The 55,836-nt window shown below is 58.5% G+C and carries 52 protein-coding genes, 1 pseudogene and 1 riboswitch (2 of these 54 running past the window's edge); of the genes and pseudogenes, 23 read left to right on the top strand and 30 right to left on the bottom strand.

The window, feature by feature from the left end:
* From AAIE04_RS14540 to AAIE04_RS14530, 3 genes are all read right to left on the bottom strand, one after another.
* On the bottom strand, positions 1–191 hold the start of the coding sequence (locus tag AAIE04_RS14540; protein ID WP_019455316.1) for a spermidine synthase. Its footprint begins 598 nt before the window's first position; the window shows 191 of its 789 coding nt (coding positions 1–191); it begins with the start codon at positions 189–191; the stop codon falls past the left edge of the window.
* Positions 192–221: 30 nt separating this feature from the next.
* Entirely contained in the window at positions 222–677 is a 456-nt protein-coding gene (gene fabZ, locus AAIE04_RS14535; RefSeq protein WP_019455317.1) for a 3-hydroxyacyl-ACP dehydratase FabZ, read from the bottom strand.
* A gap of 184 nt (positions 678–861) precedes the next feature.
* On the bottom strand, positions 862–1,356 hold the full coding sequence (locus AAIE04_RS14530; RefSeq protein ID WP_019455318.1) for a TIGR00645 family protein: 495 nt from the start codon (positions 1,354–1,356) through the stop codon (positions 862–864).
* Positions 1,357–1,563: 207 nt separating this feature from the next.
* Between AAIE04_RS14530 and AAIE04_RS14525 the strand changes: the two genes are divergently transcribed.
* A complete protein-coding gene (locus AAIE04_RS14525; RefSeq protein WP_498577205.1) occupies positions 1,564–2,226 on the top strand; it encodes a CPBP family intramembrane glutamic endopeptidase in 663 nt (220 codons plus the stop codon).
* Between the two features lie 31 nt (positions 2,227–2,257).
* Here AAIE04_RS14525 and AAIE04_RS14520 read toward each other — a convergent pair whose 3' ends face one another.
* Positions 2,258–2,551: an Rdx family protein gene (locus AAIE04_RS14520; protein WP_025159743.1), complete on the bottom strand. Its 294-nt coding sequence runs from the start codon at positions 2,549–2,551 to the stop codon at positions 2,258–2,260.
* 141 nt (positions 2,552–2,692) lie between these two features.
* A complete protein-coding gene (locus AAIE04_RS14515; RefSeq protein ID WP_498577204.1) occupies positions 2,693–3,934 on the bottom strand; it encodes an NAD(P)/FAD-dependent oxidoreductase in 1,242 nt (413 codons plus the stop codon).
* A gap of 80 nt (positions 3,935–4,014) precedes the next feature.
* Between AAIE04_RS14515 and AAIE04_RS14510 the strand changes: the two genes are divergently transcribed.
* Together AAIE04_RS14510 and blh are read left to right on the top strand one after the other, a co-directional pair.
* Positions 4,015–4,911, top strand: a complete 897-nt coding sequence (locus AAIE04_RS14510; protein ID WP_230328901.1) for a sulfite exporter TauE/SafE family protein — start codon at positions 4,015–4,017, stop codon at positions 4,909–4,911.
* Entirely contained in the window at positions 4,859–6,217 is a 1,359-nt protein-coding gene (gene blh, locus AAIE04_RS14505) for a bifunctional sulfur transferase/dioxygenase Blh (protein ID WP_498577266.1), read from the top strand. Before AAIE04_RS14510 ends, blh begins: the two co-directional genes overlap by 53 nt.
* Before the next feature lie 65 nt (positions 6,218–6,282).
* On the opposite strand, the gene AAIE04_RS14500 is transcribed toward blh, so the two are convergent.
* A complete protein-coding gene (locus AAIE04_RS14500) occupies positions 6,283–6,483 on the bottom strand; it encodes a hypothetical protein (RefSeq protein ID WP_432525198.1) in 201 nt (66 codons plus the stop codon).
* Between the two features lie 271 nt (positions 6,484–6,754).
* Between AAIE04_RS14500 and adhP the strand changes: the two genes are divergently transcribed.
* Positions 6,755–7,771 carry an alcohol dehydrogenase AdhP gene (gene adhP, locus AAIE04_RS14495; RefSeq protein WP_004928541.1) on the top strand — a complete coding sequence of 339 codons (1,017 nt, stop codon included), beginning with the start codon at positions 6,755–6,757 and terminating at the stop codon, positions 7,769–7,771.
* A gap of 64 nt (positions 7,772–7,835) precedes the next feature.
* Here the strand turns inward: adhP and exaC are convergent, their stop codons facing one another.
* Positions 7,836–9,356 carry an acetaldehyde dehydrogenase ExaC gene (gene exaC, locus AAIE04_RS14490; RefSeq protein WP_498577203.1) on the bottom strand — a complete coding sequence of 507 codons (1,521 nt, stop codon included), beginning with the start codon at positions 9,354–9,356 and terminating at the stop codon, positions 7,836–7,838.
* Positions 9,357–9,631: 275 nt separating this feature from the next.
* On the opposite strand from exaC, the gene AAIE04_RS14485 reads away from it, so the two are divergent.
* The gene (locus AAIE04_RS14485) at positions 9,632–11,416 is read left to right on the top strand and encodes a sigma-54-dependent Fis family transcriptional regulator (RefSeq protein WP_498577202.1); all 1,785 of its coding nucleotides are present in this window, start codon (positions 9,632–9,634) and stop codon (positions 11,414–11,416) included.
* A gap of 43 nt (positions 11,417–11,459) precedes the next feature.
* Here the strand turns inward: AAIE04_RS14485 and AAIE04_RS14480 are convergent, their stop codons facing one another.
* Complete coding sequence (locus tag AAIE04_RS14480) at positions 11,460–12,377, bottom strand: ABC transporter substrate-binding protein (protein ID WP_498056068.1); 918 nt, start codon at positions 12,375–12,377, stop codon at positions 11,460–11,462.
* A gap of 146 nt (positions 12,378–12,523) precedes the next feature.
* Between AAIE04_RS14480 and AAIE04_RS14475 the strand changes: the two genes are divergently transcribed.
* The gene (locus tag AAIE04_RS14475) at positions 12,524–13,720 is read left to right on the top strand and encodes an MFS transporter (protein WP_498577201.1); all 1,197 of its coding nucleotides are present in this window, start codon (positions 12,524–12,526) and stop codon (positions 13,718–13,720) included.
* On the opposite strand, the gene AAIE04_RS14470 is transcribed toward AAIE04_RS14475, so the two are convergent.
* Complete coding sequence (locus tag AAIE04_RS14470) at positions 13,717–15,810, bottom strand: putative bifunctional diguanylate cyclase/phosphodiesterase (protein ID WP_498577200.1); 2,094 nt, start codon at positions 15,808–15,810, stop codon at positions 13,717–13,719. The genes AAIE04_RS14475 and AAIE04_RS14470 overlap by 4 nt on opposite strands.
* 908 nt (positions 15,811–16,718) lie before the next feature.
* Here AAIE04_RS14470 and AAIE04_RS14465 point away from each other — a divergent pair.
* Positions 16,719–19,754: an autotransporter domain-containing protein gene (locus AAIE04_RS14465; RefSeq protein ID WP_498577199.1), complete on the top strand. Its 3,036-nt coding sequence runs from the start codon at positions 16,719–16,721 to the stop codon at positions 19,752–19,754.
* A 150-nt stretch (positions 19,755–19,904) separates the two neighbouring features.
* On the opposite strand, the gene pqqF is transcribed toward AAIE04_RS14465, so the two are convergent.
* The 7 genes from pqqF to AAIE04_RS14430 form a co-directional block, all read right to left on the bottom strand.
* Positions 19,905–22,223: a pyrroloquinoline quinone biosynthesis protein PqqF gene (pqqF, locus tag AAIE04_RS14460; RefSeq protein ID WP_498577198.1), complete on the bottom strand. Its 2,319-nt coding sequence runs from the start codon at positions 22,221–22,223 to the stop codon at positions 19,905–19,907.
* Between the two features lie 2 nt (positions 22,224–22,225).
* Positions 22,226–23,362 (bottom strand): pyrroloquinoline quinone biosynthesis protein PqqE, encoded by a 1,137-nt coding sequence (gene pqqE / locus AAIE04_RS14455; RefSeq protein ID WP_019455333.1) that lies wholly within the window; start codon positions 23,360–23,362, stop codon positions 22,226–22,228.
* Positions 23,355–23,633 carry a pyrroloquinoline quinone biosynthesis peptide chaperone PqqD gene (gene pqqD, locus AAIE04_RS14450; RefSeq protein ID WP_019455334.1) on the bottom strand — a complete coding sequence of 93 codons (279 nt, stop codon included), beginning with the start codon at positions 23,631–23,633 and terminating at the stop codon, positions 23,355–23,357. The genes pqqE and pqqD overlap by 8 nt, the downstream gene beginning before the upstream one ends.
* Positions 23,633–24,388 carry a pyrroloquinoline-quinone synthase PqqC gene (gene pqqC, locus AAIE04_RS14445; RefSeq protein ID WP_063919453.1) on the bottom strand — a complete coding sequence of 252 codons (756 nt, stop codon included), beginning with the start codon at positions 24,386–24,388 and terminating at the stop codon, positions 23,633–23,635. Before pqqC ends, pqqD begins: the two co-directional genes overlap by 1 nt.
* A gap of 9 nt (positions 24,389–24,397) precedes the next feature.
* A complete protein-coding gene (gene pqqB, locus AAIE04_RS14440; protein WP_019455336.1) occupies positions 24,398–25,309 on the bottom strand; it encodes a pyrroloquinoline quinone biosynthesis protein PqqB in 912 nt (303 codons plus the stop codon).
* A gap of 58 nt (positions 25,310–25,367) precedes the next feature.
* A complete protein-coding gene (gene pqqA, locus AAIE04_RS14435) occupies positions 25,368–25,445 on the bottom strand; it encodes a pyrroloquinoline quinone precursor peptide PqqA (protein ID WP_004937827.1) in 78 nt (25 codons plus the stop codon).
* Between the two features lie 117 nt (positions 25,446–25,562).
* Positions 25,563–26,612, bottom strand: coding sequence for a dipeptidase (locus AAIE04_RS14430; RefSeq protein ID WP_498577197.1), 1,050 nt, complete (start codon positions 26,610–26,612; stop codon positions 25,563–25,565).
* A 263-nt stretch (positions 26,613–26,875) separates the two neighbouring features.
* On the opposite strand from AAIE04_RS14430, the gene AAIE04_RS14425 reads away from it, so the two are divergent.
* Positions 26,876–27,343, top strand: coding sequence for an SLATT domain-containing protein (locus tag AAIE04_RS14425; protein ID WP_139285523.1), 468 nt, complete (start codon positions 26,876–26,878; stop codon positions 27,341–27,343).
* 27 nt (positions 27,344–27,370) lie between these two features.
* On the opposite strand, the gene AAIE04_RS14420 is transcribed toward AAIE04_RS14425, so the two are convergent.
* The 4 genes from AAIE04_RS14420 to AAIE04_RS14405 all read right to left on the bottom strand — a co-directional run bounded on the left by AAIE04_RS14420 (position 27,371) and on the right by AAIE04_RS14405 (position 33,025).
* Positions 27,371–28,282 (bottom strand): LysR family transcriptional regulator, encoded by a 912-nt coding sequence (locus tag AAIE04_RS14420; protein WP_498056075.1) that lies wholly within the window; start codon positions 28,280–28,282, stop codon positions 27,371–27,373.
* Positions 28,283–28,428: 146 nt separating this feature from the next.
* Complete coding sequence (locus tag AAIE04_RS14415) at positions 28,429–29,898, bottom strand: pyridoxal phosphate-dependent decarboxylase family protein (RefSeq protein WP_063919621.1); 1,470 nt, start codon at positions 29,896–29,898, stop codon at positions 28,429–28,431.
* A gap of 18 nt (positions 29,899–29,916) precedes the next feature.
* Complete coding sequence (locus AAIE04_RS14410) at positions 29,917–31,299, bottom strand: diaminobutyrate--2-oxoglutarate transaminase (protein ID WP_071532855.1); 1,383 nt, start codon at positions 31,297–31,299, stop codon at positions 29,917–29,919.
* A 505-nt stretch (positions 31,300–31,804) separates the two neighbouring features.
* Positions 31,805–33,025 (bottom strand): NADH:flavin oxidoreductase/NADH oxidase family protein, encoded by a 1,221-nt coding sequence (locus tag AAIE04_RS14405; protein ID WP_498577196.1) that lies wholly within the window; start codon positions 33,023–33,025, stop codon positions 31,805–31,807.
* Between the two features lie 72 nt (positions 33,026–33,097).
* Here AAIE04_RS14405 and AAIE04_RS14400 point away from each other — a divergent pair, with 72 nt between their 5' ends.
* Positions 33,098–33,505: a MerR family transcriptional regulator gene (locus tag AAIE04_RS14400; protein ID WP_211130239.1), complete on the top strand. Its 408-nt coding sequence runs from the start codon at positions 33,098–33,100 to the stop codon at positions 33,503–33,505.
* Here the strand turns inward: AAIE04_RS14400 and eno are convergent.
* From eno to AAIE04_RS14385, 3 genes are read right to left on the bottom strand one after another with little or no spacing between them, the layout of a single operon-like run.
* Positions 33,502–34,785: a phosphopyruvate hydratase gene (eno, locus tag AAIE04_RS14395; protein ID WP_063919459.1), complete on the bottom strand. Its 1,284-nt coding sequence runs from the start codon at positions 34,783–34,785 to the stop codon at positions 33,502–33,504. The genes AAIE04_RS14400 and eno overlap by 4 nt on opposite strands.
* A 17-nt stretch (positions 34,786–34,802) precedes the next feature.
* Complete coding sequence (locus AAIE04_RS14390) at positions 34,803–35,231, bottom strand: adenine nucleotide alpha hydrolase family protein (RefSeq protein WP_019455345.1); 429 nt, start codon at positions 35,229–35,231, stop codon at positions 34,803–34,805.
* A 3-nt stretch (positions 35,232–35,234) separates the two neighbouring features.
* A complete protein-coding gene (locus AAIE04_RS14385) occupies positions 35,235–36,200 on the bottom strand; it encodes a DHHA2 domain-containing protein (RefSeq protein ID WP_498577195.1) in 966 nt (321 codons plus the stop codon).
* Between the two features lie 40 nt (positions 36,201–36,240).
* Positions 36,241–36,315, bottom strand: a riboswitch (Fluoride riboswitch).
* Positions 36,316–36,496: 181 nt separating this feature from the next.
* Here AAIE04_RS14385 and AAIE04_RS14380 point away from each other — a divergent pair.
* The 4 genes from AAIE04_RS14380 to AAIE04_RS14365 all read left to right on the top strand — a co-directional run bounded on the left by AAIE04_RS14380 (position 36,497) and on the right by AAIE04_RS14365 (position 40,687).
* Positions 36,497–38,377, top strand: coding sequence for a PAS domain S-box protein (locus AAIE04_RS14380; RefSeq protein ID WP_498577194.1), 1,881 nt, complete (start codon positions 36,497–36,499; stop codon positions 38,375–38,377).
* Between the two features lie 67 nt (positions 38,378–38,444).
* The gene (locus AAIE04_RS14375; RefSeq protein WP_498577193.1) at positions 38,445–39,293 is read left to right on the top strand and encodes an AraC family ligand binding domain-containing protein; all 849 of its coding nucleotides are present in this window, start codon (positions 38,445–38,447) and stop codon (positions 39,291–39,293) included.
* Positions 39,294–39,346: 53 nt separating this feature from the next.
* Positions 39,347–39,754: a DUF2000 domain-containing protein gene (locus AAIE04_RS14370; RefSeq protein ID WP_019455349.1), complete on the top strand. Its 408-nt coding sequence runs from the start codon at positions 39,347–39,349 to the stop codon at positions 39,752–39,754.
* 228 nt (positions 39,755–39,982) lie between these two features.
* A complete protein-coding gene (locus tag AAIE04_RS14365) occupies positions 39,983–40,687 on the top strand; it encodes a hypothetical protein (protein ID WP_498577192.1) in 705 nt (234 codons plus the stop codon).
* Here AAIE04_RS14365 and AAIE04_RS14360 read toward each other — a convergent pair.
* Complete coding sequence (locus AAIE04_RS14360; protein WP_498577191.1) at positions 40,684–41,553, bottom strand: LysR substrate-binding domain-containing protein; 870 nt, start codon at positions 41,551–41,553, stop codon at positions 40,684–40,686. The two genes, AAIE04_RS14365 and AAIE04_RS14360, sit on opposite strands and share 4 nt — an antisense overlap.
* Before the next feature lie 180 nt (positions 41,554–41,733).
* Between AAIE04_RS14360 and AAIE04_RS14355 the strand changes: the two genes are divergently transcribed.
* The 4 genes from AAIE04_RS14355 (at position 41,734) to AAIE04_RS14340 (ending at position 46,290) form a co-directional block, all read left to right on the top strand.
* Positions 41,734–42,918 carry an MFS transporter gene (locus AAIE04_RS14355; RefSeq protein WP_498577190.1) on the top strand — a complete coding sequence of 395 codons (1,185 nt, stop codon included), beginning with the start codon at positions 41,734–41,736 and terminating at the stop codon, positions 42,916–42,918.
* Positions 42,919–43,201: 283 nt separating this feature from the next.
* Complete coding sequence (locus AAIE04_RS14350; RefSeq protein WP_019455354.1) at positions 43,202–43,519, top strand: cupin domain-containing protein; 318 nt, start codon at positions 43,202–43,204, stop codon at positions 43,517–43,519.
* 358 nt (positions 43,520–43,877) lie between these two features.
* Positions 43,878–44,669: an AraC family transcriptional regulator gene (locus AAIE04_RS14345; protein WP_498577189.1), complete on the top strand. Its 792-nt coding sequence runs from the start codon at positions 43,878–43,880 to the stop codon at positions 44,667–44,669.
* An 85-nt stretch (positions 44,670–44,754) separates the two neighbouring features.
* Positions 44,755–46,290: a phospholipase D family protein gene (locus tag AAIE04_RS14340; protein ID WP_498577188.1), complete on the top strand. Its 1,536-nt coding sequence runs from the start codon at positions 44,755–44,757 to the stop codon at positions 46,288–46,290.
* Between the two features lie 60 nt (positions 46,291–46,350).
* Here AAIE04_RS14340 and AAIE04_RS14335 read toward each other — a convergent pair whose 3' ends face one another.
* Positions 46,351–46,764 (bottom strand): energy transducer TonB, encoded by a 414-nt coding sequence (locus AAIE04_RS14335; protein WP_071532856.1) that lies wholly within the window; start codon positions 46,762–46,764, stop codon positions 46,351–46,353.
* Between the two features lie 316 nt (positions 46,765–47,080).
* On the opposite strand from AAIE04_RS14335, the gene AAIE04_RS14330 reads away from it, so the two are divergent.
* Positions 47,081–48,166, top strand: coding sequence for an NAD(P)-dependent alcohol dehydrogenase (locus tag AAIE04_RS14330; protein ID WP_498577187.1), 1,086 nt, complete (start codon positions 47,081–47,083; stop codon positions 48,164–48,166).
* A gap of 53 nt (positions 48,167–48,219) precedes the next feature.
* Here AAIE04_RS14330 and AAIE04_RS14325 read toward each other — a convergent pair whose 3' ends face one another.
* The 3 genes from AAIE04_RS14325 to AAIE04_RS14315 form a co-directional block, all read right to left on the bottom strand.
* A complete protein-coding gene (locus tag AAIE04_RS14325) occupies positions 48,220–49,161 on the bottom strand; it encodes a sugar phosphate isomerase/epimerase family protein (protein ID WP_019455358.1) in 942 nt (313 codons plus the stop codon).
* A gap of 10 nt (positions 49,162–49,171) precedes the next feature.
* Positions 49,172–50,347, bottom strand: coding sequence for a Gfo/Idh/MocA family protein (locus AAIE04_RS14320; RefSeq protein WP_498577186.1), 1,176 nt, complete (start codon positions 50,345–50,347; stop codon positions 49,172–49,174).
* A gap of 64 nt (positions 50,348–50,411) precedes the next feature.
* Positions 50,412–51,335, bottom strand: coding sequence for a substrate-binding domain-containing protein (locus AAIE04_RS14315; RefSeq protein WP_498577185.1), 924 nt, complete (start codon positions 51,333–51,335; stop codon positions 50,412–50,414).
* A gap of 317 nt (positions 51,336–51,652) precedes the next feature.
* Here AAIE04_RS14315 and AAIE04_RS14310 point away from each other — a divergent pair, with 317 nt between their 5' ends.
* From AAIE04_RS14310 to AAIE04_RS14300, 3 genes are all read left to right on the top strand, one after another.
* On the top strand, positions 51,653–52,663 hold the full coding sequence (locus AAIE04_RS14310; protein WP_498577184.1) for a LacI family DNA-binding transcriptional regulator: 1,011 nt from the start codon (positions 51,653–51,655) through the stop codon (positions 52,661–52,663).
* Positions 52,664–52,702: 39 nt separating this feature from the next.
* Positions 52,703–53,215 carry a hypothetical protein gene (locus tag AAIE04_RS14305; RefSeq protein ID WP_498577183.1) on the top strand — a complete coding sequence of 171 codons (513 nt, stop codon included), beginning with the start codon at positions 52,703–52,705 and terminating at the stop codon, positions 53,213–53,215.
* An 85-nt stretch (positions 53,216–53,300) separates the two neighbouring features.
* Positions 53,301–53,495, top strand: coding sequence for a hypothetical protein (locus AAIE04_RS14300; RefSeq protein WP_498577182.1), 195 nt, complete (start codon positions 53,301–53,303; stop codon positions 53,493–53,495).
* 308 nt (positions 53,496–53,803) lie between these two features.
* Here AAIE04_RS14300 and AAIE04_RS14295 read toward each other — a convergent pair.
* Positions 53,804–53,968, bottom strand: a pseudogene (locus AAIE04_RS14295) (GrpB family protein); the annotation flags it as partial.
* Between the two features lie 359 nt (positions 53,969–54,327).
* Between AAIE04_RS14295 and AAIE04_RS14290 the strand changes: the two are divergent.
* Positions 54,328–54,705 carry a VOC family protein gene (locus AAIE04_RS14290; protein ID WP_440529664.1) on the top strand — a complete coding sequence of 126 codons (378 nt, stop codon included), beginning with the start codon at positions 54,328–54,330 and terminating at the stop codon, positions 54,703–54,705.
* An 85-nt stretch (positions 54,706–54,790) separates the two neighbouring features.
* Here the strand turns inward: AAIE04_RS14290 and AAIE04_RS14285 are convergent, their stop codons facing one another.
* Positions 54,791–55,249, bottom strand: coding sequence for a YbaK/EbsC family protein (locus AAIE04_RS14285; protein WP_019455365.1), 459 nt, complete (start codon positions 55,247–55,249; stop codon positions 54,791–54,793).
* A 168-nt stretch (positions 55,250–55,417) separates the two neighbouring features.
* On the opposite strand from AAIE04_RS14285, the gene AAIE04_RS14280 reads away from it, so the two are divergent.
* Positions 55,418–55,836: the 5' portion of a DUF2231 domain-containing protein gene (locus AAIE04_RS14280; protein ID WP_498577181.1), read on the top strand. Its footprint extends 7 nt past the window's final position; 419 of the gene's 426 nt are visible here — the first part of the coding sequence; the start codon lies at positions 55,418–55,420; its stop codon lies off the right edge, out of view.

The raw sequence follows: 55,836 nt of genomic DNA, 5'->3' as shown, positions 1-55,836 counted from the left end.
TAGTTGTGGATCGGCTGCGCGGGGTTGCTGAGGCTCATCTTGCTTTGTTCGCAGATGCCGTCAAACCGAAGCGTGCGGTAGTCCTTGTGATCGGAAACGATGATTTCGCCCCAGGCGTCGGCTTCGCGGGCGATCACCTGACCGCGCGGGGAGAAATCGAGGGTTCTGAGTAAGCTGTCAACCAGAGACATGGTATTCGCAGGGCTCCTTTGGCAAGCGGCCTATTTACGGGCGCACATGAAATCGGCGGTGCAAATGCGCCGGCCATCGATGCTGGCGCGGCCGGTGAAGCGGGCGATCGCCCCGCGCCGACGCACGAAAGCGACCTCCATCAACACCTGGTCGCCGGGACGGGCGGCGCGATAAAACCGCGCCCGCTGAATGGCGGCGAAGTAGTAATGTTCCCCTTCATTGAGCGCCCCGAGATAGTAATGCGCCAACAGACCGGTGCTTTGCGCCAGCGCTTCCACCAACAGCACGCCGGGAAAACCGGCGAAATGCGCGTGGCCGCTCCAGAACGTCGGCTCATTGGCGGTGATGTTCTTGATGGCGCTCAGCCGCCCTTCGGCGATGCAGGTACCGGCGGGCAGCACGCGATCGACCAACAGACAGGGATAGCGATGAGGCAAAATCGCCTGAATATCGTTGAATTGCAGGGGTTGACCATTCAATGGCATGGGAGTGCGTGATCCTGTCTGCGGCGAAACCGGTGCGATGCCGGCGTTCAGTTCATTATGAGTGTAATGGCATTATAATAAAATTATCATCAAATGTGCCAGGTGAAAAAACAGACGGCGGCGCGCAGGGGGAGTTAGGCGTGGGAGAGGCACCCGATCCTGACGATCGGGTGTCGCGGCGAGCTTAGTGCTTGGAGCGGGTCACCTTGTCCAGGTAGCCCATCACGAAAGCGGAGAGCACGAAGGTGAGGTGGATGATCACATACCACAATAGCTTGTTGTCCGGTACGTTCTTGGCATCCATAAACACCCGCAGCAAATGGATGGAGGAGATGGCGACGATAGACGCGGCGACTTTGTTTTTCAGCGACGTGGCGTCCATTTTGCCCAGCCAGCTCAGTTTCTCTTTCCCTTCGCTGATATCCAGCTGCGAGACGAAGTTTTCATAGCCGGAGAACATCACCATCACCAACAGGCCGCCGACCAACGCCATGTCGATCAGCGACAGCAAGGTTAGCACCAGATCGGCTTCGGTAACGGCAAAAATATTTGGCAGGACGTGGAGAATTTCCTGAAAAAACTTGATCGACAGAGCGACCAGGGTAAGCGACAGGCCAAAATACACCGGCGCCAGCAGCCAGCGAGAGGCGTACATCGCATTTTCTAACAAACGTTCCATAACATTATCTGAGTGTGGTCAAAAGGGCGCTCAGTATAGCGCAGGAGACCCGGGCGAAATCAACCGCTTGCCAATGGCTTGGGGATATTTGCGGTTGGGCATTCGCCGTAGCCTTAGGCATGACAATGGCATCATATGGGCATAAACTGCCGCTCTGTCTTGTCTTGCCACCGTGCGTCGATGGCTGCTCAAACTAAGGATGGTTATATGACTGACAACGCGTTTATCGCGAGAACACGAGCCGTCAACGGCTGTTTTTCCATGTTCTTGCTGATGTTCCTGATTACATTTATTCCGTTGTTTATTGAGAACCGCGCCGTATTGATGCAGCAAGGACTATTGCTGCCGTTGCTGTATGGGATGGAATTCGTCGCTATATTTTCGCTGTACCTTCTCTTTTTCCGCCGCAGGGAAGGATTAGGCAAAGGCGAGCTTAAACGCAGCGACTTTGCGCTGCTGCTGTTCGCTCTGTTGGTGATTCAATTCATTTTACCGCGCTTGCTGGGCGTGGAAAAAACGGAAGCTTGGGTGACGGAGCAGGTGGCGCTGCCCGGTGAGATTTTAGCGCTCAATGCCGGCTTGTTGATCTTCGTCGTCCCCATCTATGAAGAGATCGTATTTCGTGGCTGTTTGTTTAACGCGCTGATGTATTGGTTTAACGATAGGGTGCTTTGGACCGCGTTAACGGTGTCTGTCATCTTTGCCGTTTTACATACCCAGTACACCGATTGGCGCACGTTGGTTGCCCTGTTTTTAATCTCGCTGGTGTTGACGGCCGCCAGAGTGAGATCCAAGGGACTCGCTTTATCCATTGGGCTGCATATGACCATGAATGGCGTCGTGATGGCGGCCAGCTACGCGCTAAGTTGAATTCGCCATTACGCCAGCTGGGCTCCGGGTCTCAGTGCCGAGCTTTTTTACCGTCGCTGTGGCCGAGAGAACGCTCGGGGAAACTGTGATCGCGCAGCCGCTGTTTCAACTGCGCCGCATCGGGGAAACCGCCGTCAATCTTGCGATCCCAAATCATCACGCCATCGACGCTGATTTGATAGACCCCGCCGGTGCCCGGCATCAGGGTGACGGAGGCGAGATCGTCGCCGAAGGTATTGAGCAGCTCTTGCGCCATCCAGCCGGCGCGCAGCAGCCAATTGCATTGTGAACAGTAGTGAATCGTAACGGCGGGGGCGTTTTTCATCATTGATCGACCGGTTAGTGGAAGCGGCTTGCAATCAGCCCGATGGCTCGCAAGCGATGGTGGCTTTGTCGCGCCAAATAGTCAAGCGCCTGCTGAGGCCGCCAAGCGCGGATAACGGCGGCGGCCTCAGACCCTCGGGCGCTATGGTTTGCTTTTGGCGAGCCATTCGACCCCACGCAGCATGCCCGCCCAATAAAATCGGGGTAAAAACCAGGCTTTCAGCCACCATGCCATGCGGCTGGGTTGGGTGTTGTCGAGCAGGGGAAAGGTGGGGAGCAATTTACTGTCGTAACCAAACTCAGCCAGCACAACCTTGCCTTTTTCTACCGTCAATGGGCACGAGCCATAGCCATCGTAATGCGCCGTGGGCGGAGCGCCGTTAATCAGCGCCGCGATGTTCTCGGCTACCACCACCACCTGTTTGCGAGCCGCAGCCAGGGTTTTGGCGTTGGGCGTGGCGCAACAGTCGCCAACGGCAAAAATCGTCTGCCAGCGCTTATGCTGCAGAGTGAACTTATCCACGTCGCACCAGTCGGATCCGTCAGACAGGCCGCTTTGGGCAATAAACGCCGGTGCGGACTGAGGCGGCACAACGTGGAGCATGTCGAAGGGCAGTGTGACCTCACGTTTATCTTCTTCATCACTATCACTGTCCAGAGCAAAGATCGCCTGCCGACGTTTCCCATCGACGCACACTAAATTATGCCGAAAATTGACCTGTGCGCGGTATCTTTTCAAATAATCGGTCAGCGGAGGAACAAATTGCGGCACACCGAAAACCGCCGTGCCCGCAAGGCAGAAATTGACGTTAATATTATTCAGAACGCCTTGTCGCCGCCAATGATCGCATGAAAGATATAAGGCTTTTTGCGGCGCACCGGCGCATTTTATGGGAAGCGTGGGTTGGGAAAATATCGCCTTGCCGCCTTGCATCTCCCGGACAAGTTTCCAGGTGTATTCTGCAAGATCAAAACGATAATTAGAGGTGACGCCGTTAAACCCTAACGTCTCTTCAAGGCCTTCTATTTTATCCCAACGTAAAACAAGGCCGCAGGCAACAATAAGGAAATCATAGCTTACGCGTTTCCCCTGACGGGTCTCGATATATTTTTCATCGGGGTCAACCCTGACAACGCTGTCCTGGAGCCATGAGACGCCAGAAGGAATAACATCGCGCATGGCGCGCCGCGTTTTACTTATATCAAAGAGCCCGCCGCCTACCAGGGTCCATGCCGGCTGGTAATAATGACAGTCATTGGGTTCAACGACAGTTATATCCGCATCTTTAACTCGCTTCCTTATGCTTGCGATGACGCCGATGCCAGATGAACCACCGCCAATAACAACAACTTTCTTCAGGGTGTTTATTTTTTCTGGTTTCATGCAGGTCTCCTTTCATAAGAAAGTAGGTGGTTGCGGCTCAGATTTAAAGATAATTTATAGAACTTATGGTTATATTAAAAATGACATATTCGATTTTGCTATATGTAATAGCTAAATGTAATAAGTTATTTGACAATCAACGCAAACTGATCGTTAATAAATGCCATAAATATCGAAAGGGAATTAATGCATTGGATTTTTTCCATTTTACTTTTTATACCCTGACGCTGTTGGTGATAACCGGGGGAATAGTCGGATTTCTCCTGGCTCTGACCGGGGGAGGCGGATCCATCGTCTGCGTGCCCTTGCTGCTGTATATGGTGAAAATCCCGGATACCCACTTGGTTATAGGCACCAGTGCCATGTCCGTTGCCATTAGTGCGCTGATCAATCTTTTTGTTCATGCCGCCAAAGGAAACGTCCGGTGGCAGACCGGCGTTACCGTTTCGCTGGTGGCGGTGGTGGGAACGCTGGTGGGCTCTCAGGTGGGAAAAATGACGGACGGGCACCATTTAACCCTGCCTTTCTCTTTGCTGATGCTGGTTGTCGCCGGATTGACGCTGAAAAGAAATCATCGGGCAGGCAACGGATTACCGTCCTCCCATCCGACATTTCATCCCGCCATCGTGTGGCCCAGCGTGCTGGCGCTGGGCGCGGTGGCCGGTTTTTTGGGCATCGGCGGCGGATTTTTGGTGGTGCCGGCTCTGCTCTGGTTCTTCCGCTTTTCGCTGGTTGAAGCGGTGGCGACCTCACTGGTCGTGGTTTCCGCCATGGGATTATCGACAAGCGCAAGCTATGCCATGTCCGGCAAGGTGTCGCTGGCCATTACCTGCTGGCTCATTGTCGGCGGCGTTCTGGGGGGCGTCGTGGGAGTGACGCTCACCGAGCGCCTGAAAAAACGCGAGGACATTATCCGTGTGCTCTATGCCGGCATGTTGCTGGTGCTGGCCCTTTATATGCTTTTTAAAAGCCTATAAAACAAAAGGAAAAAATATGCACATCCGTACTTACCATCATCAGCTCTCCTTTTCGGGGGCGCCCGCAGCGAATGATTTCGCTATCCTGCATCAACAAGGCTATCGGTTTATCGTCAACAATCGACCAGATGAAGAGCCGGGAGAGTACCTTAACCATCAACAAGAGAAAGCGTTGGCTGAGCAATGGGGAATGGGCTACGTCTATCTGCCTTACACGTTCGACACGCTGACCTGGGAGACCGTTTATACCTTCCATTACCTGTTGCGGCGGGGTGAGAAGACCCTGGCGCATTGCAGGAGCGGAGCGCGTTCAGCCTGCCTTTCCCTGCTGTATGCGCTGCGCGAAGGCCAGATAGACGAAGCGCAATTTCGCAGCCAGTGCGCAGAGTATGGCGCCGATGCCGATAAGGCGCTGGGCTGGTATGGTCGGCATCAGGCCGTTCAGCCTCACGCGGAAGTGCACGCGTTTTATGAGCCGGAAAGCGGCAGCCTGCAGTATGTCGTCGCCGATCCCGCAGCGCGCCGCTGTGCGATCATCGATCCGGTGCTGGATTTTGACCGCCGCTCGGGAACGGTATCGCACCAGCAGGCCCGCAAGATCCTGGATTTTATTCAGCAACGGGGGTGGGGCGTCGCCTGGGTATTGGATACCCATCCGCATGCCGACCACTTCTCCGCCGCCACCTGGCTGGCGCAGAAAACCGGCGCCTTCACCGGCATCGGCGAAAAAATTGCCGCCGTTCAGGGGCTGTGGGAAGAGATCTACAATTTAAAAGACCTGCCTGCGGCCAATACCGTCTGGGATGCGCTGTTCGCGGATGGAGACGTCTTTTTTATCGGCAACCTGCGCGCTGAAGTCTTGCTGTCTCCCGGGCACACTCTGGCGTCGGTCACTTATTACATTGCGGATGCGGCCTTTATCCACGATACGTTCTTCATGCCGGACAGCGGCACCGCAAGGGCCGATTTCCCCGGCGGCAATGCGGAAGTCTTATGGGATTCATTGCAGCGGATTCTGAGCCTGCCTGCGGATACCCGGCTGTTTACCGGCCATGATTACCGCCCGGCGGGGCGTGAGGCCCGCTGGGAAAGCACGGTGAGAGAGCAGCGCGAGAACAATCCCTGGGTGGTCAATATGGATAAGTCCCGATTTATTGCGCAAAGAAAGCAGCGGGACGCCACGCTGCCGCATCCGGAACTCATGCTGATGGCGCTGCAGGTCAATATTCGCGGCGGCGTGCTGCCCGACTGCGAAGACGATGGGCAGCACTACCTCAAAATTCCTGTTAATCGATTCAAGGGATGAGTCAAACAACAACATTTCAGGTGGAATAGACAGAAATCATCGGCGCCGGCAGTAGGGCCGTGGTGTCAGTGGTTTGATGCTTGTTTTGCGGCAATCCGGTTGATGCCATACAGCAAAATAACGCTGACGCTGCTCACGAGCAGCGAACGCAACAAGCCACTAACCCCCTGGGTTAGGCCCCAGCTATCCAGCGCCATAAAGAGCGCAACGGTAAGCAGCACGGCCAGTGGCACGCTCCACCAGCGGAACTGTATTTTGGAGAACATGTGCAGTTGCCTCTTCATTTTGCGTTGGTGGCCCGATCGCGCCTCGTTGATGACATGTAGGCAATATCTTGACCCTTTCTTATCATCCGCCGCCGCTGGGGCGGCTGTCAATTCGAATGAGATCGCGCCGTCTGTTAATTGTTTTTTATGAAATAATCATCCTGATTCATATTTAATTATTTGTTTTTACACAAAACACGCGGTGCTTGCCCTCACCGAATACAGTCACTACATTAACAACTGTACTTCCCACTCTGCTAAGGAAAACACCATGAAAGCTGCCGTAGTGACGAAAAACCATACCGTAGATATTCAGGATAAAGTGCTGCGCCCGCTCAAGCACGGCGAAGCGGCGTTGAAAATGGAGTGTTGCGGGGTATGCCACACCGATTTGCACGTGAAAAACGGCGATTTCGGCGAGGTGCCGGGCATTACGTTGGGGCATGAAGGCATCGGCGTGGTCTCCGCCGTCGGTGAGGGCGTCACCTCGTTAAAAGTGGGTGACCGCGCCAGCGTCGCCTGGTTTTACCAGGGTTGCGGCCATTGCGAGTATTGCGTCAGCGGCAACGAGACCCTGTGCCGCTCGGTGAAAAACGCCGGCTACAGCGTTGACGGCGGCATGGCGGAAGAGTGCATCGTGGTGGCGGACTACGCGGTGAAAGTGCCGGACGGGCTCGATTCTTTCGCCGCCAGCAGCATCACCTGCGCCGGTGTCACCACCTACAAAGCGGTGAAAATTTCCGATATCAAACCGGGGCAGTGGATCGCCATCTATGGCCTGGGCGGGCTGGGCAACCTGGCGCTGCAGTACGCCAAGAACGTGTTTAATGCCAAAGTGATCGCCATCGACGTCAACGACGGCCAGCTGGAGTTCGCCAAACAGATCGGCGCCGATCTGACCATCAACTCCAAAACGCAAAATGCGGAAGAGATCATTCAGCAGCAAACCGGCGGCGCTCATGCGGCGGTAGTGACGGCGGTGGCGAAAGCCGCCTTCAACTCGGCGGTCAATGCGGTGCGCGCCGGCGGTAAAGTGGTGGCGGTGGGGCTGCCGCCGGAGAGCATGGATCTGAGCATTCCGCGCCTGGTGCTGGACGGCATTCAGGTGGTCGGCTCGCTGGTGGGCACGCGCGAAGACCTGAAAGAGGCGTTCCAGTTCGCTGCCGAAGGCAAGGTGACGCCGAAAGTGACCAAGCGGCCGCTGGGCGATATCAACGCCATCTTCGACGAGATGAAGGCGGGCACCATTCGCGGGCGCATGGTGATCGATCTCGGCATGGCGAAATAACCCGCGTCATCCACTGCGTGAAAAAAAGGCCACCTGCGGGTGGCCTTGTTGTTGTTACCGCGAGTCAGAACAAACCCAGCGGTTTGGCGTCGTAGCTGACCAGCAGGTTTTTCACCTGTTGATAGTGCGACAGCGCCGCCTTGTGGGTTTCGCGTCCGATGCCGGAGTTCTTGTAGCCGCCGAACGCGGCGTGCGCTGGATACAGGTGGTAGCAGTTGGTCCATACGCGGCCGGCCTTGATCGCGCGTCCCATGCGGTAGGCGCGGTTGATGTCGCGGGTCCACAACCCGGCGCCCAGTCCAAACTCGGTATCGTTGGCCAGCGCCAGGGCTTCGGCCTCATCCTTGAAGGTGGTAACGCCAATCACCGGCCCGAAGATTTCCTCGCGGAAGAAACGCATGCTGTTGTTGCCGGTAATCAGCGTTGGCTGCAGATAGAAACCGTTTTGCACTTCGTCGCCACGCTGGGCGGGTTCGCCGCCCACCACGATTTTGCCTCCCTCGTTTTTAGCGATCTCGATATAGGACAGGATCTTGTCGTACTGCTGCTTGGACGCCTGGGCGCCGATCATGGTCTCGGTGTCGAAGGGATCGCCCTGGCGGATGGCGGCGATGCGCGCCAGCACTTTCTCCATAAACTGCGGGTAGATGGATTCCTGAATCAACGCCCGTGAAGGGCAGGTGCAAACCTCTCCCTGGTTGAAGAAGCCCAGCACCAGCCCCTCAACCGCCTTGTCGATAAACTCCGGTTCCGCCTGCATGATGTCTTCAAAATAGATATTCGGCGATTTGCCGCCCAGCTCGACGGTACTGGGGATAATGTTCTCCGCCGCACAGGCGAGGATGTGACGGCCGACCGGCGTGGAACCGGTGAAGGCGATTTTTTCGATGCGTTTGCTGCGCGCCAGCGCTTCGCCGGCCTCGGCGCCGAAGCCTTGCACCACGTTGAGTACGCCCGGCGGCAGCAGATCGCCGATCTCTTCCATCAACACGCTGATGCCGAGCGGCGTCTGTTCCGCCGGTTTCAGCACCACGCAGTTACCGCCCGCCAGCGCCGGTGCCAGTTTCCAGGCAGCCATCAACAGCGGGAAGTTCCACGGAATGATCTGGCCGACCACGCCCAGCGGTTCATAGATATGGTAGGCCACGGTGTTTTGGTCGATTTCCGCTGCGGTGCCCTCCTGCGCGCGCAGGCAACCGGCGAAGTAGCGGAAATGATCGACCGCCAGCGGCAGATCGGCGTTCAGGGTTTCGCGGATCGGTTTGCCGTTGTCCCAGGTTTCGGTCAGCGCCAGCATCTCCAACCGCGACTCGATGCGATCGGCGATCGCCAGCAGCACGTTGGAACGTTCCTGCACGCTGGTTTTGCCCCAGGCGTCCGCCGCCGCATGCGCCGCGTCGAGCGCCAGCTCGATGTCTTTGGCGTCGGAACGCGGGAATTCGGCGATCGGCTGGCCGGTCACCGGCGAGGTGTTGGTGAAGTAGTTGCCGGATACCGGTTCGACAAATTTGCCGCCAATGTAGTTGCCATAGCGTTTGCGGAACGAAACCAGCGAGCCAGGCAAACCGGGGTGGACATATTTCATGTGAAGCACCTCTCTGCAGATGATAACCGGCGCTATTGCGCTGCGCCTGTGAGTGCGGCATGTCGCCGCCGCACAGAGAAGCACGCCCCGTGCCAGATTGATGAAGGGCAAGGGTGCTTATTAAAAGTGATTGTTTATTATGGAATTAGAAATTCATGCCGCTTGGCGAATCGCGCGGCGTCGCCGTCGCCGATGATTTTTTGTGTCCCGTGTCGCAACGCCTGATACACATTTATGATACAAGTTTGCAACACTCGCGAACGGGGGAGAAACGCATGTTGCCTGACGACCGCTTGCCCGCAGAGGGCGCCAGCTTGCTGACCCAGCCGTTGGCGGAATCCTGGCAACGCAGCCAGGGTTATGGCTTGACGCGCACCGATCAACATATCCCGTTTATCAAAGCCGGATTGCTTGAAGAGCTGCGCAGCCGCAACGATTGGGTACCGCAGCGGGTGCAGCCGCTGATCGAGCAGCTGGGTGCGAAAATTACGCGCCAACCCGCCATCGTAGTGATCGCCGACGCCGACGGGCTGGTGCTGGAAACCTGCGGTAATACCGACTTTCTGCACAAAGCGTCGCGCTTTGCGCTGGCGCCGGGCAACCAGTGGGGAGAAGCGGAGCGGGGCACCAACGCCATCGGTACCGCGCTGGCGCTGGGCGCTTTCTGCGAAGTGCGCGGCGACCAGCATTTTCTCAACCAAAATGCCGGGTTGAACTGCACCGCCGCGCCGATCTATCGGCCGGATGGCCGCATTGCCGGCATACTGGATCTCTCCGCGCCCGCCCAGCGTCCGTATCCTGACGCGCAGCGCCTGATCATGCAGGCGGTGCGGCATATCGAACACCGTTGGGTCAGAAGCGCGATCGCCGATCGCCACTGGACGCTGCGCCTGCACGTCGATGCCGGTCGCCTGGGCAGCGCGCAGGAGCTGTTGCTGGTATTCCACGACGAAGTGCTGGTCGCCGCCAATCGGTTGGCGATGATGGAGTTTCAACTCTCGCCGGTGGCCTTTGGCTCGCTTGAGTTCGCCCAGCTGTTCCCCGAACTATTACGGCAGCCCGCCGGCGCGCCGCGTCAGACGCTGGCCGGCAATCAACGGCATTATTATTCGCTGCTCGAGGCGCCGCAGCGCCGCGTCAGCGCCCTGCGTTCGGTGCCGCCGGAGGAAAGAGCCGACGAGCAACATCAGAAGGCGTTGCGCATTCTCAACGCCGGCCTCGCCTTGTGCGTGACCGGCGAAACCGGCTGCGGCAAAGAGCACTTCAGCCGCCGCCTGTTCCAGGAGAGCCGCTGGCGCAACGGCAACTTTGTGGCGATCAATTGCGCGGCGCTGCCTGAACCGCTGATCGAGTCCGAGCTGTTTGGTTATGCGCCGGGGGCGTTTACCGGCGCCAACCCTAAAGGTTATATCGGCAAGATCCGCGAGGCGGACGGCGGCGTGCTGTTCCTGGATGAGATCGGCGACATGCCGGCGGGCCTGCAAACGCGCCTGCTGCGGGTACTGCAGGAAAAAACCGTCACGCCGCTCGGCAGCCGCAGCGCTTATCCGGTCGATTTCGCGCTTGTCTGCGCCACCCACCACGATCTGCACCGGCTGGTGCAGGCAGGGGCGTTTCGCGAGGATTTGCTGTATCGCATCCAGGAATACAGCCTGCGCATCCCGCCGCTCAGAGAGCGAGCGCAATTGGAGACCTTCATTCTGCAGCTGTGGCGAGAGCTGGGCGGCGAGCGGCGCGGCATTCGGCTGTTGCCGGAGGCGCTGGCGATGCTGGCGCGCTATCCGTGGCCGGGCAACGTGCGGCAATTGCTGAGTACGCTCAAAGTGCTGCTGGCGCTGGCGGACGATCACGCAGTGCTGAGCCTGGACGATTTGCCGCAGTCCATCGCGGTGTTGGCGCCACAGCGGGTGGACGCCGACGCCAGCCTTGGGGATCTGCAGGCGGCGATCGACAAGGCGAATGGCAACCTCAGCCGGGCGGCGAAAGCGCTCGGCGTTTCGCGCAGCACGTTGTATCGCAAGCTGGGGAGGCAGAAAGCGCTGGGGAATGAAACGGCATGATTGGCCGTCGGTAAGGCCCCGCCGCGCGGGGCCTGTGCTTACCTCAATCCCCCAGTCCCGGCGGGTTAATCTGCGAATGGTCGATTTTCTCGTCGCTCTCCGCCCAGCGATCCAATACCTGCAGATAGCTGCCGTTGGCGATGGCGCCGTTGAGCGAAGCCTGCACCGCGTCCACCAGGCCGTTGCCTTTTTTCAGCGTGACGGCGATGTTGGCGGTCTTCGGCCAGCCGCCGGGCACGATGCCCACCAGCCGGGTTTTGCCGGTCAGCCGCGCCTGGTAAGCGCCGGAGACGTTGGGGCCGAAAGTGGCATCGGCACGTCCGGACTGAATGGCCAGCGTGGAGGCGGCCTTATCGGTGACGTACACCGGCTGCAGCGGCGCGAGCCCCTTGGCGCGGTTCTCTTTGTCCCAGGCCAGCAGCACCGCTTCCTGATTGGTGCCGGAGTCGACGATGATCTTTTTGCCGGCGATATCCGGCGCGGTTTTGATCTGGGTGATTTTACTGTCGGATTTGACGTAGAAACCCAGCGTATCCTGCCGATAGGTGGCGAAATCGAATTTGGTCTTACGTTCGTTGGTCACGGTGATGTTGTAAACCGCGGCGTCATATTTGCCGGAGGCCACCCCCAGCGGCCAGTCTTCCCACGAGGTGGGCACCAGCTTGAGTTTTAACCCCAAACCGTCGGCCACCAACCGCGCGATATCCGCCTCGCTGCCGATCACCGTTTTATTGTCGCGGGCGTACAGGCCGAACGGCGGGCCGCTGCCCAGCAGAGAAATGGCGACCGTCAGCGTGCCGGGTTCCACGAACCGGAAGCCGGCGGGGATTTTGGCCACGGCTTCGGCGCTCTTCACCGTGTGGATCGGCGTTTCGTTGGCGACGAGATCCACGCCCGGTGCGGCGGCGGCGGAAAAGCTCAGCAGCGCCGCAATCATTATCATTTTTTTGCTATCTATCATTATGTTAATTACCTTCATTATTATCAGTGCCACAAGGTCGTTGCACTATCTCTGAAGGCTGCGGGTCTGTGAACGAACAAAATCAACTAACCAATCTTGGAAAAATCATGATGCGCCGCCGGCGCTGAAGACATCGAGGATGAGCCATGCTGTCGCGCTTCGCTACGTTGGGCCGCATACCGCGCGGCGTGTGGGTGTTGGGTGGGGTAAGCCTGCTGATGGACGTTTCCTCGGAAATGATCCACAGCCTGTTGCCGCTGTTTATGGCGACGACGCTCGGCGTTAGCGTGATAGTCATCGGCTTGATCGAAGGGCTGGCGGAGGCGACGGCATTGGTCGTTAAGGTGTTCTCCGGCGTGCTCAGCGATTATCTCGGTAAACGCAAAGGGTTGGCGCTGCTGGGCTACGGTCTGGGCGCCATCAGCAAACCGTTTTTCGCCGTCGCCTCGACCTCCGGCATGGTGATGAGCGCACGCCTGGTGGATCGCGTGGGCAAAGGCATTCGGGGGGCGCCGCGCGATGCGTTGGTGGCCGACGTGACGCCGCCGGAGATTCGCGGTGCGGCCTTCGGGTTACGGCAGTCGCTGGATACCGTCGGCGCTTTTTTGGGGCCGCTGCTGGCCGTCGGCCTGATGCTGCTGTGGCACAACGATTTTCGCGCCATCTTCTGGGTGGCGGCGCTCCCGGCTGCGCTGGCCATCGCGCTGCTGTTTTTCGGTCTGAAAGAGCCGGCCAGCGCGATAATCCACAAGCGCACCAACCCGATTACCCGCGCCAACCTGCGGCTGCTGGGGCGCGGCTATTGGTGGGTGGTGGGCATCGGCGCGATCTTCACGCTGGCGCGTTTCAGCGAAGCGTTCCTGGTGTTGAAGGCGCAGCAGGGCGGCACGCCGCTGGCGTTGATCCCACTGGTGATGGTCGCGATGAATCTGGTCTACGCCTGTTCGGCCTATCCGTTCGGTAAACTGTCCGATCGCATGAGCCATGAAGGCTTGTTAAAAGCCGGTTTGCTGGTGCTGATCGCCGCCGACCTGGTGTTGGCGCTGAGCGATGGGTGGGCCGGTGTGTTGTTCGGCGTGGCGCTGTGGGGGATACACATGGGCATGACGCAGGGGCTGCTGGCGGCGATGGTAGCACATACCGCCCCGGCGCCCCTGCGCGGCACCGCGTTCGGCATGTTCAACCTGATCGGTGGCGCGGCGCTGCTGCTGGCGAGCCTCGGCGCCGGTGCCCTGTGGGCGCTGTTCGGTTCCGCGTCCACCTTCTATGCCGGGGCGATCGTCTGCGTGGTAACGCTTATCGGCATGAAGATCGCGCCGCATGACAAACGGCAGGGCGTTTAACGGCCGCCGACGGGCTGCGGCATCCCCTGCAGCAGCGCCGGCACCCGCTGGGAGTCCACCGCGCGGCTGAACAGAAAACCCTGGCCGATATGGAAACCGGCTTCGCACAGCGTCTGGCGCTGCTGTTCGGTTTCCACCCCCTCGGCGATGATATCGATCGACAGCTTTTGACCGAGGATGCCGATGCTTTCCACGATCGCCAGGATCGCCGGTTCGGTGTTCATGCGTTGAACGAAGTCGCAATCCAGCTTAATGCAGTCCAGCGGGTAGTCCATGATATGGCTGAAGGAGGAGTGGCCGGTGCCGAAGTCGTCCAACGCGATGCGGATGCCCATTTCTTTGAGCATTTGCAGCGCGCGCAGCACGTATTTCGACCCGTGTTTGTTGAACGCGTGTTCGGTCACTTCCAGTTCGATCAGGTGATGGGGAATATGGAATTTCAGCAGGCGCTGCAGGAAGGTTTCGGCATAATTGTCGCGTAAAAATTCGATCGGCGACACGTTCAGCGAAACCGGCCGCACCGCCACGCCGGCTGCGCGCCAACGGGCGATATCGGCGAACACCTTCAGCTGCATGGCTTCGCTGATTTTGGTCGCCAGCTCGTAGTCGTTGAACGCCTCGCTCACCGTCGCCGGCAGCTGCACGCCGTTGATCGGGCAATGCCAGCGCAGCAGCGCTTCGAAACCGACAATGCTGCCGTCGGTCAGGCAGACCTTCGGCTGATAGTTGGGGCGGATGCAGTTGTCGCGCACGATCTGACGCGCGTAGTTGAGTTGGCTGGCGCGCGCGCTGGCTTTGTCCATCATCTTGCGATCGAACATATAAACGCCGCCGCGGCCGCCGTCCTTCAACTCATACAGCGCGGTATCGGCGCATTTCATCAGCTCTGAAGCGTCGCGGGCGTCTTTGGGATAGATAGCGCCGCCGATGCTCATGCCGCAATGCAGCGTTTTGCCGCCGTGGGTGATCGGCGTCTCCAGCTGCAAAAGAAACTTGTTGGCGATGCGAAAAATGTCCTGCTCGTTTTCGACGTCGCTTATCACCACGGCGAATTCGTCGCCGCCGAGACGCGAGACGAACGAGTGGGTATTCATGCAGGCGCTGAGCCTTTTACCCAGCACCCGCAGCAGATGGTCACCCGCTGCGTGGCCCAGCGTGTCGTTCACCAGCTTGAAATGGTCAAGGTCCAACAGCATCAGCCCGAGCGACTTGCCGCCGTGCAGGGCACGTTTCATCTCTTGCTTCAGTTTTTTCTTGAACAGACGCCGGTTGGGCAGGCCGGTCAATTCGTCATACTCGCTGGCGAGCAACAGACGCTGCTCCATCACGCGCTGCGAGGTTACGTCGCGCGAGACGCACAAGATTTCGGCCACCGCGCCGTGTTCGTCGCTGACCGGGGTGAGAATATTGTCCCAGTGCTGTTTTTTGCCCTGCGGCGTCACGCTCAATCCCGTGAAGCGCGCATTTTTACCCGCTCTGACGCTGCGCAGCGCCTTGCTGCCACGGCGGCGGATTTCGGGCGACAGCAGCCCCAGCCAGGACATGCCGAACTCTTTTTGCGCCGGGTCAAGACCGAGCGCCAGGCTGCCGGACCGGTTCATGTGGCGCAGCGTCCCGTCGTTATTGATCACTTTGATACAGTCGAGGCTGGCGTCCAGCATGTCTTGCTGGATGGAGAGCGCCTGAACGTTTTGCTGGCGCTGCAGCATTTGCAGATGAATATCGGTGGCGGCGAGGTACCAGCTGGGCTCTAACGCCATGCCATCCTGGCGGGCATTGAACGCCAGCATGAACCAACGGTAGATGCCGTGGCGATCGCACAGGCGAGCTTCGCCGGCGAACGAGGAGAGGGCGACGATCGCCTGGCGCCATTGCGCGGCCATCCGATCGCGATCGTCGGGATGCAGGGCATCGAGCCAATCGGCGGCGCCGTGCTCGCCGGCGTTTGCGCCGGTATAGTCGCGCCACTGTTTATTAAAGTAGCCGCCAAGGCGGTTGCCGAAGCAAATCAGACCGGGCAAGTCGTCTACGATTTCGCCATAGAGATCAATCGGATTTTTGTTATTACTCTGCTTGGGCAACAGGGTCATGCGGTATTTCCTCGGAAAATTACCCATATTCTCGCTCTATAGCAGAGCCTCTTTCAATATAGTTTTGCCAATGAAAATGGGAATAGCCAGCGGGCACGGCTAAAAATCAGCCCGCTAGCATGGAATACATCCCGCGCGAACGCATTAGGAATATTCCTGTTATTTATAAGCAGCCCTTATATTGTGATGAAAAATAAGTGATCCGACCACGATCGGATATTGCCATAAAAATTAATCAATCTTGATGTTTCTATTTGATGAAATGTTCAGGCGTTTTTATGCTCTCTCACCGGCTGTTCTGCCGGCTCTATGCGCCTTCACTGACAAAAATCTCACTTATGGCGGCAATAACCGCCATTTTATGCACTCTCCAGCGGTGGTCGCAGCGCCGTTGGCCGGGGTTTGGCAGAAAAGTCATGATACAAATCAAGAAATGTTTTGTTTCATCTGTTGACACTTTGCTTACGTATAAGATAGCCTCGCGAATGAAAAGCATTAGAAAAACTGGATGATAAAACGAAATGCACCTACAGCCTGATCCCCAGGCCCGGTCCCGATGGCCGGGCCATTCCGGCGCAACGGCGCCGGCAAGCGTACATTCGCCTCCTCTTTAGACGTCTGCGCCATAGGCGCCCGGCGCGGCGGCATTCCTTTGTCTGCCAGCGCCATCTGCATCACTCAGCATGTCTGTTCATGCGGCCCGCGTCGGGCCTGCATGCGTTATCTGTCGTTTCACGATCGAGGGAGGTCGCAGGGCGGTTAAAACGTAAGTTTTCTTCTGGGTATAAATAAACATGGAGCGTAAAATGATACTTAATAAAAGATTGAAGTTAGCGTATTGCGTTTTTCTGGGTTGTTATGGCTTATCCATTCATTCTTCTCTTGCCGCTTATCAGGATCCCGGCCGGTTGGGCGTGCCTGACAGTTGGAAAACCGCCGAGTTTAATCGTCAATGGGGGCTTGCGGCGATTTCCGCCGAATATGCCTATGCCAGAGGCTATACCGGTAAAGGTGTCACTATCGGCATTATCGATAATGCCATTCTTTCCCATTCTGAATTCGCCGGTAAACTGACGCGTCTGGATAACGGCAGTTATAATTTCTCCTACGATAAACTAGATAATATGTCTTTCGGCGATCATGGCACGCACGTAGCCGGTATCGCTGCGGCTAAAAGAGATGGCGCAGGTATGCACGGCGTCGCTTTCGACGCGGATATTATCGGCACCAAATTGAATGATTACGGTAATCGCAACGGCCGTGAAGAGCTGATTCAGAGCGCGGCGCGCATCATCAGCAACAGCTGGGGGATTGCGCCGGACATTCGGCGAGACGCCAAGGGTGACATCATCTGGTTGCCTAACGGCAGACCGGACTATGTGGCGTTCGTCAAAGGCGATGTGATCGGCGAAATGATGCGCAGCAAGTCCAGCGTGGAATGGGGCAGCCAACAGCCGGTACCGACCGGTGCGCATAGCTCCATGTCGGCGCTGCTGCGCGCGGCCAGGCACGGTAAGCTGATCGTCTTCTCGGCAGGCAATTACAACAATTACAACATTCCCGAAGCGCAAAAGTCACTGCCTTATGCCTTCCCGGACGTGTTGAACAATTACCTGATCGTGACCAACCTGAGCGACGAAAACAACTTAAGCGTCTCTTCGACCAGCTGCGGTCAAACGGCGAGTTACTGCGTTTCCGCGCCAGGCTCAGATATATACAGCACGGTCGGCCGGTTGGAGTCTAATACCGGCGGTGCCGTTAATCGTGATGCCTACAATAAAGGCGAGCTGTCGGTTAATCAAAATTACGGCTTCAAATCCGGCACCTCAATGGCCGCGCCGCATGTCAGCGGTGTCGCCGCCGTATTGATGCAACGCTTCCCTTATATGAGCGCCGATCAAATATCTGCCGTAATCAAAACCACCGCCACCGATTTAGGCGTGCCCGGTATTGATAATTTGTTCGGCTGGGGGCGTGTCAATTTACGCGATGCGATCAACGGACCGAAAATGTTTATCACCAAGGAGGATATTCCGCAGGAATATTATGTGCCGGGCTCCTATAGCGAAAAACAATTCGTGGTAAATATTCCCGGCCTCGGCAATACCGTCGAATCCGGCACTACGATTGAGCGCCGCTGCACGTCGCGCGAGTGCGATTTCGATTCGTGGAGCAATGACATCGCCGGCCACGGCGGGTTGACCAAAATCGGCGCCGGTACGCTGGAACTGGCGGGGAACAATACCTATCGCGGTGATACCTGGGTGAAACAGGGCGCGTTGGCAATCAACGGCTCGGTGGTATCCAACGTCTATATCGAAAACGGCGGCACGCTGGCCGGCAGCGGCAGCGTGAATGCCTTCCGGGCTGGCAGCGGCGGCAGCGTCGCACCGGGCAACGGCATCGGCACGCTGCACGTGGTGAATGACGCCGTCTTCGATCGCGGTTCGCAGTATAACGTGGAAGTGGCGGACAAAGGCCGCAGCGATAAGATCGCCGCGCGACGCGCTTTCCTCAACGGCGGCAGTGTGAACGTCAGCCTGGAGCGCAGCCAAAACCTGCTGTCGCAGAATGAGGCGCAGAGTCTGCTGGGCAACAAATACACCATCCTGACCACGACGGACGGCGTGACCGGTCGATTCGAAAACGCCAACCCGTCGTACCCGTTCGTGAATGTCGCGCTGGATTATCAGGGCAATGACGTCGGCCTTGGCATCACGCGCACCGCCGCCCGTTTTGACAGCCTGGCCAGCACCGAGAACGAGAAAGCGGTAGCTCGTGCGGTGGAGACGCTCAACGCGACGGAACCGGTCACGGCAACGGCCCAGCGCGGCGTGACGATCTCTGCGGCTGAAGCGGCCAACCTGCTGCAAAGCGATGGCGGCGAGGCGCAAGCCGTGAGCGAAGAGGCGAGCATCGTGGCCGGCCATCCGGTCTATGAAAGCTTCCTCGGCTTCACCTCAGCCCGAGATCTGCAGCAGGCGACCCGTCAGCTGTCTGGCCAGATCCACGCGGATATGGCTTCCGCCCAGATCAACGAAAGCCGTTACCTGCGCGATACCGCCACCGAGCGCTTGCGCCAGGCGGAAGGCCGCCGCGTCGCTACCGATATTAAAGCGGATGACAACGGCGCCTGGGCGAAACTGCTGGGCAGCTGGGGGCATGCTTCCGGCAACGACAACGCCACCGGTTACCAGACGTCCACTTACGGCGTGCTGCTGGGGCTGGACAGCGAACTGTTCGACGACGGTCGGTTAGGGGTGATGACCGGGTATACCCGCACCTCGCTGGATGGCGGTTATCAGTCAGACGCACACAGCGATAACTATCATCTGGGGCTGTACGGCGACAAACGCTTCGGCGCACTGGCGCTGCGGGCGGGGGGCACTTATACCTGGCATCGCATCGACACCTCGCGCTCGGTGAACTATGGCGCGCAGTCGGATCGCGAGAAGGCCAAGTATAACGCGCGCACCGGTCAGCTGTTCATCGAAAGCGGTTACGATTGGACGAGCGACGCGGTCAACCTTGAGCCGTTCGCCAACCTGGCGTACACCCATTACCGTAACGAGGGGATCACCGAGCAAGGCGGGGCGGCAGCGCTGCGCGGCGACAAACAAAGCCAGTCCGCCACCGCCTCGACGCTGGGTCTGCGCGCCGATACCCAGTGGCAAGCCGACAGCGTGGCGATCGCTCTGCGCGGCGAGCTGGGCTGGCAGCACCAGTACGGCAAGCTGGAGCGTAAAACGCAGCTGATGTTCAAACGCACTGATGCGGCGTTCGACGTGAACAGCGTGCCTGTGTCTCGCGATGGTGCGGTCCTGAAAGCGGGCGTGGATGTAGCGGTTAACAAAAACGCCGTCCTGTCCCTTGGCTACGGCGGGCAGCTGTCGTCCAACCACCAGGACAACAGCGTCAACGCCGGTCTGACCTGGCGCTTCTGATCGCTGTTAACATGCTTCGTTTTATTCAGCCCTCATCGTGACGATGGGGGCTTTTTTTTTGCGTCCAGGCGGCGTTGAAACCTTCTTTGGTATCAGACGATGCTTTCTGCGCGACATATTCCCCCCGGCCGGTGTTTGCCGCTGGGTAAATCAATCAGAGGAAAGCAAACGCTGCTGCCAATCGCGCAATTGCGCCGGCGTGAGGGACGTAGCGGCGGCGACCGCCTCACGATGTTCCAGGGCGATTTCCCGGGCGCGCTGCAACGGCTCGGCGCTGAGGCATTGCACACTTTGCCGCAGCGCCTGCTGTGCCTGTTCCAGTTCATCAGCGCCAAGCTGCGCCAGCTCATGACGCATCTGCAGCAAGAATTCGTCGGTTAACTGCTGCAGCTGTTCAACGGTGAATGTCGGGGATTGCAGCGCAAACAGCAGGCCTTCGACATCGGCGCTGCGGTGAAAGGCGCATTGCACCACGTAACCGATGTTGCGCTCCACGCGCAGCCGCTGAAAATAGCGCGGCGCGTAAAGCTGGGCCAACACGCGCAGCGCCCAGCGGCCTTCGGCTGCATCGCTTTGCAGCGGGTAAAACCGCAGCAAGGCGTGTTCGGCGCCGCTTTCCGTCAGCGTGACGGGGCGATGAAGCCCAGGGGGCGGCCTCTGCGGCTCGGCGGTCACGGAATAGGGAAAGTCGTACAGCAAATGCGACAGCCGCCGCCGCAACTCGCCATCGCCGCCGATTAAGGCGGCATGCCATTGCGGCGTCGCTGCTGCCGGCGTGCACAACGCCGCCGGCAATTGGGCCAGCAGGCGGCGAATGGCGATGGCGTTTTGTTGTTCCGACTGGGCGAGGCGCAGGTTTCTTTCTGCTTCATCGAGGATGGCCGGCGGCAAGGCCGCCAGCGCGCGGTTCACGACGTTCAGGCCGTGACCGATCAGCGCCTCGCTGCCCGCCAATTGCAGCAACCACAGGCCCTGATGGCGCGTGAAGCTTAAATGCCCCTCCCGATGCGCGAGCTCCGCCGCCCCGGTGCGTAGCGCCGCCTGTAAACCATAGGCTTGCTGCTCGCTGAATGCGCTGGACGGTGAGGGGCGCAGCAGCAACACCGGTTGCGCCGCCTCGGGGTGCAGATGCCGCAGCGGCGCCTGGCCGGCTGGCAAGTTCGGGATCGGCAACGCCGCGGAGGAGGAGAAAAAGCGGAAAGGTTCCGTTGCTGGCGTCAGTGCGGCGCAGGCGAAAGGGGTGAGCGCCAGCGGCAGCCCCTGAATTTCGCGCGTTTCGCCGCCGTTTTCGGGCCACACGGCTAGCCGGCGACGCGGCGCGCTCATCAGCGCCGAAATATGCCGTGGCCAATCGTCGTTCGGCTCAGTCGGCGGCAGCCCAAACGCTCTGGCGCGCAGTTGTTCGAGCGGCGCCAAACGCTGAAAATCGCGATTTGCCAGCTGCCCGAAATGTTCGAGCTGCGCCGGCGTCAGCGAGCGCAGCGCCTGCAGCCACGCCAACAGGGCGATTTCGATGCGGGCGGCTTCAACGGCTGTCCCCTGATTGACGGTGAAGATAAAACTCAGCAGGGCGCTGTTTTCGCCGCAGCGGGAATAATCCAGCCGCGCGGCGTCGCACCACGCGTGAGCGCGCAGCCGGGCCAACAACCCGCCAGGGGCTTCATCCTGCAGCAGACGCTCCAGTCGCCGCAGCCAGCCGCGTGAGCGGGGGGCCGGCAGGGAAAAGACCAGCCTCAGCTGCGGCGCGCCGGGGAGATGCAGGGTGTAATCCGCCACGGCGGTCAACGGCGGCGATGGTTGGCGCGGGGCGGCGGCGTCCGGCGGCAAACGGCTGGCGCAGCGCTGCGCCAGCGCATGCAACTGTTCCAGCGATTGCGGGCCTTGCAACCACAGCGTCATGTTTGGCGCTCGGTAGTACTGACGGTGAAACTGGCGCAGCGCCTGCTGCAGTGCGGAAATATCGCTGCCGAAAGCGGCACGGCTGCCGATGTGAAAGCGGTGCAACGCGTCAAGACCGCTGAACATTTGCCGCTGCGCCGCTTCGCAGCGGGTTTCAACATCTGCGCGCAGTAAGCGGTATTCGGCATCGATAACCTCGATCTCCTGAGCGATCGCCTCCGCCGTCAACTGCGGGGCGGCCAGCATATCGCTCAGCCGAGCCCACCCTTCAGCCAGGTGGTCGGCGCCCACCTCAAAGAAGAACGCGGTTTGCGTGGCCTGGGTCGTGGCGTTTAACCGGCCGCCGACCGACGGCGCCCAGCCCATCAGGCCATCCTGCGCGCTGAAATTCACGCTGCCGCGAAACAGCAGGTGCTCCAGCAAATGCGCCAGGCCCGGCCAGATGGTCGGCGCCTGAAAGCTACCCGCCTCAATGCGCACCAGCGCGGCGGCGGCCTCGGCTGCAGGGGTGCTTATCGCCTTGACGGCCAAACCGTTGGCGAGCTGCCACGAGGCAGCGGCGAGTGTCATGGTCAGCCCTTGAAGATCAAACGGGAGTTGGTCTGATTACGAAAACGCAACTGATCGATACCGACCTGCGAGCGATTCGCCGCTTCCCGCGCCGCCAGGATGGTGCCATGGTGCGGCGATTTGCCGCACACCGGATCGGCGTTGTCGGCGTTGCCGGTCAGCATGAACGCCTGGCAGCGGCAACCGCCGTAGTCTTTCTCTTTCTCCGAACAGGAGCGGCAGGGCTCTGGCATCCAGTCATAGCCGCGATAGCGGTTAAAGCCGAACGAGTGATACCAGATATGCTGCAGATCGTGCTCCAGCACCGACGGGAATGCGATCGGCAGCTGACGGGCACTGTGACAGGGTAACGCCATCCCCTCCGGCGTCACGCTCATGAAGATTGCCCCCCAGCCGCCCATGCAACCTTTGGGACGCTCCTCGTAATAATCCGGCGTGACGAACAGCAGGTTAGCCAGCTTGCCGTCGGCGGCCATGCGTTCGCGATAGCGTTTCACCACCGCTTCCGCGTCGGCGATCTGCTCGCGGGTCGGCAACAGGCCCTCGCGATTCAGATGCGCCCAGCCGTAGAACTGGCAGGTCGCCAGCTCGACGTCGTCGGCATCCAGCTGGATCGCCAGTTCGATAATGCGATCGATCTGGCCGATGTTATGGCGATGCAACACGAAGTTGAGCACCATCGGGTAGCCGAGCGCCTTGACCGCCCTGGCCATTGCCAGCTTTTGCTGGAACGCCTTGGCGGAGCCCGCCAGCGCGGCGTTCAGCGTTTCGTCGCTGGCCTGAAAACTGATCTGGATATGGTCCAGACCGGCGTCGGCGAAGGTTTGCAGTTTCTTCTCGGTCAGGCCGATGCCGGAGGTGATCAGGTTGGTGTAGAAGCCGAGATCGCGCGCGGCGGCGATCAGTTCAGGCAGGTCTTTACGCACCAGCGGCTCGCCGCCGGAGAAACCGAGTTGTACGCTGCCCATCGCCCGCGCCTGGCGAAATACCGCGATCCATTGTTCGGTCGTCAGCTCTTTTTCCTGTGCGGCAAAATCGAGCGGGTTGGAGCAGTAGGGACACTGCAGCGGGCAGCGATAGGTGAGCTCCGCCAGCAGCCAGAGCGGCGGATTGACCGTCGGCGCGCGTGGCTCAGTCACGGAAGGTCACCCATTTTTGTTCGTAGGCGCGCTGGAAAAACTCCAGCACGTCATCCGCCAACCCCTCGGCGCCAGGGAAGCGGGCGTTCAGCTGCGCGATGATGCCGTTCAGCGTGGTGTGGCCGTCGACCAGCTGTAAAATGGCGGCGGCGCTGTCGTTCAGTTTGGCCATGCCCTCCGGATAGAGGATCACGTGGCTATTTTGCACCTGCTCCCATTGCAGGCGGTAGCCGCGGCGGAAGACCGGGGTGTGTTCAGGATTCGGCGTCATTACACCAGCCTCTGGTTGTGCCATACCCGCGCGGCGGTCACGCTGTGGTAAGGCGGGCGGTTCAGGGTATAGGCCATGCTCATGGCGTCCAGCATGCTCCACAAAATATCCAGCTTGAACTGCAGGATTTCCAACATGCGCTGCTGCTTTTCGACGGTGTCGCAATAGTCCAGCGCCAGCGCCAGACCGTGTTCCACATCGCGGTTGGCCTGGCCGAGGCGGCTGCGGAAATAGTCGTAGCCGGCGGCGTCGATCCACGGGTAGTGCTGCGGCCAGCTGTCGAGGCGCGACTGGTGGATCTGCGGTGCGAACAGTTCGGTCAGCGAGCTGCAGGCCGCTTCTTGCCAGCAGGCACGGCGCGCAAAATTGACGTAGGCATCCACCGCAAAGCGCACGCCCGGCAGCACCAGCTGTTCAGAAAGCAGGGCGTCGCGCTGCAACCCGACGGCCTCCCCCAGACGCAGCCAGGCTTCGATGCCGCCTTCGCTGCCGCCGTAGCCGTCGTGATCCAGGATGCGCTGCACCCATTTACGGCGGGTTTCCGGCTGCGGACAGTTGGCCATGATCGCCGCATCCTTGATCGGAATGCTGGTCTGGTAGTAGAAGCGGTTGGCCACCCAGCCCTGGATCTGCTCGCGGGTCGCTTCGCCGTTGTGCATCGCGATGTGGTACGGGTGGTGAATGTGGTAATAAGCGCCTTTGGCGCGCAGCGCCGCTTCAAATTCCTGCGGAGTCAGTGGGAGTGGTTGCGTCATGGCGATTCCCTACAGTTCGATGTTCATGCCGTCCCAGCTCACTTCGATGCCGGCGGCGGTCAGGCTCTGCCGCTCTGCCGAGTCTTCATTGAGGATCGGGTTGGTATTGTTAATGTGGATCAGGATCTTGCGTTTGGCGGGCAAGGCGCTGAGCAGGGCCGCCAGCCCGTGCTCTTCCGCTAGCGCCAGGTGCCCCATATCCTTGCCGGTGTTGCGCCCCACGCCGGCGTTGGCCAGCTCATTGTCGCGCCACAGCGTGCCGTCGATCAGCAGGCAGTCGGCGCGGCGCAGCCAGGGCATCAGTGCTTCGTCCGGTTCACCGAGGCCCGGCGCATACAGCAGGCCGACCCCGCGCGCGATATCTTCGATGAACAACGCCACATTGTGGCCCGGCAGCGGGCGATCGCGGTACGGCGAATAGGGCGGTGCGTTGCTGAGCAATGGAATGGCGGTAAAGCGTACGTTCGGGCAGACCGCCGTGTGGAACGGTTCACCGGGCGTTACCGGGTGGTGAATCAACCCGCCGTTCCAGTGGGAGAGCATGGGAAACACCGGGAAGCCGGTGCTGAGATCGTCATGCACTTCAGGCGTGCACCAGACGTGGTGCGGGCACCCCTCACGCAAATTGAGCAAGCCCGCGCTGTGATCGATCTGGCTGTCGGTCAGCACGATCGCGCCGATACCGGTGCCGCGCAGCACGTCGGGATTGTTCAATTCGGGCGAAGCCAGCAGTTGATGGCAAATGTCCGGGGACACGTTGCACAGCACCCAGTTTTTACCGTCATCGCTGACGGCGATGGAGGACTGCGTGCGGCGCGTGGCGGTGATGCTGTGGTCACGAACGCCGCGGCAGTTGTCGCAGTTGCAATTCCACTGGGGAAAGCCGCCGCCCGCCGCCGAGCCGAGAACTTTTATCTGCATGTCTAAACCAGAAGAAAAGGGAAAGAAATGCCCGCGCGAAAGGCGGGCAGACGGGCGATTAACGGTTGGAAATGTACAGTGTCACTTCCAACCCCAGACGCAGGTCAACAAACTCAGGTTTAGTCCAGGTAGTCATAGCGGTGCTCCTTTGCATGCATCGTGATAGTTCGAAGCCAATGAGAAAGATTCGCATTAGGCTGGTCCAATGTTGACGAAATGTGACGTTGATCGCAACCTTTAAAGCGTAACCGGGTTATTCACCCCAGGTGGCGGAGAGTACGCTCAGCCAGTTGCGCCAGGTCAGCTTTTCCAGCAGCCGGTTATCGAACCCGGCCTGCGCCAGCGCTTGCGTCAGGCGCGGCAGGCCGCCGACGTCCTCCAACGGTTGCGGTACGTTGACCCCGTCAAAATCAGAGCCAAATCCCACGCGATCTTCACCAAGTTTAGCGATCAAATACTCAACGTGTTTAACAATTTCTGTGAAGTCAGTCGTTGCACTGTCACGCTTTCCGTCCGCCCGTAGAAAGGCGGTGCCGAAATTGACGCCGACCATCCCGCCGCTGTGAGCGATGGCGTCCAGCTGCGCGTCGGTCAGGTTGCGCGGCTGCGGGCAGAGGGCATGGACGTTGGAGTGGGTGGCGACCAGCGGTGCGCGGCTCAACGCGGCGGTTTGCCAGAAGGTTTTCTCATTCATGTGCGAGACGTCGATCATGATGCGGCGGCGGTTGCAGGCACGGATCAGCGCCTCGCCGGCCGGCGTCAGGCCGGGGCCGGTATCGGGTGATCCGGGGAACGGCCCGCTGACGCCGGTACCGAAGGCGTTCGGCAGATTCCAGAACGGCCCGATGCTGCGCACGCCCAGCCGGTAGAAGGCTTCCAGCTGCGTCAGCTCCGCATCGATCATACCCGCGCCTTCGATATGCAGCACCACAGCGATTTGCCGGTTGAAACGGCACTGTTCTATTTCGGAGGCGGTACGGCAGATGCGCAGCCGCCCCTGAGAGGCCTGTTCCAGCTGATACATGATAGCTATCTGCCGTTCGGCAATTGCCAGCGGATCGAAGGCGGCCTGCGCCGCGTCCAGCGTTTGGTTGCGTATCTGGGCGATATAGCTGACCGGGGGAATAAACACCGCGAACAGCCCGCCGCAGAATCCGCCGCGCCGCATGCGGGAAAAATCGAGGTGGCCCGGCGTGACGCGGGAATAAAAGGCGGCGACCGGATCGTCGTCGTGCTGCAACCACAGGTTGAGCAGCAGATCGTTATGGCCGTCGAACACCGGCCAGAGAGGGGGAAGCGTCATGGGCGTTTCACTGAATCAGGCATCATGAACGCTATGTTGTATTATTGCGCAATACCTGGCAAGTTTTCACATTATTCAATTAAGTAAAACACTTATAAAATAACAGATAATGGAGGTGGGCGCTTGACGTCAATTTTATTTTTGGCAAAATAAATTTTAGCCTAAAGCGCTTATTATAAGCGGAAATCTTTGCACGCATTCCATTTTTATTGGAATAATTTCTTATTGTTATTTTATCTGCCGCAGCTTATTTGGAGTGAATTGTGAGCGATTCTGGGATTGAGAAATATAAGGACATGGATGCTTTGATGGCGGATTGGTACACAAGATTATGCAATGCTCAAACGGGGCACTATGTGTGTTCGGAAAGGTTGTATCGGAGAGCTGATTATACAGGCTATTTATTGATTTTTAGCTCAACGATTGTGACGTCATGTTTTTTTCTGCAGGCCGAAGGTGGGTTAAAACTCACGCTATTTTTCATCAGCGTGCTGTCAGCGGCATTGTCGGGCATCGTGTCGTTCGGCCGCTTTGCTGAGAAAGCCGAGTTGCATCGTTCGGCCGCGAGCTGTTATGGGAAATTAAGACGGCAGCTCGAGAACCTCCGTTCAAAAAAATCAGGGCTGCAAGATGATGACATGATTTCAAAATTGAAAGTATTGCGTATTGAGTGGGAGTATATATCTGAGAACTCACCACTGACACCTAAGTCAGCATTAGTGCGAAACTGATTAAGGTCTTATTGTTCGGCATGCATTTTATTGATCTGTTCTCTGACGGCAGACGGCCAGCACCAGCTGCCGCAGCCAGCGATGATCCGCCTCGGCCTCCAGGCGCGGGTGCCACATTTGCGAGACGGTGATAGGCGGCGTTTTTACCGGCAGTTCGAACATGCGCAGCGGGCCGTCGGCCGGTTGGGCCTGCAAAAAGGAAGCGGGCAGCAGCGCCAGCAGGTTCGAGGCCTGCGCCACCGCCAGCGCGGCCGGAAAGCTCGGCACCACGGCGGCGATATGGCGCGCCAGCCCCAGCTCCGCCAACGCGGCGTCTACCGGCCCGAGGATGCGCCCGCTGCGCGAGGCCACCACGTGGCCACAGGCGGCGTAGTCGGCGGCGCCGATCTCCAGCTGTTGCGCCAGCGGGTGTGATGTTCTCATCACGCCGACAAAGCGATCGCGAAACAGCGCCTGCAGGCGGATTTCCGGGCCCATCTCGCCCAGCACGCCAATCTCCAGATCGATCCGGCCTTCGCGCAGGGGGCGGTCGCTCTTCTCCGGCTTAGGCGCAAAGCGCAGTCGCACCCGCGGCGCCTGTTCGGCGGCGGCGGCGATCAGCGCCGGGCCGAAGGCCTCGACGAAACCATCGTTGGCGCGCAGCGTGAAGGTGCGATCGAGCATGGCGGGGTTCAGCTCGCCTGGCGCCGGCCGCAGCACCGCACGGGCCTCGAATGTCGCGTTTCGCGCCCGCTCGCGCAGCGTCTCGGCATAGGGCGTCAGCACCATATGGCGGCCGGCGCGCACCAGCAAGGGATCGCCGGTGGTCGTGCGCAGTCGGCTGAGGGTGCGGCTCATCGCCGAGGCGCTTAAACCGAGGCGGCGTGCCGCGCCTGCCACGCTGCCCGTCGTCAGCAGCGCATCGAGGGCGATCAGCAGGTTAAAGTCAGGGTCGGTCATGCGTGCGTATCCTGTCGTGCAGAACATGGGAGAAGGCGTTTGATGCAGTATATCAGCGTAAGCGCTGCGTCACTTGCTATCTGATGGGCGATAAAAAAGCCGATAACCTGGGCAGTTATCGGCTTTTAATGCGCAGTGGCGGAGGGTTACGCCGGCAGCTGCTGTGCGGTTTTCTCGACCAGCGCCAGCAACAGCTTGATGTCTTCCAGCGTGACGATCGGGTTCAGCAACGTCATCTTCAGGCAGGTCACGCCATCGGACTCGGTCACGCCGACGTTGGCGCGGCCCGATTCCAGCAGGGCGTCACCGATGCGCTGGTTGAACAACGCGACGGCCGCGTCGCCCTTCGCCGCCAGCTGCGCAGGGCGGTAGCGGAACAGCACGCTGGCCAGCTGCGGCTGCATCACCAGTTCCAGCGACTCCTGATCGGCGATGTAACGCGCCACCTGTTGTGCCAGCGTGACGCCATGATCGATGATCTCGGCGTATTGCTTCTGCCCCAGCGCTTCCAGCCCCATCCACAGCTTCAACGCATCGAAGCGGCGGGTGGTTTGCAGCGATTTGGAAACCAGGTTCGGCACACCTTGCGCCTCGTCGAACTCGGAGTTCAGGTAAGCCGCCTGGTAACGCATCAGCTCATAATGGCGCGCGTCTTTCAGCAGGAAGGCGCCGCAGCTGATGGTCTGGAAGAACTGTTTGTGGAAGTCCAGGGTGATGGAATCCACCAGCTCCAGGCCGTCCAGGTAGTGGCGATACTGCTCGGAGAGCAGCAGCGCGCCACCCCAGGCCGCATCCACGTGTACCCAGATCTGCTGCTCCGCCGCCAGCCGCGCGATTTCGCGCAGCGGGTCGATCGCGCCGGCGTCGGTGGTGCCGGCGGTGGCGACAATCGCCATCACCTGCTCGCCGTTGGCTTTAGCCAGCGCCAGTTTTTCCGCCAGATCGTTCACGTCCATGCGGGCGAAGCGATCGGTTTTCACCAGGGTGACCGACTGATAGCCGAGGCCCATCAGCGCCATGTTCTTCTGCACCGAGAAGTGGGCGTTTTCAGAGCAGAACACTTTCAGCTTACGCAGATCGCCCACCAGGCCGTCCTGCTGCACGGAGTGGCCCTGACGCGCAAAGAACGCGTCGCGCGCCAGCATCAGCCCCATCAGGTTGCTTTGCGTGCCGCCGCTGGTGAACACCCCGGCGTCACCGGACGAGTAACCGACCTGGTCGCGCAGCCACTCGATCAGCTTCATTTCGATCAGCGTGGCCGACGGGCTCTGATCCCAGGAGTCCATGCTCTGGTTGGTGGCGTTGATCAGCACTTCGGCGGCCTGGCTTATCACCAGGCTCGGGCAGTGCAGGTGCGCCACGCACTGCGGGTGGTGCACCGACAGGCTGTCTTTCAAAAAGTACTCGATGGCGCGCTCGATCGCCGCCTGGTTGCCCAGGCCTTGCGGGGTGAAGTCGAGCTTGATGCGCTCGCGCAGTTCGGCAACGCTTTTGCCCTGATACATCTCGGGTTGCTGCAGCCACTGCACGACGGCTTCACTGCTTTGCGCGATCGCCTGGCGATAAGCCTCGGCGCTGTGCGCCGAGGAAGCCAGAATCGGGTTTAACTTGGACATCGCGGTCATTCGCTCCAATCAGACTGGCTTGACGCCGGCGGCCAACAGCGCCTGCTCAAATTTATCCAGGAAAATACCCAGCTCATCATTGGTGATCAGCAGTGAAGGCAGCAGACGCAGTACGCAGCCGTTACGCCCACCGCGCTCCAGGATCAAACCGGATTCGAAGCATTTTTTCTGCAGCAGCGCAGACAGCTCGCCGTCGGCCGGGTAGCAGCCCATGTGATCCTGCGCTTCGTTCGGCTTGACGATCTCGATGCCGATCATCAGGCCCAGACCGCGGACGTGACCGATCACCGGATAACGTTTCTGCAGATCCGCCAGTTTGCCTTTCAGCCATTCGCCCTGAGCGGCCACTTTGTCGGCGACCTTGTGCTCTTTCAGGTATTGCAGGGTGGTCAGGCCGGTGGCCATCGCCAGCTGGTTGCCGCGGAAGGTGCCGGTGTGGTGACCCGGTTCCCAGGCGTCGAACTCTTTCTTGATGCCCAGCACCGCGAGCGGCAAGCCGCCGCCGACCGCTTTCGACATCACGATGATGTCCGGCTCGATGCCTGCGTGTTCGAAGGCGAACAGCTTGCCCGTACGGGCGAAACCGGCCTGAACTTCGTCGATGATCAGCAGAATGCCGTGTTCACGCGTCACTTTGCGGATGCGCTGCAGCCACTCGGCCGGCGCCGGGTTAACGCCGCCTTCGCCCTGAACGGCTTCCAGGATCACCGCCGCCGGCTTACGCACGCCGCTTTCCACGTCGTTGATCAGGTTGTCGAAGTAGTAGGTCAGCGCCTTGACGCCGGCTTCGCCGCCGATGCCCAGCGGGCAACGGTATTCATGCGGATAAGGCATGAATTGCACTTCCGGCATCATGCCGTTGATCGCCGCTTTCGGCGACAGGTTGCCGGTGACCGACAGCGCGCCGTGGGTCATGCCGTGATAGCCGCCGGAGAAGCTGATCACGCCGGAGCGGCCGGTGTGCTTTTTCGCCAGCTTCAGCGCGGCTTCAACCGCATCGGCGCCGGACGGGCCGCAGAACTGCAGGCAATACTCTTTGCCTTCGCCCGGCAACAGAGAAAGCAGGTAATCGGAGAAACGATCTTTTAACGGGGTCGTGAGATCGAGAGTATGTAACGGCAAGCCGCTGGTAATGACATTTTGGATGCTTTGCAGGACGTCGGGGTGATTATGTCCAAGAGCCAACGTTCCCGCCCCGGCCAGGCAATCAAGATATTGATTATTCTCAACATCAGTGATCCAAACGCCCTGGGCTTTCGCAATTGCCAACGGCAATTTGCGCGGATAACTCCTAACATTCGACTCAAATTCGGCTTGGCGCGCCAAATAGGTTTCATTGTTTCCGTTTAATGAGTTTGCAACTAAAGTATCAATACGGACTTTATCCGTCATCATATCTCTCCTACAACCGAAGGTCTCAACACGCTACGATTGAATTAATGAATTAGAAAAGTAACTGCCTTGTGAAAAGCGCGACCAATATATGGCTTTTTCGCCTGGGACTCAATAGCCGATTTTGTTTTGAATTGTTTAGTTTTTTCTTAAGCTCATCAATATGTTGTTGATTTATTGACCGTTGGTTTTGCCGGCAAAAAACAACATATTGTTAACATGGCGTGAAAAACCGTTCCGCCGCCAACCTGACGGTTTCTTTAATGCATTTATAATTAAGGTAAATTTCCGGCTAATAACATAAATAGAAAATAGCGGCTTATTTTTATCTATTCACCACCTTAAGTCCTATAGCGTTTATATACACAAAAATTGTGATGAATATAAATGGCCAACCGTTAAAATCGCAGCATCCAGATTGGTGATTTCTCTCAGATTTCACGTAGCGCGATCAAAAAAGCGTGATTTTTACGCAGCGCCGGCCAATTGGCCGGCGCCGTTGTTGTTAACGTTGCCGTAACCAGGCGTGGTAGCGCTGCAGGATGCGGCGGGTGCGCCACCGATCGACGATCAGCGTGAACAGCGGGGAGTAGCGCACGCTGCGTGGCCGATTGTCACTCAGCGCCCGCATGCGGCGTTTGACCAACGCCATGCGGGCGAGCGCCGCCATCGTTTTATTTCGCCAGGTAACCGGTGCTGGCAACGCATGAGGGGCGGCGCCGGTTAGCCAGCGCCGTGGCAGATCGGGCACTTCCGCCATGGCGGTGGCGATGCCGGCCACCGCGACGCCGCTGTCCAGCACCTGTTGCGCCACCGCCGGGCGAGCGATGCCGCCGGTGGTCATCACCGGCATGCGGGCCACGGCGGCAAGATCGCGGGCGAAGGTCAGAAAATAGGCTTCGCGCGCCAGGGTACGGCCGTCCGCCGTTTCGCCTTGCATCGCCGGGCTTTCGTAGCTGCCGCCGGACAGTTCGATCAAATCGACCGGCAGATCGTTCAACATCAACACGACCTGCCGGGCATCGTCTGCGGAAAACCCGCCGCGCTGAAAATCGGCGGAGTTCAGTTTGACCGCTACGCAAAAGCCCGGTGAAACCCGCGTTCGCACCGCGCGCACCACCTCCAGCAACAGGCGGGCGCGGTTTGCCAGTTCGCCGCCCCAGCGGTCGCTGCGCTGGTTGGTCAGCGGCGACAGAAATTGAGAAATCAGGTAGCCGTGCGCCGCGTGGATCTCAACGCCGGTAAAGCCGGCCTGTTCGGCGGCGTGTGCGCTGGCGGCGAAGCGCGCGATGACCTCGGCGATCTGCGCTTCATTCATGGCCTGCGGCTGGGCGAACAGTTTACTGTGCTTGCCCATCGCCAGCGGGATAGCGGAGGGTGCCCACGCGTTGCCGCCCATGTTCGCCATCACCTGACGCCCCGGGTGGTTGAGCTGCATCCACACCTGCGCGCCACCCTGGCGCGCGGCCTTGGCCCAGGTTTCGAACGGCGCAAGCGGCGTATCCTGTTCCAGCACCACGCCGCCGGGGCCGGTCATGGCGCGGCCGTCGATCATCACGTTGCCGGTGATGATCAAACCGGCGCCGCCCTCGGCCCAATAGCGATATAAACGCCACAGCGCGGGGCCGGGCAGTTGGTTCCGGTCGGCCAGATTCTCTTCCATTGCCGCCTTGGCCAGACGGTTGGTCAAGCGGCTGCCGTTGGGCAAAGTCAGTGGGGTAAACATCGGGTTTGCGCTCCTGTCGCAAGGGGAATGGCGCTATACTAGGTTTAAAGTTAACTTTAAGGTCAATAGGGCATGAAGATCGGAGAATTGGCGGAGCGCGTCGGGATGGCCGCCTCGGCGATACGTTACTACGAGCAGCAGGGGCTATTGCCGAAAGCGGTGCGCGGCGTCAACGGCTACCGGGTGTATAGCGAAAGCGCGCTGGAGCGGCTGCACCTGATCCAAATCGGCCAGAATCTGGGGTTTTCGCTGCAGGCGATTCGCGGGGTATTGGCGCTGCAGGGCAGCGCTTATGAGGAGGGGCTGATACAGGGCGTCGATGCCCGTTTGGCGGAAATCGAACGGATGATGGCGACGCTGAATGAGCAGCGAGAAGCGTTGCTGGCGACCCGGCTGACCTTGTTGCAGTCCGGCGTGGCCGGGCTGTGCCGCGCAAAGGATGAAAAGCGGGCCGGCGCGTTACCGGCCTGCAAATCTTAACGCCGTTTGAAGGCCGATCGGCCGGCATACTCGGCGGCGGCACCAAGCTGATCTTCGATGCGCATCAGCTGATTGTATTTTTCGATGCGTTCGCCGCGGCTCGGCGCGCCGGTTTTCAGATGGCCGGCTCGCATCGCGACCGTCATATCGGCGATAAAGCTGTCGACGGTTTCGCCGCTGCGGTGCGAGATAAAGGTGCCCCAGCCGTTCGCCTGGCAAAGCTGCACGGCGGCGAAGGTTTCGCTCAGCGTGCCAATCTGGTTCAGCTTGATCAGCGCCGCGTTGGCCAGGCGTTCATCAATCCCGCGCTGGATGTATTTGACGTTGGTGACGAACAGATCGTCGCCGACCAGCTCCACCTGATCGCCCAGGGCGTCGCTGAGCAGACGCCAGCCGGCCCAATCGTCCTCGGCCAAGCCGTCTTCAATCAGCACGATGGGGAAGTCCTGCACCAACCGTTGGTAATAGGCCGTCATTTGGGCGGCGTCCAGCTCAAGGTTCTCGCTGCGCAGACGGTATTTGCCGTTGGCGTAGAATTCACTCGAGGCCGGATCCATGCAAATGGCGATATCTTCTCCCGGCCGGTAACCGGCTTTTTCTATCGCCTGCACGATCAGCTCCAACGGTTGCCGGTTAGAGGCGACCGCCGGCGCGAAACCGCCTTCGTCACCGACGCCGACCGACAGGCCTTTGTCCAATAGAATTTGGCGCAGTGTCTGATAGACTTCGCTGCCCCAGCGCACGGCCTCGCGCAGCGACGGCGCGCCCAAGGGGGCTATCATAAACTCCTGAAAATCCGCCCCTTGCCAGCGGGCATGCACGCCGCCGTTGATGATATTCATGCAGGGTACCGGCAGCAGGTTGGCGCCGATGCCGCCCAGATAACGATACAGCGGCAGCTGCGACAACTGCGCCGCCAGGCGGGCGGCGGCCAGAGAAACGCCGAGCAGGGCGTTAGCGCCCAGGCGGCTTTTGTTCTCGCTGCCGTCCAGCGCGATCAGCCGGCGGTCTATCTCCTGTTGTTGGCGCACATCCACCCCGCGTAGCGCCTCATTGATCGCCGTTTTGACGCTTTGCACCGCTTCCAGCACGCCTTTGCCGCCGAAACGGCGCGGATCGCCGTCGCGATGTTCCACCGCTTCGCGCGAACCGGTGCTGGCCCCGGAAGGCACCGAGGCCCGTGCCACGGCGCCTGCCGCGCTCATTTCGACTTCGACGGTCGGGTTGCCGCGCGAATCCAGGATCTCTCTGGCGGTTACGCTTTCAATCTCATAGCTCATGGGGAGTCACCTCGTTTCTAGGGAGTGGGAACGTGTTTTATCAGCACGTCGATGGACAAGTGGTTAATGAACTCGAAGCCGAAGGAGGCATAGACGCCAAACGGACGGTTCTGGTGGCCAAGCAGCAGCAGATCGACGCCTTCACGTGCAATCAGAGCCTCGACGTCTTTGAAGCGATGGATGCTGACGATCGATCGCACCTCCAGCGGGACTGCGCTGTCCTCCACCAGACGGCTGAGCATGGCTTTGGCGGCGATCACCTCGCTGGACTGACGATCTTTGGTCAGTGAATCGCTCAGGTAATCCAGTTCGGCGTAGTCGGCGCTGATGTGCGCCACGGTAATGCGCGTATTCATCTGTTGATTGAGGCGTTCGGCATGGCGCAACAACAGCCGGCCGTCGCGTTCGTTCTGCACCAGCAGTAAAGCGTGTTGGTAGAGTGGCATGACTTATCTCCCTGCGTTAGCAATCTGGCGGGTTAACCACGGTAAAACCTCTTTTTTCCGGCTCGTCATGCCGGGCAGCGATACCTGACGGGCGTCGAGCACCCGGTTCGACGAAAAGTAAAGGGTGGAGCGGCCAAGCGTGATGTCGGTAACCAGCAGCGCGGCCATCTCCAGCCCGGCCTCCTGCTTCGCGTGTTCAAGCGCCTGTTGCAGCGCGGGCAGCAGCGGCTCGATGTCGCTCATTGCCCGCACTTCGATCTGCGACAGCAGCAGCGAGACGCTCTGGATGCGGTAATGCTTGGCGTCACGGTGCAGCAACTGCGGCGCGGATTGCCCCGAAAGGTCGGTCTTGGCGGCGATCAGGCCGGCGGTGAAGGCATCATAGTCGACGTGAGCAATTGCGCTTAACCGTTCGGCGGCCAACCGATCCAGCTCGGTGGTGGTCGGGGCGCTGAGCGCGACGGTATCGCTCAGGATAGCGCCCAGCAGCAGCGTGGCCTGGGCGGCGGAAAGCGGCATCGGCCTTTCCACCGTCAGGATTTGCAGAATGACGGTGGCGCAGCAGCCGACGGCGCGGATCCAGACATCGGGCGGGTTGCGGGTGATCAACGTGCCCAGCCGGTGATGATCGATAACGCCGACCACGTCGCTGTGCGGCAATGAGGCCGGGCCTTGCTCGGCGTCGGTAAAATCGACCAGCCAGACTTGACGATCGCGGAGATCGTCTTGCAGCAGCGGGGGGGCTTGCACGCCGGCGGCGGCCAGGATGTAGCGAGTTTCCGGCGTCAGCTCGCCGAGGCGGAAAGCCACGGCCGGCTTACCGAGATGATTGAGCCAGTCGGCGACCACCAGCGCGCTGCAGATGCTGTCGCTGTCGGGATTTTTATGGCCGAAAACGTACAGGGGCCTCTCGCGCTCGACGGCATCGGGCTGGGAGGGAAGACGGGTAAAACATGACATTTGATCCATAGCGACTCCTGACATACCTGCCTAAAAAATAAAGCGAAGTTGTATATCAGGCGTCATCATCCGGTTCGAGCGAACCGGCGGTTGGGAAAGGTGGAACACCATCACCTTGCGAATGACTGTAGCGCAGCGCGGCGGCAAACGCAACGCCCGGCAAAGCTGGCGAGAATGCGCAATCGGATTGATACTGAGTGAGTCCATGATGGACAAGGATATTTACCGCTTAACCGGCGGATACGCTGAACTGACTCACGCCGGCCGAATGCGCCGGAACTGTCTGAGACACAATGGGAGACAACATGCTCGAACCCTGCTTCCCCGAAAACGAAGCCGAACGCCTGTCGGTATTGAATTCGCTGAACGTGCTGGATTCGAACTCGGTGGAAAAACTGGATCGTATTACACGGCTGGCGGCGAAATATTTCGGCGTCACCATTGCGCTGGTGTCACTGATCGACCGGGATCGCCAATGGTTTCTATCGCGCTACGGTCTGGATGCCCGGGAAACGCCGCGCAATATCTCGTTTTGCGGCCATGCCATCTTGCAACGTGAAGCGCTGGTGGTGCCCGACACCGCCAACGATCCGCGATTTTTCGATAACCCGCTGGTGATCGGCGGGCCGCGAATCGGCTTTTACGTTGGGCAGCCGCTGTTGTCGCTCGACGGTTTGCCGCTCGGTACCCTGTGCATTATCGACAGCCAGCCGCAGCCGTTTTCCCAGGAACAGGTGGCCGACCTGCACGATTTCGCCGCCGTGGTCGAGGAGTACCTGCAGAGCATTGAACGCCACGTCTATACCGAAAACCTGAAGTCAAACTTGCAGCGCTCGGAAGCCTTGTTCGAACAGACCTTCGCCCAGGCGGCGGTGGGGATGGCGCTGGTCTCGCTGCAGGGATACTGGCTGCGGGTCAATCCGCGCATCTGCGAAATGCTGCACTATTCCGAGCGCGAACTGATGGATCGCACCTTTCAGGACATTACCTATCCGCTCGATCTCAATACCGACTTGGAAAAACTGCAGCAGCTGCTGAGAAACGAGATCAGTACCTATTCGCTGGAGAAACGCTATTTTCGCGCCGATGGTTCGATCGTCTGGGTGCAGCTGACGGTGGCGTTAAACCGGCTGCCGAACGGTAAACCGGATCATTTCATCTCGGTTATCGTCGATATCAGCGAGCGCAAGGCGGCAGAGGCCGATCTGTTTGCGCTACAGCACGAGCTGGAACAACGCGTTGAAATTCGCACGCGCGAGCTTAACGTCGTGGTCAAGAAGCTCAACGAGGAGATTGAGACTCGGGTGCTTGCCGAATACCAGCTCAGCACGGAGAAGGAACGCCTGCGCGCCATCACTGACAACATGCCGGCCTTAATCAGCCAAATCGACGCTAATGAACGCTACCTGTTTGCCAACAGCGCCTATAAAACCTGGTTTGGCCTGGAAGAGAGTCGCCTCAGGGGGATGACGGTGCGCGATTTTATGGGGGAGAACGTTTATCAGATAGCGAAACCGATGATAGACAGAGCGTTGGCGGGGGAAATGGTGAGCTTCGAAAATGAGCTTCAGACCCAACAGGGCCTGTTGATGATCCACACCACGCTGGTGCCGTGTGACGCTCAGGGATTTTACATTCTTTCCATGGACATTACCGAGTTGAAACGCCTGCAGCAACGGCTGGAGTACGATGCCACACACGACATGCTGACCGGGTTGACTAACCGCCGTGCCTTCCTGCGTCGGTTGTCCGGCACATTGCAGGCCTGTTGCGAACAGCGGCAGATGGCGCTGATATTCATCGATCTCGATGGTTTTAAAGCCCTCAATGACAGCCATGGCCATGACTTCGGCGATCTGATCCTGAAGACGTTCGCCAGGTTGCTCAGCGCCTGCGCCGGCGAACGCCATAGCGTTTCGCGCCTGGCCGGCGACGAGTTCACGGTGATCCTGTGGCCGTTGGCGGATCCGCGGCGTGAGGTCAGCGAGTTTTGCGAAAACGTGTTGGCGCGCCTGGCCGATATTTCGCAGATCGGGTCGCAGACCGTGAGCTTGTCCGCCAGCCTGGGTGCGGCGATTTCCTCGCACAATGACGTGACGGAGGAGATGCTGTTGACCCGCGCCGACGGCGCGATGTATCAGGCGAAGTTGGCCGGAAAGGGGACTTACGCCATCTGCGAGTTGTGAACGTGAAATGATGACTGTCTCGGGGTAAGCTGTTTTTTTCCTGTGACCAGTACTCCGGATTTATTGCATGGCGTCAAATCATCAACATGAAGACTGGTTGGAACTGCGGCGTGATGACGAGACCGGCATCGAGAGCGTTAACGCCCACTTTCAGGGGCATGCCTACGATCCTCACGATCATGATGAAATGCTGGTGGGCGTTACGCAGCAGGGCTTGCAGCGTTTCAATTGCCACCGCTCGCTGCATACCAGCCGGCCGGGGCGCGCCATACTGATCGAGCCGGGTGCGGTGCACGATGGTCATGCGCCGCAGGCCGAAGGGTTTACCTATGCGATGCTCTATTTGCCCCAGCATTGGGTATCTGCGGCGATGAACCGCCGTGGATTGGGCGACGCCTCGGTATTGGAAGGCGCGTTCCACAGCACGCTGACGGAGGATCCGATTCTGGCGTCCGCGATTCATCAGGCCTTTTTTGCCCTTCATCATGGTGAGGGGCGGCTGGCGCGCGATCAAAGCCTGGACCATCTACTGACGCTTTTGGCGCGGCATATTCGCGTCATGTCGAGTCCGCAATGCGATGACGCGTTGATTGAGATGAATCGTCTACGGGACTATCTGCACGCGCATATGGCGGATAATCCCAGTCTGGATGATCTGGCGCTTCAGTGTGGTCTGGACCGTTTCCGTCTGACTCGCCAATTCACTCGGGCTTTCGGCCAGTCGCCGCATGCTTATTTGGTTCGGTTAAGGTTGCGAGCCGCACGGTTGTTGCTGGCGCAGGGGGAAGAACCGGCGCAGGTCGCCATGCAGGTGGGATTTGCCGATCAGAGCCATTTGGGCCGCTGGTTCCAGCGCGCCTATCGTTTATCGCCGGCGGCTTATCAGCGCCAGTGCACAAACGTTCTATACCGCTGACTCGCCGATCTTCGATGATGTGCTTTTAAGAGCACAACGGAGTAGAGCGAAATATGTTTGATACCAAGATAGCGTTTATCGTGCGTGACGATCTGCAGACCTGGCAGCGGCTGAATGTGGTGGCCTTTCTGGCGACGGGCATCGCCGCCGCCGCTCCGGAAATCATCGGCGAGTGCTACGTGGATGCGCAAGGCAGACGCTACGGTGGCATTTCTGGGCAGCCGATGCTGATTTTTGCCGCAGATCTGCCGGGTTTGCAAAATGTGCATCGCAAAGGGCTGGAGCGGGAATTGACGCTAATCCCCTATGTGCACGCCATGTTTTCGACCGGACACGATGAAGCCAACCGACAGGTTTTTCTCGCTGAGGACGCGGATAATCTGGATTTGGTTGGGTTGGCGCTACGCGGGCCAAAAAAAGCAGTGGACAAAGCGATCAAAGGGTTAGCGCTTCACGGGTGAAATGCCACTATGACGGTATTCTCGGCACGCTAATATAAATAAAATTATTGAGCGCCGGGTTAAATAATCAAACAGGCGATTATTTAACCCGGCAAGTAATATGCTATTTATCCTATTAGGTGAGTAAAAACAACTATACTGAAACAGTTTCCCGCCTCGTAGTTATTCCTTTAAAGCTGAAGCTTGATGATAAACCGATTTAATCACTGTTAAATCAATGAGGTTTATATGAAAACAGTTTTGCAGCATATCGAGAGAAATAAAGAGAGCTACGCCCAACTTCCGCTATTTGAGTTTCTGCGCGATGAACGGCGCACGCCGCAGGAGCGGTTGGCATTTCTGCCGCACATCGCGTTTTTTATTATGGCTTTTTCCGATCTGAATAAGTTCGTGCTGCGTGACGAAACGCCATCTATCGATAGTTATCAACGTAAAGTCAATGCGCACACCTATGAAGATGATCATCACTGGCCGTGGTACCTCGAGGATCTGCACAAACTCGGTTACAACCGCTCCGCCATGCTGGCCGCACATTTGGAAGGGCTCTGGAGCGAAGGTACTCGGGAGAATCGACTATTGACCTATCGGCTGTGCGCGCTGATAAGCAGCCTCAGCGGGCTGGAGCGGATCGTGGTGATTGAGGCCATCGAAGCAACCGGCAACGTGCTGTTTGGGTTGACGACACCGCTGGCCAACCGAATTCAGCAGGCAACCGGCGTTGAACTGCGTTATTGCGGCGAATTTCATTTAGCGCTGGAGACCGGCCATGCCCAGCATCAGGGGCAGGATGATCTGGCCGAGACGACGTTGACCGATGCCGTCAGGCAACGTTGCATTGCGCATGTCGATCGCGTTTTTGCCTGGTTCGGCGATTTTACGCATGAGATGCTTGCGAACATCAAGGCGTCTGAAAGATTGGCAAACCCGAGCTAGGTCTGAAAACTCTGCAGCCAGACGGCGAATTTCCTCACCACCTCATCGTCCCGATCGCGCAGCAGCAGGGAATAGATGCCGGTTCTGATGGTCAGCGTCGGGAACGGCGAGACCAGCCGGCCGGCCGCCAGGTGCTTGGCGCAGAACAGGTAAGGCACGACGGCCAGCCCCAGGCCGTCCTCGGCTGCCTGAATGGCGGCGAAGGTATGATCGAGCGTGAGCGGGGGCGGTGAGGCGTCCAGCGCCGTCGGGTAAGCATTCAGCCAGCTGCGCCATAAATCCTCACGGGCGCGGATGCGAATGGCGGTATGGCCGGCGAGATTGCCCGGCGCAATGACCGGCATGGCATGCAAATAGCTCTGACTGCAGACCAGCAGGCTGTCTTCCTGCAGGAAAGGGAGCGCTTTCAACCCAGAGAAGTGCGCGGGATCGCGCCGGATCGCCACGTCAAACGGCGTATTGCGATCGATGGCGCCGATGCCGGTGGTGATATCAATGGCGACTCCCGGATGAATGTCATTGAACGCCGCCAGCTTCGGCATCAGCCAGTGCATGGTGAACGTCGGCAGGCTGTGCACCACTAGCCGCGGCAGGCCGGCGCTCTCTTTCAGCGCGCTTTCCGCGGCAAACAATTCGCTTATCACCCGGGAGGCGGAACGGGAAAAGTTCTCGCCGGCCTGCGTCAGCCGCACGGACTTATGCCCGCGATAAAACAGCTTGATCCCCAGCTGTTCTTCCAGGCCGCGAATATGGCGGCTAATTGCGCCCGTGGTGAGAAACAGCTCATCCGCAGCGGCGCTGAAGCTGCCAAGACGGGCGGCGGCTTCGAATGCGGACAGGTGCGGCAGGGAGTGGACTTTTTTCATAGGTTGAGTTTAGCTCAACCAAATGAGGGACGAAAGATCGTTTGTCAGCCGTTGATTTTGCTCACTATTATGGCGCATCCTTCCCGCGTTGCCGAGCGTGCCATGTTAAGCGTTGTCCCGTCTGTTATCCGTGTTAGTCGAGTCATCCTCACCTATCGATGGGCTGAGGGGCGGCACTGAATGCGGGCTTTCTATCTGCTTTGCGCGAGCCGGGCGGGCCTCTGTCTGGGCACCATGATGTTCGCCGGCGCGCTGCCGACCATCCGAAACGAGTGGCAGCTCGACGCCGCCTCCGCCGGCACGGTGCAGACGGTGTTCAGCCTCACTAACGCCCTGGCATTGCTGGTGGCTTCCTGGTGGTGCGATTCGTTGGGAGCACGCCGGGTTTATCTGCTGTTCTCCTGGCTGGGCGCCGTGGCGTTGGCGTTGTTTGCCGCCTTTGCTCATTCGTATGTCGGTGCGTTGATATTGATGGCTTTCGTCGGCCTGACGCAGGGCGGGGCCTATACGCCGGCGCTGCTGTTGGCGATGGGAATGAACGGCCCGGCGCGGCGCGGGTATGCCATCGGCCTGGTCCTGGCGGCCAGTTCGTTGGGATATTTCCTGTCGGTTTTCATCTCCGGCTGGAGCGCCATGCGCTGGGGATCCGGCGTGGCCTTCTCCCTGTGTGCCGCCGGCGCATTGCTGGGGGCGCTAGCCGGTTCGTTGGCCTTGTCCGGCTATCAGGAGCCGCGCCCGCACGCCATGGGAAGGAAGGCGAAGCGTGAGCGCTATGGCATCACCTATGTGACCCTGCTGTTGCTGATCGGGTATATCGCCCATAGTTGGGAGCTGCTCGGCAACTGGGCCTGGGCGCCAAGCCTGGTCAGTGAAGCATTGAGCGGTTTCCCTCTGGATCCGCTGAGCGCCGGCTTGATCGTTGCGGCGGCGATCCACCTGGCGGGCATGCTCGCCACGTTGATTGTCGGCACCGTTTCCGACTATTTCAATCGCGCGTCGGTGCTGATGTTTATGGGCGCCGCCGGTGCGGTGGGATCGCTGCTGATGGGGTGGTCGGCGAGCTGGGGACCGGGCTGGACGCTGCTGGTGGTCAGCCTGGGCAGTTTCTTTATCCTCGGCGACTCCGGCGTGCTGTCGGCCGCCATGGCGGACAATGTACCGCCGCAGCAGCTCGGCAGCGTGATGGGTTGGCGATCGCTGTTGGGATTCGGCATCGGTTCCTTCGCCCCCTTATCCTTTGGCGTCGTGATGGATGCCACTCAGAGCTGGAGCACGTCTTATGCCGTGTTGGCCGGCGGCGGCGGGGTAGCCTGTCTGGCGGCCTGGCTGCTTTGGCGTGAGGCGCGAGCATCATCAGATGAATGAGACAAAATCACGCATTGTTATCGCACTCTCCCATTACGGATTAGCGTCGTAATGCGCTCAACGTCGCTGCAGTTTTTTGCGCGGTCGGCGAGGCTCTTATATATTTAGTAGCATGCCTGAGGCAGGTTAGGCATGACGCGACGGCCGCTGGCCGCTGCAAGTACGACAGTTAATCCGTTCGCCAAGAGGCTGCGAGCCGGTGCTTTCGGTAGGGACAGCCGCCAATCGTTTTTACGGCGACCGAAGGCGGAGCAGCTACTCACAGGTCACGAGGACACTTACCATGCATAAGAGAACACTGGCGTCACTGCATTACGAAAACATGCCTTACGATGGGGTGCACTTTCATATTTTGAAACGGGAGACGCCTGGCCATACGGCGTTGCTGAAGCTGGATGCGGGCAGCCGACAACCGGCGCGCTTTCATCCGGGGTGGGTGAAGCTGATGGTGTTGAGCGGTGAGATGAAGGTTGACGATCAGACGCTGCAACCTCATGAAATGTTAATTATTCCCGCCAATACCGCCTATACGGTGCAGGCTATTACGGAAGTGATTTGTCTGGCGATTTCCGAACTGGACGGCGCCGAACTGGCCCGTTGATGGGATAACGGCAATGGATAGAGGAGAGCCTAGGCGCTCTCCATATCCATTCAGCGTTGAGCCGCCCCCCAGGCTGAGCTGTCTGCTGATTGATGCGTACACCTCCTGACTTATGCCACCGCGCTTTCCCTTTTCCATCACTTTCGGCCACGTCGCCCCCGCAACGTGCCGCCATTGCGCAGCGCCTGCGCAACGTCATCGCCTCCGTTTTACGCAGAACGATGAAATGTTGGTGTAAATAGTGTGTTTCTTCGCATAAGGCCCCTGGTGTGGCTTGCGAGAACGTCACTATATGGAGGATCATGCGACCTCTCTATCAAATAAAAGACATTCGCGTTATCAAAAGGGACAAACGACCATGGGATTCGACGTCGACAACGCCGAAATAAAACGCATCGACCTCAGCGGCCACGAAAACTCCGCGTTCGAGGTGACGGGGCTGGTGAAACACTATCCGGCGGGCTTTGTCATTCCTTACCACTCGCATAAACGCTGCCATTTGCTCTATTCGCAACAGGGCGTGATGGCGGTCGAGGCGAGCTGCGGGCGTTGGATCGTGCCGCCTACCACCGCAGTCTGGCTGCGACCGGGGGTAGAACATCAACTGGTCATGCAGAGTAACATTTGCGTTTACGGGATTTTTGTCGATGAATTCACCGCTGAGCGGTTGCCGTTGCTCGATGGCGTCTTGCAGGTGTCACCGCTGCTGCGCGAGCTGATCGCCCAGCTGGCGACGTTGGCGCCAGAGGGCGAGGAGACTAAACGCCACGCGCTGCTCAGAGCCTTGTTCCTGGAGGAGCTGAGCCTGCAGCCGCAGCTGGCGCTGCATCTTCCCTGGCCGATGGAGGCGAGAATGGCCGAGATTTGCCGGCAGTTGGTCATCACGCCGGCCGACGATCGCGGCATTGAGATCTGGGCGGATTCATTGTCGATCAGCGCGAAAACCTTTCAGCGTCACTTCACTCAACAAACCGGCATCACCTTCGGCCAGTGGAAACAGCGCTTGCGGCTGCTGTCGTCGATTCCGCTGTTGCTGGCGGGCAACTCGATCATCCATGCCGCTTTCGAAAGCGGCTACGAGAGCCACAGCGCCTATTCAGTGGCGTTCAAAAAACTGTTTGGCGTTTCGCCTTCGCGCTTTACGCTATAGCCGTTCGCATCGCGCGCTTCTCCTATGGATTGAAGCAACCTAATGACGTATAAAGCAAAGCAGTCAACCGCCGAGGCCGCTTCCCGTGATAAAAGTTGTCCTGTATCTGATTCTTGCCGTGACGATCGCCATTATTGCGGCAAGAGCCATCTTTCGTTTGCCTGATATTTGCCAGCGTCCGCCACAGGCGGCATTGCCGGCGGATCCCGCTGCCCAGCTGCCGGCTCGGGCCGCCGAACTGATGGCGGCACATCCGGGCCTGAGCGGCGTGGTGCCGCTGGTCAGCGGGCACGATGCGTTCGCCAGCCGCCTGGCGCTGGCGCGGATGGCGGAAAGGTCGATCGACGCCCAGTACTATATCTGGCATAACGACACCTCCGGGCAGATCCTGCTGAAAACCTTGTATGACGCGGCTCAACGCGGCGTGCGCGTGCGTCTGCTGTTGGACGATAACGGCGTCGCCATGGACGAGACTCTGACGGCGTTGAACGCCCAGGAAAACGTCGAGATCCGCCTGTTCAACCCGTCAACGGTGCGCACGCCGAAGCTGGCCGGCTACGCCTTTGACTTTATGCGCATGAACCGGCGCATGCATAACAAGTCTTTCATCGTCGACGGCGCCGTGGCGATCATCGGCGGCCGCAACATCGGCGACGAGTATTTCCAGGTCGGCGACGAAAACTATTTCCTCGATCTCGACGTGTTGAGCGCGGGCAGCGTGGTGGCGGAGACCGCCGAGGTCTTCGACCGCTACTGGAACAGCGCCTCGGTGTTTGGCGTTGAGCAGATTATCAAGGGCAAAGGCAACCTCTCGGCATTCCTGACGCAGGCCGCCGCGACCGAAAGCAGCGAACGCGCCCGCAAGCTGGCGGTGCAGTTGGAAACCAGCGCGGTGCGCTTCCGCGATGGCGCCGTACAGCCTGAATTCACGACGGTGCAGCTGGTGGCCGACGATCCGGCGAAAGGTCTGGGCAAGGCCGCGCACGATCGTTTGATGGTGACGCAGCTCGGTAAGATCATCGGTGGCGTCAACCAGCAGTTGGAGCTGGTTTCCGCCTATTTCGTACCGGGGCGGGAAGGGGCGGCCTTCTTTGAATCGCTTGCCAGGCAGGGGAAATCCATACGCGTGCTGACCAACGCGATGAACACCACCGACGTGCTGGTGGTCCATGCCGGCTACGCCAAATACCGCCGCGATCTGCTGCAGGCGGGCGTGGAACTGTTCGAGCTGAAGCTGCGCGCCGGCCAACCGACGGGGCGCAAGGAGCTCAAACCGCTGGGGCTGTCCGGCGCGGCGCTGCACGCGAAAACCTTCGCCATCGACGATAAACGGGTTTTTATCGGCTCGTTCAATTTTGACCCGCGCTCGGCGCACCTGAACTGCGAAATGGGCTTTTTGATCGATAGCCCGACGTTGGCGGCCGACACCCGCCAACTGTTTGATGGCCCGCTCGAGTACGCCGCCTATCGGCCGGCATTGACACCCGAGGGCAAAATGGTGTGGAACGAAGCCTTCGAAGACGGCCACACCGAGGTACACCAGCAAGAGCCCGGCGCCGGCTGGGTAAAACGCATCGTTCTCACCGTGGCCGGCTGGCTGCCGATCGAGTGGATGCTGTAACGGCGGTGAATGCCGCCGCCGCCCGTTGAGTCAACCGTTGCAAGGGAACCAATCCTGCGCTTATCGGTTGGCTTCAGCATCACCAGAGAGTTTAAAAGTAAACAACACTGTTTCATTAACGCTGCCTGGTACCCAGCAGCTGCGTGCGATAGCGCTTTTGGTGTCGCGATAGAATTCCGGTGTGCCCGTTAGCACGATATTTCTGGCTTTACCCTTATCATCAACATCAAACGTTGCGCTCACTTCGCCTTCACGTTTTTCAGCCTTCGCAGAGGCGGAATAGTATGGCCGCTCATAAAAGACTTGTCCGTCGCATCCCAGGTTAGGCGGTTGCTTTGCCATTGGAACATTGCTGCCTGCACGCCAGGCATAGACGCAATCGTTCACCGCACTGGCTTTTTCACAGCCATCAGGTTGCAATGGCGCGCAACCGGCAAGTGCCAGGCTCAGCGAGATGAGGGTGAATCGTGACATGGCGTTTCCTGCATGTTCTATCAATCAGATAACGCATATTTTCGCTTAGCACAGGGTATTTAGAAAGAGAAATCATGCAGCTTTCGCTAGGGTATTAATCATTCTTTTCTTAAGCTAATACTCTATTCGAAAATATGAGGGTAAATAGTTGTCCGGGGTGGGGTTAATTCTTTGGTTAATTATATCTATTATTTTACTTTACCATTGAAATCATTGGAGATAACAATTTTTTCACAGGGCATTAAAATAGAAAAAATAACCAATTAGATTATTATTTCTTGTAATTGCCTCGACAAAAACCAAAGGATCTTCCACCATGCGCATGATGAAAGCCGCCGCCTTTATCGAAAGGGGGAGAATAGAACTCATTGAAAAACCGATTCCTTCTCCTGGCCCCAACGATGCTTTGCTCAAAATAACCACGACGACAATCTGCGGTACCGATATTCATATTCTTAAGGGTGAATATGCCGTGCCTCACGGACTGACCGTGGGACATGAGCCGGTTGGGATTATAGAAAAGCTCGGGAGCAATGTTAAAGGCTTTAAAGAAGGGCAGCGGGCGTTGGCCGGTGCCATTTGCCCCTCTTTTACGTCCTATGCCTGCCAGGATGGATTTCCCGCCCAGGATGGCGCCTATTTGCCGGAATGTCCTTGCCATGGGTATAAAGCCACGGCGGGTTGGCGCTTCGGCAATGTTATCGACGGTACCCAGGCTGAATATGTACTGGTGCCTGATGCTGAAGCCAATTTGGCGCTCATACCGGACGGTCTGACGGATGAACAGGTGCTGATGTGCCCGGATGTGATGTCTACCGGTTTTAAAGGCGCGGAAAATGCCAACATTAAAATTGGTGATACGGTGGCCATCTTCGCCCAGGGGCCGATCGGTTTATGCGCCACTGCGGGCGCTCGCCTGCAGGGCGCCAGCCTGATTATTGCCATCAGCAGCTCTCCCGAAAAGCTGATGATGGCGGGAAAGATGGGGGCAAACGTCTTGCTGAATTACAAGGAAACCGATGTGATTGATGAAATATTCAAGATTACGGCGGGGCGTGGTGTGGACGCCAGCATCGAGTGTTTGGGGACGCAAGCCACCTTTAATCAAGCGCTGCGTGTCTTAAAACCTGGCGGGACACTGTCCAGTCTCGGCGTTTATAGCGACGATATTCAATTGCCTGTCGAGGCGTTCGCCTATGGGCTGGGCGATCATACGATTCGTACGGCTCTGTGCCCTGGCGGTAAGGAGCGGATGCGCAGAATGATGAACGTTATCCAGCATGGCGGTTTGGATCTCACGCCGTTCGTGACGCATCGTTTTCAGCTGGAGAATATTGCCGAGGCTTACCACCTGTTCTCTGAAAAGCGCGATGGCGTGATTAAGTTGGCGATAACCCCGTAACGGTGCAACACAGGATGAATCTGGCGCAGCGGCCGCAACCGCTGCGCCTGGGGTTACCTGCTGATCGTCTGTTGCAGCGCCTGAACGGAGGAGGCGATCCCGGCATCGACCGACATGGTCAGGTCTTCCATCTCCAGCGACACCCAGTCGTTATAGCCCGTCATGCGCACCACCGAGAAGAACTCCTTCCACCACTGCAGATCCCGCCCGCAGCCGACGGCGACGTAATTCCAGGCCCGACCGGCCACGTCGTCGATTGGTTTGGTCTCCAGCAGCCCGTTAACCTCGACGATGCCGCGCTCAAGGCGCACGTCTTTGCCGTGCACATGGTGAATGGCGGGGCCGAGGGCGCGGGCTACCGCGATGGGATCTGCCCCCATCCAGATCAGGTGGCTGGGATCGAGGTTCAGGCCTACCATCGGGCCGACCGCGTCGCGCAGCCGGAACAGCGTCTGCGGGTTCCACACCAGCATGGCGCTGAAGTTCTCCAGCGCGAACCGTTCGACGCCACACTCCCTGGCTTTGTCGACCAGTGTGCGCCAATAGGGGATCGCCACCTCATTCCATTGATAGTCCAGACAGTTTTTTACCGTGGGCGGCCAACTGACGGTATAGGTGATCCAGTTGGGGATGGTGTCATGCGGGCTGGCCGGCGGCAGCCCGCTCATCATGACGATCTTTTTTACCCCCAACAGGCCTGCCAGCTCCAGCGTATTGTCGGTTTGTCGCAGATGGCGCCGCCCCAGCTCGCCCGGATCGAGCGGGTTGCCGGAGACATTGAGTGCGGCGATCTCCATGCCGCGGCTGGCCAGCGCCTGCTGCAGCTGCCGGCGTTTGGCCGGGTTAGCCAGCAGATCGTCGGCATCCAGATGGGGGGCCGGAGACCAGCCGCCGGTGGTCATTTCCACGCCGAGCACCCCCAGTTCCAGCAACCGGTCCAGCATGGGCTCGAAGGGCAAATGGCCCAGGCTGTCGGTACAGAATGAAAGTTTCATGATGCTTTCCTTATTGGTAATTAACCCAGGTGGCGCCGTTGTCGGCGGAGCGAACGCAGTTTTCAATCCAGCGCACGCCTTCTAATCCGGCATCGATATCCGGATAGATCAGCGTTGCCAGCGTCTGCCGATCACCGCGCTGGCTAGCGCTGATGGCGATGGCGAACTTGAGGTAGATATTGGCCCAGGACTCGGCCAGTCCTTCGGTATGCAATGCGCCGAGCCGTTCCTCGGCCAGCGCGCTGTCGTCCAGATAGGGCATGCCGTGGTGTAGCGTCTGATTGGGGCGCCCCTGGATCTCGTAACGCAATTCACCGGGTGTAGCGTCGCTCCATTGCAGGCTGGCGAGCGAGCCCACCACGCGGATGCTTTGGCTGTCCATCGCGCCGGCGTTGATGGCAGATGCCCACATGCGGCCAACGGCGCCGTTTTGGTAGTGCATCAGCACCATGGCGTTGTCTTCCAGCGGGGCGCGAGAAGGGATAAAACTCTGGCGATCGCACAGCAGGGAGGCGATCTTCATGTCGGGCATCACCAGCTGCGAAATGTAAAAGGTGTGGGTGGAGATATCGCCCAGCACAAAAGTGGGGCCGGCGATTTTCGGGTCAACGCGCCACTTTTGCGCCTCGAACTTGTCTGCGCTCTCGTTGGCGTTGAAGCCGTGGGTATACTGCAATTCGACAATGCGCACTTCGCCGATGTCGCCGTTCGCGATCATGGCGCGCATCTGCATCAGCAGCGGATGGCCAGAGAAGCCGTAGGTTACGCCGACGATCAGGCTTTTCTCCGCCGCCAGCGCCTTGATTTCTTTCGCCTGCGCCGTGGAGAAGAACAGCGGTTTTTCGCAGATGACATGCAGGCCGGCATTCAGCGCGGCGCGTGTGATTTCATAGTGGGTGCCGTTGGGGGTGGCGATGGTCACCACCTCAACGCCATCTTCGCGGTTAGCCTCCTGCTCCAGCAGCTGCTGGTAGTCGTCATAACAGCGTTCGGCGGGCACGCCGAGATTAACGCCGAACTCACGACCGCGCACCGCGTCGATATCAAAGGCACCGGCGACCAGCCGAAAGGCGGTATTATCGCGCAGGGCGCCGGAACGGTGTTTGTAGCCCACCTGGCTGAGGCGGCCACCGCCGATCATCGCCCAACGCAGCGGGCGAGGGATGCTTCTTTCACCATTTAACATGCTGACTCCTGAGATTGTGTTTTGCACTCGGGTGCAAAGTGGGTTGAAAAAGAGCGGCAACGGTCTATTTCTGGTTCATCTGCGCAAATTGCGGGTAGTTTTCTCCCGTCACGGTGGCATAAGGCACCCAGTTGTAAGGCTCGGTTTTAGTGCGGTCCAACATCGCTCGGGTCACTTGCACCGCGCCGATCGCCTGGGCTTTGGCATCCTGGAAAATGGTCACTGCCATGTCGCCGTTCTTGATAAATTGCAGGCCGTCGGGTGTGCCATCAATGCCGGCAACCAGCACGCCGTTCTTTTTGGCCTGCTTCAGCGCCATGATTGCACCGATGGCCATCTCGTCGTTGTTGGCGGCGATCGCATCGATCGGCGCGCCGTTCAGCAACCAGCCAGAGACCACGTCGACCGCTTCATTGCGCTGCCATTTGGCTGTCTGTTTCTCTACTACTTTCAGATCTTTGTGCTTGGCGATCACCGCTTCCACCGCACGGGTGCGTTCGCGAGTTTCTTCGTTGGAGAGGGCGCCCATCAGGATCGCCACGTTGCCGCGATAGTTCATTTTTTTCGCCAGAGCCTCCATCTGCAGGCGGCCGCTGAGCGCCGAATCAGAACCGACGTAGGCCGTCGCACCGACCAGCGGCACTTCGGGTTTGCGGTTGACGAAAATGAGGGGGATCGCGGCACGTTGGGCGGCCGCCATCATCGGCTGGACGCCTTGCGTATCGACCGGGTTGAGGATAATGGCGTTTACGCCCTGGTTGATCAGATCCTCTACCTTCTGCACCTGCAGGGCGACATCGCCTTTGGCATCGACGAACTGGCCTTGCAACTGCTGCGCAGCCAATTCACGCGCCATTTGGCTGCGCAGGATAGAGACGAAGTTGAGATCGAAATTGGCCAGCGCGACGCCGACCTGCCAGGTCTTGGCCTGGGTGGTTCCGACGAACAGCGAGCAGGCTAACATCAACAGCAGTCTGGTTTTTTTCATTACGGTATCCTGTTGAGAAGAGAGGTGTTGTGTAAAAATAGTGCTTTTGCAACCGGGTGCAAAACAGAAGAAAAAAGGGCAATGAGTCTCTGAATGCCACCGTGAATGTCAATGATGTATAAAATTTGGTCAATAGGGGAAAGGTGAAAACAGCGTAGACGATCACAAACTGTTTACATTTTGCACCCGGTTGCACAACGAATTGCAATCGGGTGCAAAAACAGCACATAATTGCAGCAGGCATGTCGACGGGCGCTTAGGGGATCTGAGCGAACAGGATATAGTTTGACTTCACCGAAGCAGGGATCGACACAATCATGATGAAACACCACAAAGCCACCGCCAGCGACGTCGCCGAAAAGGCCGGCGTTTCCAAATGGACGGTATCACGCGCCTTTACGCCCGGCGCGTCGATCTCGGACAGCGCGCGTGAAAGCGTGCTGGCGGCGGCGGCCGAGCTAGGTTATCGGCCGAACCTGCTGGCACGTAGCCTGTCGCAAAAACGCACGCACATCATCGGCGTGGCCATCGACGAGATGAAGAATCCACATTCGATGATGATGCTTGATATGGTGACCAGACAGTTGCAAACCCGCGGCTACATGGCGCTGCTGCTGAACATCACCGCCGGAGAAAATTACCGGGCGGTGATGGCGATGGCCGATCAGCTGCAGGTCGATGGCATTCTGTTCCTGGCGACCGTGTTAACCAAAGAGTGGGTGGCAATCGCGCAAGATCTGCATCAGATCCCGCTGGTGCAGGTGTGTCGCAATACGGAAAGTGAACACATTGATGTGGTCAATATCGACGGCTACCGCGCCGGCGAAGAGATCGCCGAGCTGCTGATTGAGCAAGGCCACCGGCGCTTTGGCTACATGAAGGGGCCGGACACGCAAAGCAGCCATTTACTGCGTATGGAAGGCTACCGCGACAAGCTGCTCGCTGCCGGTTTTCAGCTGGATAGGGTACTCACTGCCGGCCACTACGATCGCCAGCGCGGTTTTCAGTTGATGAGCGAATACCTGCAGGCCACGCCGGAAAGCGAGCGGGTTGCGGCGCTGTTCTGCGAGAACGACGTGCTGGCCTTGGGGGCGCTCGAAGCCATCAGGCAAACGGCGCCATCGTCAGCCATGGCCGTGGTAGGTTTCGACGATATCGACGAAGCCGGCTCTGCCAATTGGGCGCTGACCAGCTATAGCCAACGTATCGATCGGCTGGTCGAAGAGGCCTTGAATCGCCTGATCGACAACCGCGCCACAGCGGACGGCGCCTGGCGGCATGGGGAGCTGCGGGTTCGGCGGTCGCATTTGGGGGGAAAACAGGTGTGAGAGTTGTTTTTTTTGTGACTATGTCACTTAAGGGGTTTGATGAAAATTCATCGAGATAAAAAGAAAAAACTCTATAGAAGAGAAAGTGTTACATCCAGAGGCTCTATAGCCAGCGGTGGTGAGTACCGCTGGGGACGCCATAGCAAGCAGGCGGACGATGAACATTTACCGCTGCGTGAAAGCATGCATGGGCGGATAAAACATGGTATGGATTACACGCCGCTATTTCAATTTCTGCTCGGTAAAGTGGGCCAACCTTGGAATGAAGTACACAGTGAAGCGGTTAGTCGGTTGGATAAAGAAGCACCTATTTTTTATCTGGTGGCGCTTCACCGTAAAAACTGGCGGAGCTATGTCTGTTGTGGTGAATCTAGCTATTACAGCGGACTATGCGTAGATGAACTCGGGATACTGCAGAAAGTGAACCCGGCATTTACCGCAGAAGATGTGCCGGTGAGATGCCGTTGTTGTACCTATACGTTCAACGGTGAACTCGTACCCGTCACGGAAAAGAACTGGCAAAAGCCTTATGAGAAGGAATCCTGGGAATAATCAGGTTTCACGAGTGCCATTCTGGTGCAGGATTGATTGCCGAAGTTTGCCAGATTTCACGTAGCGCGATCAAAAAGGAGGGCATTTGACCTGTTTTGCAGAGTTGCTGAATCTATTCCAGACGTTTGAAGTTGAACTGCATCGGCTAATGGTGCGCCGCGATCCGCAGCGCGTCGCGGCATTACTGCATGATGACTTTGAAGAAATATCAATTTGGATCCTGACAGAAAAAGAGGGTTGGCAAATGCGGTTTCATCAAGGTACGCCGACTGATGATTGATTGCGTTTAAAAGCGGCCGAGTGACAGTAAGCCTGGCGGGAAAACGGGATGTCAGACGGATAAGGTTGAAGGGTAAGGTGAGAGATAATGTGCAGGGCTAATCACGGTGCGTATCCAGTTACTTAATTTAACATAATATACATTATGCGCACCAAGATAAGGATACACGGATTCTGGCGTCCAGGCCTGATTCATGGGGTTGCTCCTGCGGCCAACCAAGTCCGCACCAGCTGCTCATGCCTTTGAACAAATTCGTTTTTCAGCCGGCCATAGGCCTCTGGTTTTTACCTACAGGCTTCCGCAGTCTCCGCGTATTGCTGAGCAATACCATGATGCTTGCGCAGATAATCTCTGAACGCCAAATGTCTGATCGCCTGTTCACTTCCCGCAGTAAATGCATGCACGTGATGCGTGCGATTGTCGTTTCCATTGATGTCGTAACGCCTGCCGGCAATCCCGTTCTCGCCAGTCACTATCTCGCGTAGTTTCAGCGCTTCACCTTTATAACGTTCCACCCGCTGCGGATCATAATCCTCGACCGTGCTGATGCACGCTGCCATTGTCCACTTCATTAATGATGACTGGACATAATTTTCAATGGCGTATACCTGCCGGTATTGGCCAGGAACCCCCTGCTTTTTTGATCGCGCTACGTGAAATCTGAGAAAATTCGGCAGCTACGATACTGCAGATTTCTCCCAAACGCGTTTCCTAAACGGGCACTATTTGCATGTTAAATGCGCATTGGTGTTGTTTGCACCGCTTCCGACACCAATCACGGTATTGGCTATACTGAATGGGACATTTTTCTGCATCCTTCAGGAGCATTTCCATGTTTGATCATGTGAAATTTGGCGTTAGCGACTTCGCCCTCAGCAAAGCGTTTTTCCTCACTGCGCTGGCGCCGCTGGGCGTAAAGGTCGTGGCCGAAGGTGAACCCGCATACGGCGTTGAAATGTGTCCCGATCGAGGTAACGTTTCCTTATGTCTGTTTCAGACCGATGAAAAACCGGCGCATCTGCACCTGGCATTTGCCGCCAGCAGCCGTGAACAGGTCGATGCGTTCTACCACGCCGCGCTAAACGCCGGCGGCAAAGACAACGGCGCGCCCGGTTTGCGGCCCCAATACCATGCCCACTACTATGCGGCATTTGTGATCGCCCCGGATGGCCATAATATCGAGGCGGTTTGCCATACCTCGAAGGACTAGTGATTTTCCCAGCTAAAACAGCATATTAACTATGTGATGATGCTTTCTATTTAACATAACACAGATGTGACGTCGTCACTTAATGTTACCCCGTCACGTCTATCCACTCTGCTCCAGTGATGCTGGCGAGCCGTTGTGGCGTAATTCTCACGCCTGAATTATCGCTACCGCCTGCCGGAAGCACTTCATCGTAATCACGCAGGCTGCGATCGCAGTAAATTTTCACCGTTTCTGGTGCGGCAAAGGGGCAAACGCCGCCGGGCGGATAGCCGGTCAGCGCCTCCACCTCCTCTGCCGGCAGCATGCGCGCCTTTACGCCGAAGTATTGCTTGTACTTTTTGTTGTCGATCCGGGCGGTTCCCGCCATCACCAACAGCACCACGCCGTCGTTCACGCGAAACGACAGCGTCTTGGCGATCTGCCCACTCTCAACGCCAAAGGCTTCCGCCGCCAGCGCCACCGTCGCGGTGTTCTTTGCCAACACCGTTACCGTCGCTTCCGGTGCGTGCTCGGTCAGAAATCGCTGAACGCGTTCTATGCTCATGCCCTTCCTCCTGGTATTGCTAAACCATTGATAATGCCGAAGTGATGGTTTCGGTTTTAACATCGCATGCTAAAAATGAGAATCAAAATTGTTCAAATCGCTGAATCTGAACAAAGCTTTAAGAGGTCAATGCCCTTTTTACTCATCATTTTTCATGGAGATACCTGAATGACCACGCAAACGACAGCAAGGCCTTCAGCGGCTGCGGTGGCCGTCTATGAATGGCTCAACCCGATACCCTACGGATTTTTCACTGCGGCGCTGATTTTCGACATTATCTATGCCTGCACGGCGAATATTCAGTGGGTCAATGGTGCCGGTTGGCTGATCGCCATCGGCCTGGTTTTTGCCATTATTCCCCGGCTGATTAACCTGGTGCAGGTGTGGTTCGGCAGCGGTCGCCGGCTGGGAGCATCGGTCAAACTCCACTTCTGGTTGAATCTGATCGCCATCGTTCTCGCCATCGTCAACGCTTTCGTGCATAGCCGTGATGCGTATGCTGTGGTGCCGCAAGGTGTGGTGCTGTCTGCCATCGTGGTCGCGCTGCTGAGCCTGGCTAATATTCTGCTGGCCCTTGCTGCCCGTGC

Source organism: Serratia sp. Ae19-1 (assembly GCF_059801225.1).
Note: the sequence above shows the minus strand (reverse complement) of the source record. Positions and strands in the feature narration are given on the sequence as shown.

What these genes read in the sequence shown, in the direction of transcription:
- AAIE04_RS14430 (WP_498577197.1), bottom strand. Translation starts at nt 26,612, where the DNA reads ATGACGCTTCCCCCTCTCTGGCCGGTGTTCGACGGCCATAACGATCTG.
- exaC (WP_498577203.1), bottom strand. Translation starts at nt 9,356, where the DNA reads ATGAAATATGTCCACCCCGGTTTGCCTGGCTCGCTGGTTTCGTTCCGC.
- eno (WP_063919459.1), bottom strand. Translation starts at nt 34,785, where the DNA reads ATGAGCTATGAGATTGAAAGCGTAACCGCCAGAGAGATCCTGGATTCG.
- AAIE04_RS14400 (WP_211130239.1), top strand. Translation starts at nt 33,098, where the DNA reads ATGAAGATCGGAGAATTGGCGGAGCGCGTCGGGATGGCCGCCTCGGCG.
- AAIE04_RS14410 (WP_071532855.1), bottom strand. Translation starts at nt 31,299, where the DNA reads ATGACGGATAAAGTCCGTATTGATACTTTAGTTGCAAACTCATTAAAC.
- AAIE04_RS14350 (WP_019455354.1), top strand. Translation starts at nt 43,202, where the DNA reads ATGCATAAGAGAACACTGGCGTCACTGCATTACGAAAACATGCCTTAC.
- AAIE04_RS14500 (WP_432525198.1), bottom strand. Translation starts at nt 6,483, where the DNA reads ATGTTCTCCAAAATACAGTTCCGCTGGTGGAGCGTGCCACTGGCCGTG.
- AAIE04_RS14360 (WP_498577191.1), bottom strand. Translation starts at nt 41,553, where the DNA reads ATGAAAAAAGTCCACTCCCTGCCGCACCTGTCCGCATTCGAAGCCGCC.
- AAIE04_RS14475 (WP_498577201.1), top strand. Translation starts at nt 12,524, where the DNA reads ATGCTGTCGCGCTTCGCTACGTTGGGCCGCATACCGCGCGGCGTGTGG.
- AAIE04_RS14380 (WP_498577194.1), top strand. Translation starts at nt 36,497, where the DNA reads ATGCTCGAACCCTGCTTCCCCGAAAACGAAGCCGAACGCCTGTCGGTA.
- AAIE04_RS14470 (WP_498577200.1), bottom strand. Translation starts at nt 15,810, where the DNA reads ATGACCCTGTTGCCCAAGCAGAGTAATAACAAAAATCCGATTGATCTC.
- AAIE04_RS14405 (WP_498577196.1), bottom strand. Translation starts at nt 33,025, where the DNA reads ATGTTTACCCCACTGACTTTGCCCAACGGCAGCCGCTTGACCAACCGT.
- AAIE04_RS14480 (WP_498056068.1), bottom strand. Translation starts at nt 12,377, where the DNA reads ATGATAGATAGCAAAAAAATGATAATGATTGCGGCGCTGCTGAGCTTT.
- AAIE04_RS14415 (WP_063919621.1), bottom strand. Translation starts at nt 29,898, where the DNA reads ATGTCCAAGTTAAACCCGATTCTGGCTTCCTCGGCGCACAGCGCCGAG.
- pqqB (WP_019455336.1), bottom strand. Translation starts at nt 25,309, where the DNA reads ATGCAGATAAAAGTTCTCGGCTCGGCGGCGGGCGGCGGCTTTCCCCAG.
- adhP (WP_004928541.1), top strand. Translation starts at nt 6,755, where the DNA reads ATGAAAGCTGCCGTAGTGACGAAAAACCATACCGTAGATATTCAGGAT.
- pqqA (WP_004937827.1), bottom strand. Translation starts at nt 25,445, where the DNA reads ATGACTACCTGGACTAAACCTGAGTTTGTTGACCTGCGTCTGGGGTTG.
- AAIE04_RS14515 (WP_498577204.1), bottom strand. Translation starts at nt 3,934, where the DNA reads ATGAAACCAGAAAAAATAAACACCCTGAAGAAAGTTGTTGTTATTGGC.
- AAIE04_RS14285 (WP_019455365.1), bottom strand. Translation starts at nt 55,249, where the DNA reads ATGAGCATAGAACGCGTTCAGCGATTTCTGACCGAGCACGCACCGGAA.
- AAIE04_RS14510 (WP_230328901.1), top strand. Translation starts at nt 4,015, where the DNA reads ATGACATATTCGATTTTGCTATATGTAATAGCTAAATGTAATAAGTTA.
- AAIE04_RS14355 (WP_498577190.1), top strand. Translation starts at nt 41,734, where the DNA reads ATGCGGGCTTTCTATCTGCTTTGCGCGAGCCGGGCGGGCCTCTGTCTG.
- AAIE04_RS14485 (WP_498577202.1), top strand. Translation starts at nt 9,632, where the DNA reads ATGTTGCCTGACGACCGCTTGCCCGCAGAGGGCGCCAGCTTGCTGACC.
- AAIE04_RS14390 (WP_019455345.1), bottom strand. Translation starts at nt 35,231, where the DNA reads ATGCCACTCTACCAACACGCTTTACTGCTGGTGCAGAACGAACGCGAC.
- AAIE04_RS14315 (WP_498577185.1), bottom strand. Translation starts at nt 51,335, where the DNA reads ATGAAAAAAACCAGACTGCTGTTGATGTTAGCCTGCTCGCTGTTCGTC.
- AAIE04_RS14420 (WP_498056075.1), bottom strand. Translation starts at nt 28,282, where the DNA reads ATGACCGACCCTGACTTTAACCTGCTGATCGCCCTCGATGCGCTGCTG.
- AAIE04_RS14525 (WP_498577205.1), top strand. Translation starts at nt 1,564, where the DNA reads ATGACTGACAACGCGTTTATCGCGAGAACACGAGCCGTCAACGGCTGT.
- AAIE04_RS14320 (WP_498577186.1), bottom strand. Translation starts at nt 50,347, where the DNA reads ATGTTAAATGGTGAAAGAAGCATCCCTCGCCCGCTGCGTTGGGCGATG.
- AAIE04_RS14335 (WP_071532856.1), bottom strand. Translation starts at nt 46,764, where the DNA reads ATGTCACGATTCACCCTCATCTCGCTGAGCCTGGCACTTGCCGGTTGC.
- blh (WP_498577266.1), top strand. Translation starts at nt 4,859, where the DNA reads ATGCCGGCATGTTGCTGGTGCTGGCCCTTTATATGCTTTTTAAAAGCC.
- pqqF (WP_498577198.1), bottom strand. Translation starts at nt 22,223, where the DNA reads ATGACACTCGCCGCTGCCTCGTGGCAGCTCGCCAACGGTTTGGCCGTC.
- pqqC (WP_063919453.1), bottom strand. Translation starts at nt 24,388, where the DNA reads ATGACGCAACCACTCCCACTGACTCCGCAGGAATTTGAAGCGGCGCTG.
- AAIE04_RS14520 (WP_025159743.1), bottom strand. Translation starts at nt 2,551, where the DNA reads ATGAAAAACGCCCCCGCCGTTACGATTCACTACTGTTCACAATGCAAT.
- AAIE04_RS14530 (WP_019455318.1), bottom strand. Translation starts at nt 1,356, where the DNA reads ATGGAACGTTTGTTAGAAAATGCGATGTACGCCTCTCGCTGGCTGCTG.
- fabZ (WP_019455317.1), bottom strand. Translation starts at nt 677, where the DNA reads ATGCCATTGAATGGTCAACCCCTGCAATTCAACGATATTCAGGCGATT.
- AAIE04_RS14330 (WP_498577187.1), top strand. Translation starts at nt 47,081, where the DNA reads ATGCGCATGATGAAAGCCGCCGCCTTTATCGAAAGGGGGAGAATAGAA.
- AAIE04_RS14375 (WP_498577193.1), top strand. Translation starts at nt 38,445, where the DNA reads ATGGCGTCAAATCATCAACATGAAGACTGGTTGGAACTGCGGCGTGAT.
- AAIE04_RS14305 (WP_498577183.1), top strand. Translation starts at nt 52,703, where the DNA reads ATGAAAATTCATCGAGATAAAAAGAAAAAACTCTATAGAAGAGAAAGT.
- AAIE04_RS14345 (WP_498577189.1), top strand. Translation starts at nt 43,878, where the DNA reads ATGGGATTCGACGTCGACAACGCCGAAATAAAACGCATCGACCTCAGC.
- pqqD (WP_019455334.1), bottom strand. Translation starts at nt 23,633, where the DNA reads ATGACGCCGAATCCTGAACACACCCCGGTCTTCCGCCGCGGCTACCGC.
- AAIE04_RS14385 (WP_498577195.1), bottom strand. Translation starts at nt 36,200, where the DNA reads ATGGATCAAATGTCATGTTTTACCCGTCTTCCCTCCCAGCCCGATGCC.
- AAIE04_RS14310 (WP_498577184.1), top strand. Translation starts at nt 51,653, where the DNA reads ATGATGAAACACCACAAAGCCACCGCCAGCGACGTCGCCGAAAAGGCC.
- AAIE04_RS14290 (WP_440529664.1), top strand. Translation starts at nt 54,328, where the DNA reads ATGTTTGATCATGTGAAATTTGGCGTTAGCGACTTCGCCCTCAGCAAA.
- AAIE04_RS14370 (WP_019455349.1), top strand. Translation starts at nt 39,347, where the DNA reads ATGTTTGATACCAAGATAGCGTTTATCGTGCGTGACGATCTGCAGACC.
- AAIE04_RS14325 (WP_019455358.1), bottom strand. Translation starts at nt 49,161, where the DNA reads ATGAAACTTTCATTCTGTACCGACAGCCTGGGCCATTTGCCCTTCGAG.
- AAIE04_RS14365 (WP_498577192.1), top strand. Translation starts at nt 39,983, where the DNA reads ATGAAAACAGTTTTGCAGCATATCGAGAGAAATAAAGAGAGCTACGCC.